Origin of the sequence: Nostoc sp. UIC 10630 (genome assembly GCF_010747425.1) — a bacterium.
Taxonomy (GTDB): Bacteria; Cyanobacteriota; Cyanobacteriia; order Cyanobacteriales; family Nostocaceae; genus Nostoc.
Window position 1 is genome coordinate 1 of sequence record NZ_JAAGOG010000046.1, and the last position, 45680, is coordinate 45680.

The 45680-nt window shown below is 42.4% G+C and carries 40 protein-coding genes; 13 read left to right on the top strand and 27 right to left on the bottom strand.

The features are described 5' to 3' along the window. Nucleotides 1-99 precede the first annotated feature (99 nt). The 8 genes from G1O98_RS13610 to G1O98_RS13645 all read right to left on the bottom strand — a co-directional run bounded on the left by G1O98_RS13610 (nucleotide 100) and on the right by G1O98_RS13645 (nucleotide 6960). Nucleotides 100-663, bottom strand: coding sequence for a pentapeptide repeat-containing protein (locus tag G1O98_RS13610; protein WP_163929299.1), 564 nt, complete (start codon nucleotides 661-663; stop codon nucleotides 100-102). 434 nt (nucleotides 664-1097) lie between these two features. Next, the gene (locus G1O98_RS13615) at nucleotides 1098-1418 is read right to left on the bottom strand and encodes a type II toxin-antitoxin system RelE/ParE family toxin (protein WP_163929300.1); all 321 of its coding nucleotides are present in this window, start codon (nucleotides 1416-1418) and stop codon (nucleotides 1098-1100) included. Next, on the bottom strand, nucleotides 1415-1669 hold the full coding sequence (locus G1O98_RS13620) for a type II toxin-antitoxin system ParD family antitoxin (protein WP_163929301.1): 255 nt from the start codon (nucleotides 1667-1669) through the stop codon (nucleotides 1415-1417). Before G1O98_RS13620 ends, G1O98_RS13615 begins: the two co-directional genes overlap by 4 nt. Nucleotides 1670-1868: 199 nt before the next feature. Then, nucleotides 1869-3629, bottom strand: a complete 1761-nt coding sequence (locus G1O98_RS13625; RefSeq protein ID WP_163929302.1) for a serine/threonine-protein kinase — start codon at nucleotides 3627-3629, stop codon at nucleotides 1869-1871. Between the two features lie 123 nt (nucleotides 3630-3752). Then, nucleotides 3753-3941 carry a 30S ribosomal protein S21 gene (rpsU, locus tag G1O98_RS13630; protein WP_012407716.1) on the bottom strand — a complete coding sequence of 63 codons (189 nt, stop codon included), beginning with the start codon at nucleotides 3939-3941 and terminating at the stop codon, nucleotides 3753-3755. Nucleotides 3942-4050: 109 nt separating this feature from the next. Beyond that, nucleotides 4051-4371 (bottom strand): RNA-binding protein, encoded by a 321-nt coding sequence (locus G1O98_RS13635; protein WP_012407715.1) that lies wholly within the window; start codon nucleotides 4369-4371, stop codon nucleotides 4051-4053. A gap of 723 nt (nucleotides 4372-5094) precedes the next feature. Further along, a complete protein-coding gene (locus tag G1O98_RS13640) occupies nucleotides 5095-6714 on the bottom strand; it encodes a hypothetical protein (protein ID WP_163929303.1) in 1620 nt (539 codons plus the stop codon). Nucleotides 6715-6732: 18 nt separating this feature from the next. Further along, entirely contained in the window at nucleotides 6733-6960 is a 228-nt protein-coding gene (locus G1O98_RS13645) for a hypothetical protein (protein WP_163929304.1), read from the bottom strand. 861 nt (nucleotides 6961-7821) lie between these two features. On the opposite strand from G1O98_RS13645, the gene G1O98_RS13650 reads away from it, so the two are divergent. Further along, on the top strand, nucleotides 7822-8004 hold the full coding sequence (locus G1O98_RS13650; RefSeq protein WP_012407712.1) for a CsbD family protein: 183 nt from the start codon (nucleotides 7822-7824) through the stop codon (nucleotides 8002-8004). Nucleotides 8005-8164: 160 nt separating this feature from the next. Then, nucleotides 8165-8374 (top strand): hypothetical protein, encoded by a 210-nt coding sequence (locus G1O98_RS13655; protein ID WP_163929305.1) that lies wholly within the window; start codon nucleotides 8165-8167, stop codon nucleotides 8372-8374. 86 nt (nucleotides 8375-8460) lie between these two features. On the opposite strand, the gene G1O98_RS13660 is transcribed toward G1O98_RS13655, so the two are convergent. Further along, nucleotides 8461-9555 carry a hybrid sensor histidine kinase/response regulator gene (locus tag G1O98_RS13660; RefSeq protein ID WP_163929306.1) on the bottom strand — a complete coding sequence of 365 codons (1095 nt, stop codon included), beginning with the start codon at nucleotides 9553-9555 and terminating at the stop codon, nucleotides 8461-8463. Nucleotides 9556-10145: 590 nt separating this feature from the next. On the opposite strand from G1O98_RS13660, the gene G1O98_RS13665 reads away from it, so the two are divergent. From G1O98_RS13665 to G1O98_RS13680, 4 genes are all read left to right on the top strand, one after another. After that, nucleotides 10146-10865, top strand: a complete 720-nt coding sequence (locus tag G1O98_RS13665) for a response regulator transcription factor (protein ID WP_114084785.1) — start codon at nucleotides 10146-10148, stop codon at nucleotides 10863-10865. Nucleotides 10866-10990: 125 nt separating this feature from the next. Beyond that, nucleotides 10991-12679, top strand: a complete 1689-nt coding sequence (locus tag G1O98_RS13670; RefSeq protein WP_163929307.1) for an NAD(P)H-quinone oxidoreductase subunit 4 — start codon at nucleotides 10991-10993, stop codon at nucleotides 12677-12679. A gap of 634 nt (nucleotides 12680-13313) precedes the next feature. After that, entirely contained in the window at nucleotides 13314-15866 is a 2553-nt protein-coding gene (locus tag G1O98_RS13675) for a penicillin acylase family protein (RefSeq protein ID WP_175586663.1), read from the top strand. A 188-nt stretch (nucleotides 15867-16054) separates the two neighbouring features. Continuing rightward, on the top strand, nucleotides 16055-16498 hold the full coding sequence (locus tag G1O98_RS13680) for a hypothetical protein (protein ID WP_163929308.1): 444 nt from the start codon (nucleotides 16055-16057) through the stop codon (nucleotides 16496-16498). 37 nt (nucleotides 16499-16535) lie between these two features. On the opposite strand, the gene G1O98_RS13685 is transcribed toward G1O98_RS13680, so the two are convergent. From G1O98_RS13685 to surE, 9 genes are all read right to left on the bottom strand, one after another. Further along, the gene (locus tag G1O98_RS13685; protein WP_163929309.1) at nucleotides 16536-17240 is read right to left on the bottom strand and encodes a class I SAM-dependent methyltransferase; all 705 of its coding nucleotides are present in this window, start codon (nucleotides 17238-17240) and stop codon (nucleotides 16536-16538) included. After that, on the bottom strand, nucleotides 17237-17569 hold the full coding sequence (locus G1O98_RS13690; RefSeq protein WP_163929310.1) for a low molecular weight protein tyrosine phosphatase family protein: 333 nt from the start codon (nucleotides 17567-17569) through the stop codon (nucleotides 17237-17239). The genes G1O98_RS13685 and G1O98_RS13690 overlap by 4 nt, the downstream gene beginning before the upstream one ends. A gap of 148 nt (nucleotides 17570-17717) precedes the next feature. After that, a complete protein-coding gene (locus G1O98_RS13695) occupies nucleotides 17718-18176 on the bottom strand; it encodes an aspartyl protease family protein (RefSeq protein ID WP_163929328.1) in 459 nt (152 codons plus the stop codon). Nucleotides 18177-18280: 104 nt separating this feature from the next. Then, entirely contained in the window at nucleotides 18281-21073 is a 2793-nt protein-coding gene (secA, locus tag G1O98_RS13700; protein ID WP_163929311.1) for a preprotein translocase subunit SecA, read from the bottom strand. 318 nt (nucleotides 21074-21391) lie between these two features. Next, a complete protein-coding gene (locus G1O98_RS13705) occupies nucleotides 21392-22003 on the bottom strand; it encodes a diheme cytochrome c (RefSeq protein WP_243458434.1) in 612 nt (203 codons plus the stop codon). Between the two features lie 509 nt (nucleotides 22004-22512). Next, a complete protein-coding gene (locus G1O98_RS13710; RefSeq protein ID WP_163929312.1) occupies nucleotides 22513-23421 on the bottom strand; it encodes a MoxR family ATPase in 909 nt (302 codons plus the stop codon). A gap of 101 nt (nucleotides 23422-23522) precedes the next feature. Then, nucleotides 23523-24602, bottom strand: a complete 1080-nt coding sequence (locus tag G1O98_RS13715; protein ID WP_163929313.1) for a bifunctional riboflavin kinase/FAD synthetase — start codon at nucleotides 24600-24602, stop codon at nucleotides 23523-23525. 667 nt (nucleotides 24603-25269) lie between these two features. Next, on the bottom strand, nucleotides 25270-26166 hold the full coding sequence (locus tag G1O98_RS13720) for an MBL fold metallo-hydrolase (RefSeq protein WP_114084775.1): 897 nt from the start codon (nucleotides 26164-26166) through the stop codon (nucleotides 25270-25272). A 287-nt stretch (nucleotides 26167-26453) separates the two neighbouring features. After that, nucleotides 26454-27251 carry a 5'/3'-nucleotidase SurE gene (gene surE / locus G1O98_RS13725; RefSeq protein WP_163929330.1) on the bottom strand — a complete coding sequence of 266 codons (798 nt, stop codon included), beginning with the start codon at nucleotides 27249-27251 and terminating at the stop codon, nucleotides 26454-26456. A 201-nt stretch (nucleotides 27252-27452) separates the two neighbouring features. On the opposite strand from surE, the gene pheS reads away from it, so the two are divergent. The 4 genes from pheS (at nucleotide 27453) to G1O98_RS13745 (ending at nucleotide 30252) form a co-directional block, all read left to right on the top strand. Continuing rightward, complete coding sequence (gene pheS / locus G1O98_RS13730) at nucleotides 27453-28445, top strand: phenylalanine--tRNA ligase subunit alpha (RefSeq protein ID WP_012407694.1); 993 nt, start codon at nucleotides 27453-27455, stop codon at nucleotides 28443-28445. A 165-nt stretch (nucleotides 28446-28610) separates the two neighbouring features. Continuing rightward, nucleotides 28611-29213 (top strand): Uma2 family endonuclease, encoded by a 603-nt coding sequence (locus G1O98_RS13735; RefSeq protein ID WP_163929314.1) that lies wholly within the window; start codon nucleotides 28611-28613, stop codon nucleotides 29211-29213. Nucleotides 29214-29617: 404 nt separating this feature from the next. Further along, complete coding sequence (locus G1O98_RS13740; protein WP_163929315.1) at nucleotides 29618-29911, top strand: DUF433 domain-containing protein; 294 nt, start codon at nucleotides 29618-29620, stop codon at nucleotides 29909-29911. Continuing rightward, complete coding sequence (locus tag G1O98_RS13745; RefSeq protein ID WP_163929316.1) at nucleotides 29908-30252, top strand: DUF5615 family PIN-like protein; 345 nt, start codon at nucleotides 29908-29910, stop codon at nucleotides 30250-30252. Before G1O98_RS13740 ends, G1O98_RS13745 begins: the two co-directional genes overlap by 4 nt. A gap of 62 nt (nucleotides 30253-30314) precedes the next feature. On the opposite strand, the gene G1O98_RS13750 is transcribed toward G1O98_RS13745, so the two are convergent. From G1O98_RS13750 to G1O98_RS13760, 3 genes are read right to left on the bottom strand one after another with little or no spacing between them, the layout of a single operon-like run. Then, nucleotides 30315-32201: a S9 family peptidase gene (locus G1O98_RS13750; protein WP_163929317.1), complete on the bottom strand. Its 1887-nt coding sequence runs from the start codon at nucleotides 32199-32201 to the stop codon at nucleotides 30315-30317. Between the two features lie 19 nt (nucleotides 32202-32220). Further along, nucleotides 32221-32793, bottom strand: a complete 573-nt coding sequence (locus G1O98_RS13755; protein WP_163929318.1) for a hypothetical protein — start codon at nucleotides 32791-32793, stop codon at nucleotides 32221-32223. Continuing rightward, complete coding sequence (locus tag G1O98_RS13760; RefSeq protein WP_163929319.1) at nucleotides 32726-34171, bottom strand: ATP-dependent DNA helicase RecQ; 1446 nt, start codon at nucleotides 34169-34171, stop codon at nucleotides 32726-32728. The genes G1O98_RS13755 and G1O98_RS13760 overlap by 68 nt, the downstream gene beginning before the upstream one ends. A 291-nt stretch (nucleotides 34172-34462) precedes the next feature. On the opposite strand from G1O98_RS13760, the gene G1O98_RS13765 reads away from it, so the two are divergent. Then, a complete protein-coding gene (locus G1O98_RS13765; protein WP_163929320.1) occupies nucleotides 34463-34900 on the top strand; it encodes a GNAT family N-acetyltransferase in 438 nt (145 codons plus the stop codon). A gap of 124 nt (nucleotides 34901-35024) precedes the next feature. Here G1O98_RS13765 and G1O98_RS13770 read toward each other — a convergent pair whose 3' ends face one another. Both G1O98_RS13770 and G1O98_RS13775 read right to left on the bottom strand, forming a co-directional pair. Continuing rightward, nucleotides 35025-35318: a type II toxin-antitoxin system RelE/ParE family toxin gene (locus tag G1O98_RS13770; RefSeq protein WP_163929321.1), complete on the bottom strand. Its 294-nt coding sequence runs from the start codon at nucleotides 35316-35318 to the stop codon at nucleotides 35025-35027. After that, nucleotides 35315-35572, bottom strand: a complete 258-nt coding sequence (locus tag G1O98_RS13775; RefSeq protein ID WP_163929322.1) for a type II toxin-antitoxin system ParD family antitoxin — start codon at nucleotides 35570-35572, stop codon at nucleotides 35315-35317. The genes G1O98_RS13770 and G1O98_RS13775 overlap by 4 nt, the downstream gene beginning before the upstream one ends. A 462-nt stretch (nucleotides 35573-36034) precedes the next feature. Here G1O98_RS13775 and G1O98_RS13785 point away from each other — a divergent pair, with 462 nt between their 5' ends. After that, the gene (locus tag G1O98_RS13785; protein ID WP_163929323.1) at nucleotides 36035-38491 is read left to right on the top strand and encodes a HEAT repeat domain-containing protein; all 2457 of its coding nucleotides are present in this window, start codon (nucleotides 36035-36037) and stop codon (nucleotides 38489-38491) included. Nucleotides 38492-38637: 146 nt separating this feature from the next. Here G1O98_RS13785 and G1O98_RS13790 read toward each other — a convergent pair whose 3' ends face one another. The 4 genes from G1O98_RS13790 to G1O98_RS13805 all read right to left on the bottom strand — a co-directional run bounded on the left by G1O98_RS13790 (nucleotide 38638) and on the right by G1O98_RS13805 (nucleotide 42451). Beyond that, a complete protein-coding gene (locus G1O98_RS13790) occupies nucleotides 38638-39318 on the bottom strand; it encodes an ester cyclase (RefSeq protein WP_163929324.1) in 681 nt (226 codons plus the stop codon). Between the two features lie 223 nt (nucleotides 39319-39541). After that, entirely contained in the window at nucleotides 39542-40048 is a 507-nt protein-coding gene (locus G1O98_RS13795; protein ID WP_345940550.1) for a GNAT family N-acetyltransferase, read from the bottom strand. A 181-nt stretch (nucleotides 40049-40229) separates the two neighbouring features. Next, nucleotides 40230-41834 carry a 2-isopropylmalate synthase gene (locus G1O98_RS13800; protein WP_163929325.1) on the bottom strand — a complete coding sequence of 535 codons (1605 nt, stop codon included), beginning with the start codon at nucleotides 41832-41834 and terminating at the stop codon, nucleotides 40230-40232. A gap of 95 nt (nucleotides 41835-41929) precedes the next feature. Next, nucleotides 41930-42451 carry an NYN domain-containing protein gene (locus G1O98_RS13805; RefSeq protein ID WP_041565194.1) on the bottom strand — a complete coding sequence of 174 codons (522 nt, stop codon included), beginning with the start codon at nucleotides 42449-42451 and terminating at the stop codon, nucleotides 41930-41932. Between the two features lie 740 nt (nucleotides 42452-43191). Here G1O98_RS13805 and G1O98_RS13810 point away from each other — a divergent pair. Then, nucleotides 43192-45534 carry a CHASE2 domain-containing serine/threonine-protein kinase gene (locus tag G1O98_RS13810; RefSeq protein WP_163929326.1) on the top strand — a complete coding sequence of 781 codons (2343 nt, stop codon included), beginning with the start codon at nucleotides 43192-43194 and terminating at the stop codon, nucleotides 45532-45534. The last annotated feature ends 146 nt before the right edge of the window (nucleotides 45535-45680 follow it).

Sequence of the window (45680 nt, forward strand, 5' to 3'; positions counted from 1 at the left end):
GTGAAGGGGCAAGGGGGCAGGGAGCAGGGGGCAGGGAGCAGGGATCAGAGGGAGATTAATTAATAACAACTTAACCATTCCCCATTCCCAATTCCCCATTTATTTTGAATAACAGGTTGTGCCTGGAGTATTTTCGGGTTTGAACTCGTTACATTCTCTGGGATTTTGACGCTCTAAAGACCAACCATAGGGCTTATCAGAGGTGACGACACCATTCGCCATAGTTGTTAGTCGGAAGTTAGCCCCCCGAAAATTAGTAAACTGCAATTTAGCATCTTTTAAGTTTGCTGCTTCCAAATTGGCACTGATAAAACCGGCATAAGATAAATCAGCGTTTTCCAGGGATGCTGATTTCAAATTTGCTCCGGTTAAGGAAGCACCTATAAGATTGACCGAATTCAGAATCGCACCTTCTAAATTTGCACCGGTGAGGTCGGCATTGGTAAGATTAGCTTTAGATAATGTTGCACCACTCAAGTCAGCCCCTCGCAAATTTGCTCCAGTTAGATTCAGTTGAGTTAGGTCAGCACCATTCAAACTACACCTAGGACAGGCATTTGTTGCCTTCAACTGATCCAAATCTAGTTGATTTAACGCCAGGGCCTGCTCTGCAAACCCAAAACAAGCTAACAAAACGACGGTAGCAACAATCTTAAATTTCATATTTTTTACAGATATCTACAAAAATGACAAGTTACGCACATTGCGTACTGTCATACTCACATATACCGCTTCTCTAGGGAAGAACAGGGATGAAGCATTCATTAAGAAGCTGTAAAAATACTATAAATTCTAATGGTAATACTACCCAAACTGAAATATAGGCTATAGAATCGATTCGTAAGGAACTATACCGAACCTTTTATAGACTACCATATATGTGATCCCCCTAGCTCGATGAAAAATACGGCTAGGGGGATCTTGTTTTTGGGCACTTGATTAAAACCATAAACTCTACATATAGGTTGAGTTGAACCTTCGCGTAGCGTCCCGTAGGGAAGTAAAACCCAACAAATCAATGAAAATGTTGGGTTTCGTTCCTCAAAGCGCGATCGCTGATCGCATATTGGTAAAATCAGCTTTTCAACGATCGCTCCTTATCCCTCACTATCCAAAATGCTGCTGATATCTTGTGTTGCGTATAGGATTCGTACAACCTCAATGGCATCCTCCCATACAATGTAAAAAATCAGGTACTTCCGGTAGTGTTTCACTGCCCACTTTCGTAGTCCCTGTAAACGAGGATTGCTAACGCGATAAAGGCTACCCACTTCTGGCATTTTGGCAAGTTGGGCAATAGTCATCCGAGCAGAATCAAAGAAATGCAAGGCAGCTTCAACATTATTTTCTACAATGTATGCAAAATAGTTATCCAAATCTTGGCTTGCCAACGGCAAGATGATAATGCGTTTCGTCATGCATCTGGCTGCTGAAATTGTTCAACTAGCTGAGTACGCTTCTGCTCCCACCAATCATCGGTTGCAACAATTGCTTCTCCGCTGTCTAACCCCTCTAGTAGCAGCACCTCAACCCGGTTTTGCTGGGCGACCCGCGCCTGTTCCCGCAAAATCAATTGATAGATATACTCATGCGGTGAGTTAAAGCCTTCTACTTTAGCTTGCTCCTCGACAAACGATTGAACCTGCTCTGGCAGAGAAATGTTCAGCATTCGCAACCCACCTCATAACATCGGGTCATCTGTTTTTAGAATAGCTATAAATATAGTTATACAACGAGTCAAAGGGCGATCGCCTTGGAAGTTTCCCCAAAGCGCAAATGCTGAAATCCTTTTCCCTCTGCTCCCTGCTCCTACTTTCTGCCAATACCGCTTACGCAAGTCCTAAATATAGGAATCCCTCCTTCCTCTTTCATCGCCACCCTAAAAAGCGCAATCCAGGGACAATTAGGTAGTAACTCACTCCTAACCAGAAGCTGATAAAGAAGCCTACAGAACCAAAAAAAATCAGAGGTAACTGTAACTCTGACCAGGCTGGTTGACTAGTAAATTGGAAGAGCGGTGGTGCCAACCTCAAAACAATCAAAAATGCGTAGGCGATCGCACTACCAAAGGCAGCTAACACGGCGTACACTATGTGATGGCTGCGAAGACCTAAGCTTAATGTGAGTAGGCAAGCTGCTACTAGAATCACTGCCACTAAGCCCTCGCCACTGTCTTTTGGTGTGATTAATTGCAAAATGAACCAGCCAAATCCATAGCTAATCATGCCCATCAGCGATGCTACTAAAAAGCGCCGCCGTTGACCAAAACACCCGGATGCTGTCAGTCCCCAAGCGGTTCCCCAGCCTGCGGCGATGAATACCAAAATATCTGCCCCAAAGACGGTTTGAGTATTTGGGACTAATTGGTTTAGCTGACTTGAAATAAATTCCACAACCCAACTCCCCAAGTTGGTGTGATATGCCAAAATAAAACCAGCGATCGCACCAAAACAAGCGCCAACATAAGCCAAAATCATCGCCCAAATCGTCGCCAAACAAGCTTGGAAAATTTTGATGATTGTCTGAGCGATAAAAATAACGGTTTTAGTGACAGCTTGGCTAAAGTTCGCTAAAACTTGTTCAATAGCTTGGATTAGCAGTGTAAATCTCTGGGAAACTTGCGTTGAAGCAAGCTTCAACTGATCTCGCAGTTGGGCAAATAATCCCGGCGGCGGTAATGGTTGAGAAATCTTCGCCAACCGTTTTTGAATCATAGCTGCATTTGCTGGACGCGATCGCACATCCTCCTGCACCATCTCATCTAGTAAATCTGCTAGTTGCGGGTTGACATTCGCCGCAGTACGCCAGCGCAATTTCCCTGTTTGTTGATCTTCCAACTCGAGCGGGTATTTGCCTGTTAGCAGTTCAATCACCGTTCGACCAAGGGCATAAAAATCGGCACTTGGCCCGACAATACTTCCACTCACTTGTTCTGGTGGACTGTAACCAGAAGAAAATAATCGGGTGGAACTAGACTGAGAACGCAGCTTAGAGGGGCTAAATTGCTTGGCCCCACCAAAATCAATTAGTACCAGGCGATCGCCTTCTATTTGCCCTTGAGGTAGGCTGACAGTGGGCGAAGATGTGCCCAGCATTAAATTAGAAGGTTTAATATCCCGATGAATAATTTGACGTTTGTGTAATTCTTGTAAAATCTCTACAGTTTGGGCAAACCAGTTGACAACCAACTTCTCTGGACATCCTTGGGGAAACTTTTTTAATATCTCCTCTAAAGTCCGTCCATTGATTTTTTCCATTACCAGACAAGGTAGTTGGTGCGGCTTGGGGTTAAACAGTTGTACCTGAAAATACCCTTCAGCATCGACTGCGGGCACACCTGGATGCTGCAAACTAGATAAAACTGCCGCCTCTTGGGTAAATAATTCCAGTGCCTTTGGTGAATCTTCTACCAACACTTTCAGCACTTTCTCGGTTTGAGTTTTTTCATCCCAAACCGTGTAAATTTGAGCAAATCCTCCCGAACCTAATGGCTGAAGTGGAACATAGCGGTCTAACAACTCTAGCGGTGCGCCACAGCTGTTGCAAAATTTGTTTCCCCAAGGTTGGGGATAAGGACGTTGACAATCAGGATTTATGCAGTGAACCGCACTCTGAGTGATGTGGGACACAACCGCTACAATACAAAGGCTGACTTGATTTTAGCGTTTCTTGAGGTTTCCTGATTTTTAAATAGGCAAAAGGAAAACCCTCATAGAATCTATGAAGGTTTTCTTTTATAGCTATGTCAGCCCTTAATTACGAAAACTTCTCTTACTCTGTCTGTGCTTGGCGACTTCTTTGCGCTTGCGTTTTTCTAAGGGTGTTTCAAAATGACGATGCTTTCTCATGTCTGGAAAAATTCCAGCCTTGGAAACTTCTCGCTTAAATCGTCGTAAGGCTGATTCAATGTGTTCATTGTCACCGACAATTACTTGGGTCATTATTTCTCCTACTAAGTTGACTTAATCAGGCGGGAACATTACAAAAAAAAGACAGACTGTTGTTTGTCTGACCTTAAGACTATTGGTAAATTTTTTTTGTTTCCAAAGTTTAGTAGCGTCCGCCGCGTCCGCCGCCACCGCCGTATCCTCCTCGGTTTCCACCAAAGGAACCTCTATCACCTCTATCTTCCTTGGGTTTAGCCTTATTTACTTTCAGGTCGCGACCCATCCACTCAGCACCGTCGAGAGCTTCAATGGCAGCTGTTTCTTCCGCTTCAGTTCCCATTTCCACAAAAGCAAAGCCTCGCGGACGACCTGTTTCACGGTCAGTAGGTACTTGTACTCGCTTTACAGTACCATATTCTGCAAAAATACCACTTAAATCTTCTTGTGTAACGTCATAAGAGAGGTTACCTACGTAAATTGACATCGATTCGCTCCAAAATCATCACTGTGTAGAGATTTTAATTTCTCTGAGAAGTCTGTAAATACTAAAAGGAAAAGCCTTTCAATACTAAAATCAAAGACGTCACTAAATTAACTCTCCTAAATCTAGGATGACATAAGAGCCATCTCTCTGCATCCAGTAGATAGTTAACCAGTGATACGATCGCGTAAATGCGATCGCCTGCCCCAGCTACCCTAAGTACAGCCCAATACAAAAAAGGGTTGGAAATGGAAGAAGATAAATCCTGTAGGGTGATAAAGGAAATCAGACATACAGGGGCACATCTTTAGAATATCCGAATTGAATGTTTGACTGCATTAACCATGAAGCATTACTCCAAAATTTTAATACGAAAGCCAAAGTCAGGCAACAAATAAAGGCTATTTCGGCTTGTACTTTTTTGGATAACCCGCTAGGTATGGGGCCAATGTGAAGAAGGCAGGAGGCAGGAGGCAGAAGGCAGTTCGCGGAAGCGTTGCCGAAGGCTAGGCAGAAGGTTGCAATGAGCGTGTAGGCTTCTCTAGGAGACGCTCCGCGAACAGACCTACACTGATAGCGCAGCGTTAGCGACGCAGGATCGTCTTGCAGGACACCAAATCAAAGATTTTGGAGTGGGGCTTAAACCCTTGCTCCGCAATGGTTCGCAGCAGAGGGCAGAGGGCAGTATTCCTTCTGCCTCCTGCCCTCTGCCTTCTACCTTTCTTGCTAAAATCTAAAACCCCGAATTGTTTGACCTTTCCAAGCTGTTTGCAAGTCGGCTTTGACAACTTGAGCAGCGTCTTCTTTCCCCAATGCCTGCAAAGTTGCCTGTAAGCCAAATAGAGAACGCCCATTATGGGGATACTTTTCTAGATCGGCACGAAAGACTTTCTCCGCCTCTCTATAATCACCCTTAGCCAAAAGCACAGCGCCCAAAGATTCCCGCGTGGGAAAGTACCAGTCTGGTGGTTCTACGTAATCAAGCGCATCTTCTGCTACTGTCGCTTTTTCTAATAATTGAATGGCATATTCATAATCATTATTTTTTGTAGCAATTTTGGCATCGAGAACTTTTGAGGCAATGTCTAAAATGCGACTGGCGGGGCTTAATCCGATAGTTGCTTCGGTAGAAATTTCCTGTTTGGCAGCAAGTAATGCCAGACTTTCACTTGCTGCCTCTTCAAGTTTGCCTGTGGTAGCCATAGCCATACCGCGAGCAAAATGCCAAAGTGCTGTGGTAGTAGGCAATTTAACATCGGGAGCAGGAGTTTTTAAGATGGCATCCCAATCACTAAAGCGTGTCTGAATCAGCATTTTGCTGCCCAGGAATCCCTCAAGCATTGGTATATATGGGTTTATAGCAGTAGCATTTACGACTAATTTATCTGCGGCTTGGAGAGCATCTTCATATTTTCCTGCCATGCTGCTGGCCACCATGAGAAAATGTACATTGTGGTTGTAGTACATCATGGGGTAAGTACCCTGGACTTGATATTTTTTGATGTAAATATCATCTTGAGCGATCGCCTGCTCGTTCGCCTGCATTGCCCCTTCATAATCTCCTACACGAAAATAAATATGGGAAGGCATGTGTACCAAGTGTCCTGCTGCTGGCGCTAGGGTTCCTAGTCTTTTGGCACTGACAAGGGCCCTTTCTGGGGAAGGCGAGGCTTCCACCGCATGGATATAGTAATGATTGGCCCCCGTATGATTCGGGTTACGCTTGAGAACTGATTCTAAAATAGCCACAATTTTTTCTGTATCTGGCTGTGGCTTTCCATCTTTAGTCCAGTGCTGCCACGGATGCAGATCCATCAAGCTTTCAGCGTAAAGCGTTGCCGCATCTAAATCATCAGGATATAGCTCAACTAGGGTTGCCATTGCTTTTGCGTAGTCTACCGCTAGTTGATACAAGTCTGCACCAGGATCTTGGGAGTAACGTTTTGCTAAGGCGGTAATGTAGTCTCGTTCCTGCTTAGATGCTTTGGTGGAAAGTGCTAAAGCTTGCTGTACCGCTTGGTAAGCAGCTAATTCTCGATTGGGATCGATTTCTAAGTTAATATTGGGGCCTAAAGCCAGAGCAATACCCCAATATGCGATCGCTAAATACGGATCGAGTTTGGCTGCGTGTTGAAAAGAACGCACCGCCTCATCATGATTGAAAGCGTAAATTAAATTTAATCCCTGATCAAAAAACTCTTGCGCCTGAGCATTAGCAGTAGAAACTGGATGGTGGATTGCGCCAAGTCCCGATATTAAGGTGTAGGGTTGTCTTGCTTGAGCGATCGCCGCATTAGGAGCGATTAAAGAGAGTATAAGCACCCAAATTATAAATAAGTACTTCATTGTCTATATTGTTTTTCTTCAAGCTCTTTTTTTCTTAATATTCAAAAGCCACAGTTTTTCTAATGAAGCAATTTGCTGACTGAGAACAGCCGCACGGTGTTTCTTATAGATATTAAATCCTACAAACACAATCATTGTAATTAAAATAGAAAATCCGATGAAAATGTTAACAGATACATCAGTTTGCATCCGAGAATCTACATATTGGGAGTTAGAAGTTGGTTGAGTAGTAGAATTTGATTGCATAAATACCTTGATAAATAGAAATAAACGTAAATACTTGTTCTTGCTGTCTTTAGTGAGAAATTAGTTACAAGTTTTACTAGTGCGGTATAGCATAAATAACTATCCAGTTTAAAAAGGTAACAAAAGCTTGTAAATCAAGCTTTCTTTCCTGCTGTCTCTTTGAAGTTCCGTACCCTGCGGAAAGTCGCAGAAAAATCTACAGACTTCTCTCTGCTTTCTTGCACTAGCTAAACTACTCTTCAGTTAAAACTTGAAAAATTATGTTTCTTTCCGCCTAAGATTTGTGACAACACCATTTTTCTGGAACTACGAATATTAGACAATACTTGTCGGGTTTTGGGGTTAAGGGAAAGCTTAAAGGGGAAAAACCTTATATATCAAGTCTTGCACTCTTTTTCCCCTTACCCTTTTCCATTTAAGTAAGCAGTATTGGAATATTAGAATATTTTCTTATATCTCGACTATCTATTTTGTTGTGCCAGATGTTTATCAGCGCTTAAAGTATAATAAATTACTTGTTTGTGCAGCCGTACTGCTAACTCAAGTTGCAGTTTTCACATTCTGAGTATTTCTTAACCGCTAATTTAGGCTAGACATCTGCATCATTATCTAGCTAAAGTAGCAAATGATTTTCTCTCAAGATAGAATAATAGAATAAATCCTTTCTATCTTTTGGATATTACTTGAATTCTTAAAGATGAATTTAACCTTTAAATAACTATGTACAATGGACACAAATATTCTTCATAAAAACATCGCCAGATAGAAGAATTAAAACTTGTCTAAAAGTAATATATAAACATTGCAACGCTTTCTTAGCAAGCAATAAATAATCACTAGTTAACATAAGGAAAAAAGTATATGAGTATCGAAGATAGAGCAAAGGCTTTTGCAAAGAACGTCGAAGGAAAAGTACAAGAAGCAGTTGGTGAAGTAACTGGCAACCCTAACGATAAAGCTGAAGGTAAAGCTAAACAAGCTGAAGCCCAAGTTCGTCACACTGCTGAAAATATCAAAGATGAAGTAAAAAAGACTTTAGAATAGGCTGAACTTGATTTAGGAAGAAGGTGTAGGCTAAATAATTATTTGCTAAACCTTCTTCCTCTATTAAATCTGTTTTTAGCTTGGTTTTTAGGCATTTTTAAAATACCGATTTCACAATACATTTTGCAACCTCTCATAGATTTTCAAAAGGTGTCGATTCATGATTAATCTTTTATTTACCTATCTTTTAACAGACATCCCTTTAACATCACAAGGTAATTCTAGTTATTTTATTGTGCTGACAGCGTTATTAGGATTGGGCTTTATCGCTGCTGTTACTATAGGGTCAATTGCTTGGTACAATTCCAAACGTCCTGTAGGTTGGGAAGAGAAAGAACGTCCCAATGTTGTTCCAGAAATTGATAAGTAATAATTTTTTGCCTGACTCCTCCCATCTTTTAGTGTTCACGGATTTTGTCTGTGAACACTATTTTTTATTCTAAAATTTCCTCACTTTTAATTGTCGGCTGCTACAGGTAGACGAATAGTAAATGTACTACCCTGCCCTGGCTCAGATGTTACATCAATTGTGCCTTGATGTGCTTCGATAATACAGCGAGATAGATATAGTCCCAAACCACTACCAGAACGCTGGTGTTTACCTTGACGAAATCGCTCAAATAATATTGCCTGATCTTGTTTAGAAATTCCCGGCCCCGTATCTTGGATATCAATAGTCACATCTGCTGGAGTGAGATGGCAGTGAATATCTACAGAACCTTTGTCTGTAAATTTGATAGCATTGCCGATAATATTTGTTAAAACTCGCCGCAGTTCTAAGCGATCGCCCATGACGGTGCTTGCAGTTTCATCTCGCTCTATGTTTACAATTAATCCTTTTTCTTCAGCTAAGGGAGTTAATTCTTGGGAAACTTCACTAACTAGTTCTTCAATATTGCAGGGAGAAATTTTTAAGGTTTTACAGCCCGCTTCATGACGATAAACTTCTAGCAAGGTATTTACCATTTCCAGCAGGTCTTGATTACTGCCAATCATGGTATCAATGATTTCTTGCAATTGTGGCGAAACTTCGCAAAACCTGCCTTCCAACAATAATTTTAAAACGCGGTTGGAGGCTACTAACGGTATACGTAAATCGTGAGTAAAACGCGAGACAAAATCTGCCCGCAGGTTAGCCATCTGATCTCGTTCGTCGATGCTATGCTTGAGGCGCAAGAGCGATCGCACTCGTGCATGTAGTTCATCAGGATCGAATGGTTTACGAATAAAGTCATCTGCACCAGCATCGAGTCCTTCCACAACGCTAGACTCATAGTGAGCCGTTAGCAGCAGAATAGGGATAAATGGCAACGCCGGATTCTGTCGGATGCGTCGAGTAAATTCATAGCCATCTATCTCTGGCATCATCACATCTAAGAGAATGATGTCTGGTGGTGACTCCTCAACCATAGCCAGAGCAATTTTGCTATCTTCCACCAAGCTAATTTCATAGCCCTCATCTTCTAGGACTGCTTCTAAGACCAGTAGATTGTCAAAAACATCATCGACAGCGAGAATTTTATCTTTTTTGACACTTTTAGTTAAAGACATGGCTGAATAAAAAAAAGAAGTGCTTGGCTATCGCTAGCAAATCTAGTAATAGCTTACTTTACCAGCGCTGAGATTATTAAGGATTCACATTTTCCTTTAAAGTTTCCCGAATTGAGTATCTTGTTTTCTAAGTAAAAATACTGCTAAACAAAGCAAGATTAGCATTAATTAGTTTAATGTTATTATTCTCTACTTAGTAGATTATTCGTTTACTTCTCCAAACAATATCTGTGTCTGGGTCTTAGGTTAAGGTCGCTTAATCCATTGTATTTAGGCTATCATAGCCACTGCAAGGGTAATTATTTAATAGTTACCGACTTTTGCTTGCTAGCTGAATTTTCAGTGAAAAATTGTCTACCATAAAAAATCTATCATCCGGTGAATGTATAAAAATATTTTTTGATTGAATTATATTGGCAGATGGAAACTCTTGCCTGAGAAAAACTTCCAAGATAAAGTTATTTATGTCTAATGGTAGATGAAGTTCAGGAAAAATACCAAAAGCATTGCTTTTTGTATAAGATACCGAATAGAAGAACAAAATTATTTTAATCTGTACTCCAGATAGATAGCAGTAAAATTAAGCAACTATGAGTGAAATCAAGATCCTCGTGATCGAAGATCACAACCTTACGAGAATCGGCTTACGGTCTGCCTTACAAACCCAGCCAGAGTTTAACATTGTTGGTGAAGCAGCCAATGCAGCCGACGGCATCAAGCTTCTGAAAACTCTCAAGCCTGATGTTGCCACTATTGACATCGGTTTGCCTGACATGGATGGTATTGAGCTAACACGCACATTTAGGCAATATCAAGCAGAGAATGAAGATTACACCACAAAGCTGCTAATTTTAACGATGCAGAATAGCGAGCAGGCAGTTTTAGCCGCTTTTGCAGCAGGTGCAGATTCTTATTGCATGAAGGATATCGAAACAGAGAAACTAGTTGAGGCTGTGCAAACGACTTATGCAGGTAGCTCATGGATTGATCCTGCGATCGCAGACCTTGTACTACAGCAAATACGTCAAGATTTCCCCGATGGTAGCAGAGGCGCATCTGGAAAAAGAGTCTTGATTGAAGGTATTGACCCAGATGTTGAGAAAAGTATAGTCAGCTATCCTTTAACTCACCGAGAGATGGATGTTTTAGAGTTGATTGTCGCTGGGTGTGACAATGCAGAAATTGCTAAAAGGCTCTATTTAACAGTCGGTACTGTAAAAACTCATGTTAGAGGTATTCTCAATAAACTCTGTGTTGCTGACCGTACACAGGCTGCCGTCCGTGCTTTGCGGGCTGGATTAGTGCCGTAAATATGCTGAACAATAATTGTTTTTTAGTCAAAACGATTACCTGTAAGAAGATTTATTAAGAAATTGTTACACACTTTAGTAAAATGACATAATTGACGAACAAATAAGTATTTTTCCTCATATACATGATAGCGGATCAATTTCCCTGGCTTACCGCGATTGTCTTGCTGCCACTCGTTGCTTCCCTGCTCATCCCTGTGCTACCTGATAAAGATGGCAAGCTCGTGCGGTGGTATGCACTGGGTGTAGGTATTGCAGACTTTGCCTTGATGTGCTATGCCTTTTGGAAGCATTACGATGCCAACAATGCTAGTTTTCAACTTGTAGAAAGTTATGCCTGGATGCCTCAGTTAGGCTTGAACTGGGCATTATCAGTTGATGGACTTTCAGTGCCACTTGTGCTTCTAGCAGGATTTGTCACCACACTCTCGATTTTTTCAGCTTGGCAAGTCGATCACCGCCCCCGCCTCTTCTATTTTTTAATGCTAGTGCTGTATTCTGCACAGGTTGGGGTGTTCGTTGCCAAAGACTTGCTGCTATTTTTCATTATGTGGGAAGTAGAACTGATTCCCGTCTACCTACTAGTCTGTATTTGGGGTGGACAAAGACGGCGTTATGCGGCTACGAAATTTTTGTTGTATACCGCAGCCGCTTCTATATTTATTTTGGTCGCAGCCTTAGCAATGGGGTTATACGGCGGCGGTGATATGACATTTGACATAACTGCCCTCGCAAATAAGGAATATCCCCTTGGTCTACAACTGCTACTTTATGCAGGGTTATTGATTGCATTTGGTGTCAAGCTCGCTGTTTTCCCGATGCATACCTGGTTGCCTGATGCCCACGGCGAAGCATCCTCTCCTGTATCGATGATTTTGGCTGGTGTGTTGCTAAAGATGGGTGGATATGGACTAATTCGCCTGAATCTTGAGCTACTCCCCGATGCACACATTTACTTTGCGCCGGTTCTAGCCATTCTGGGTGTTGTCAACATTATCTATGGTGCATTAAACTCCTTTGCTCAGACGAATATGAAGCGGCGTTTGGCTTATTCGTCGATTTCCCACATGGGGTTTGTGCTGCTTGGGATTGCCTCATTCACTGATTTGGGAATCAACGGTGCAATGTTGCAAATGATCTCGCATGGTTTGATTGCCTCAGTGCTGTTCTTCTTGGCTGGAGTTACTTATGATCGCACCCACACAATGGTAATGAAAGATATGGGCGGTATTGGTCAAGCCATGCCCAAAGTCTTTGCCCTGTTTACAATTGGAGCGATGGCATCTCTAGCACTTCCCGGTATGAGCGGCTTTGCTGGCGAACTATCGGTATTTGTTGGTATGACAAGCAGTGACGTTTACAGTTCAACTTTCTGCACTGTCACAGTTTTTCTCGCCGCAGTTGGAGTTATCCTCACACCCATTTATTTACTTTCCATGCTGCGAGAGGTATTTTATGGTCAGGGTGCAGCGCTGATATGCGACATTAATAATGCAGGATCAGAAAATCAAGAAGATGAGGGAACAGTTTGTTTTGGTACAGATTGCTTCGTGCCAGAAGATGCAGTCTACGACGATGCTAGACCCCGTGAAGTGTTTATCGCTGCCTGTTTTCTGCTGATGATTATTGGTATTGGTTTCTATCCCAAGATGGCGATGCAAATGTACGACGTGAAAACTGTAGCAGTGAATGCTAATCTTCGCCAGTCTTATGCCATAGTCTCGCAAACAAATCCTCAGATTTATGCTAATCGATTATTGGTTCCGCAAATTTCAGAGGTTGAGGTAGCGCCCGTTTTGGGAACTTTGAAGTAAGCTTTTTGACCAATAAAGTTGTCAAGAAAAAACAGAGTATTGATAGCCTATTGTGATGGGTAGGCTATCAATACTGAACTATTTGCGGCATTGCTGAATCGAGGTATGAATTTTGGATGTAGAGACGTAAAATTTTACGTCTCTACAAGGATTTTCACCACAAAGCACAATCATTTTCATACCGCACGCAATCAGCAACGCTCTAATTGCCAGATGATTGCTCAATCGAAGACGCAGGGAGAAATCACTCTTTTTTACTGTCGTGAAGCTTCTTCGGAATATAGGTCTAAGTCCCCCACTTCTACTAAGTGGCTCTCCTATAAAACTTACGCAATAACTCTCTGAAACTCTCATTCCTTTGTGTCCTACCCTGCGGGAAGCCGCTCCGCGTCTATGCGCCTTTACGGTATGCCTCCGGCACGCTACGCGAACGTTTTTCCATTATTTTGCGTAAGTCCTGTCGTAAAGAGCGGGAAGCTAGCGCAACAGGCTCTATGCCCCCTGCTCCCTTGTCTCTTTTTCTAACCAGCCAACTTGTTTAGAGGAGTTTCTCCAGAATTTTGTGGGCATCAAATTAATATTGCTCGCTCTACTGTAATATCAACGTTGTAACATTGCGTAATTTCACTAAACAATGCCACTGCAAGCCCAAATAAAAAACTTCAGGAAACGTTGGTTTCCTCGGATTCTCAAAAGAACTTTAATTGTGCTGTTAGTGCTGGGGCTATTGTTAGTGGGATTCGCCACCTACACTGTGCGCCAATCCTTTCCGCAAGAGAGTGGCACAATTCAACTACCTGAACTCAAAGCTGAAGTAACCGTCCAGCGAGATAAATGGGGAATTCCCCACATTTATGCTGCCAACTCTCACGATTTATTTATGGCGCAAGGTTATATCCACGCCCAAGACCGTTTTTGGCAAATGGATTTTTGGCGACACATTGGTTCTGGGCGACTCTCAGAAATGTTTGGTTCCTCTCAGCTTGACACTGATAGATATCTGCGGACAATGGGTTGGGCGAGGGTGGCGCAGCAAGAAATTCAGGAAATCAATGCAGAGATGAAGGCATACCTGGAAGCATATTCAGATGGTGTCAATGCTTATCTGAAAGAGCATCAAGGTAACGCCCTGAGTCTAGAATACGCTGTGCTAAAATTCCTCAATCCTGGGTATAAGCCAGAACCTTGGCAAATATTGCATTCTCTAACTTGGGGGAAGGTGATGGCTTACGATTTGGGTACAAATTTCCAGAGTGAAGTTGAACGTGCCATACTACTTAAAACCCTTACTCCCACTCAAGTAGAAGAACTTTATCCACCTTATCCTCAGGACTTGCCAGCGATTTTACCTGAGTTCCAAAAAGGGAAAACAGGAGAGGATGAAAATTCTGACGAGACACAATTCACCGCTTTTGGTATTGAGGAAGTAATAGAGTCAATTACCAAGCCGATGATGGCTTTGGAACAACTCATTGGGCCTACGGGGATAGGCATTGGTTCCAATAACTGGGTGATATCCGGTGAGCTTACAGATACAGGTAAGCCAATTTTGGCAAATGACCCCCACTTAGGTGTACAAATACCCTCTATATGGTACGAGGTTGGTTTGCACTGCATATCTAAGAGTGCAGAATGTCCATACAACGTTACTGGCTTTTCCTTTGCGGGAATGATTGGGGTAATTATCGGTCATAGCGATCGCATTGCCTGGGGTGTAACTAATGTACTATCTGATGTGATGGATTTATACATTGAGAAAATCAATCCCAAAAACCCCAATCAGTATGAGGTAAATGGCAAATGGGTTGACATGAAACTCCTGCAAGAGACGATTCAAGTTGCGGGAAGTCAGCCGATTGTGCAAACAGTGCGCTATACCCGACATGGGCCGATTCTCTCTGATGTTTCACCCAATCTTAAGAAGTTCCAGCCAAGTCAGCCATTAGAAATACCGCAAAACTATGCGGTAGCTTTGCGCTGGACAGCCCTAGAACCTTCGAAATTAGGGTATGCTATTCCCCAAATCAATCGCGCCCAAAACTGGCAAGAATTTCGCACTGCTGCTAGTAATTATGATGTCCCGGCTCAAAATTTGGTCTATGCTGACGTGGATGGCAATATTGGCTACCAAATGCCTGGTAAATTCCCCATTCGTGCCAAGGGAAATGGACGTTATCCCGTTCCTGGTTGGACGGATGAATATGAGTGGCAAGGCTATATTGACTTTGAGAAGTTACCCAAAAGTTTCAATCCGTCTCAAGGCTATATTGCTACTGCCAATAATTTAGCGATGCGTAAATATCCTTATTTAATTACCGCAGATTGGGTTTATGGCTATCGGGCACAGCGCATCGTTGAGATGATTTCACAACAAACCGAACCGATTTCTCTAGAAGATGTGCAGCAGATACAGGGTGACGATCGCAATCTCAATGCACAAACATTAGTACCGCTACTGCAATCTATCACAGTTGATACCCCTCGCTTGCAAGCAGCCCAAAAACTTCTACGAGATTGGAATTTGCAGTTGGGAATGACATCATCGGCTGCTGCCTTGTTTGAAGTATTCTGGAAACACTTGCTAAGAGACACATTTCACGATCAGTTACCTGAGAGATACTTTCCCAATGGGGGCGATCGCTGGTATGCTGTGGTAGCAAATTTGGTAAAACAGCCCAATAGTTCTTGGTGGGATAATCGCAACACCGCAAAAGTTGAGAACCGAGACGACATCCTGCGGCAATCCTTTACAGAAGCCGTGGATGAACTAGAAGGGATTCAAAGCAAAGATCCGAAAAACTGGAATTGGGGCAAACTACATACTGTTACTTTCCGTAATGCCACTTTGGGTAAATCTGGGGTTGCACCGATTGAAGGTTTATTTAATCGTGGTGCATTTGCGACTGCTGGTAACGGCGAAACAGTGAATGCTAACCGATGGCGAGCAAATAAATCCTTTGAGGTGACAGATATTCCTTCCCTGCGGATGATCGTAGATTTGGGAAATTTGGATAACTCAGTTGCAATTCATACACCTGGACAATCAGGCCATGCTTTCCATACCCACTACAACGATATGGTTGACTCTTGGCGCAATATTGAATATCACCAGATGTTGTCGCAACAAAAGAATGTCACAGATAACACTGCTGCGACATTGAAGTTAATTCCCAAATTGGGACAATAAACTGCAACCCGAATATCGAATGTTAAATTTTGCTACTTAAGTGTAATTACATACACGTTATCGAAAAAATGAAGTATAAAGTAACAGGGCAACAGAAATCAAGATTATTTTTAGAAAAAAGTATTTTCGCTGGCCATCTATTTCTGCTGCCCAACTTTCCCAAAATCTAGTTGGAGATAATAGGATTTATGCAACGCGTATTTAAACAAAGTTTTATGCTTTCAGTCACTACTGCGATCGCATTATTATTTGCAGGGTGTGGAGAAAGTAAAGTTGCCCAATGTAACAAAGTCATCAAGGTTGCAAATCAAGCATCTACTCTAGGTCAGGAATTTGGTAAAAATCCTAATCCAGCAAAAGGTTCTAAAGCTTTAACTGAACTTGCTGGTAAGATAGATCCACTTGCCCAAGAGATGAAAACTCTCGAAATTAAAGATGAAAAGCTACAAGGTTTTCAAGGGCGCTTTATCACACTCTATCAGAACATCAGCAAGGAATTGAATAATGCCGCAGGAGCTATAGATAAAAAGAATCTACCAGCAGCAAAGGGCTTTTTGGTATCTCTGAAAAAAAGTAGTACCGAAGAAAGTTCAATAGTTAAGGAAATTAATAGCTACTGTTCTGGCAAATAATCAATTTTGCATGGAATCTGGATTACAAAAATAGTGCTTAAATAGTCGGTCTATAACCACCAAAAACCGCAAAGCTAAAATTTTTGTACCAGCAATCCACATTTTGAAACCCAGCTGCTTCTAGCCAGTGAAGTTGAATCTCAAGGGTTGCCATGCGATCGTATTCCATGCGTTTTTGTGCAGCTTTAAGATCCTCTTCTGAGATACCTTTAGCACGGACAGAATCTAACCAGTGTTGACGATAAAGTTCTTCTAAATCAGGGGTTTTGCCGAGAACTTGGTCAGCGTTGACAAATATCCCTCCAGGATTGAGGACATCATAAATCCGTTGATAAAGAAGTTCTTTTTCAAAATCTGACAGATGATGAATTGATAAAGCAGAAATTATCAGGTCGTAGGAATCACCCAAATCAGTCTCAATGTAGTCACCAATTAAGATGTTGGGAGATTTACCCATTTTGCTAAATCTCAACTTAGCTTTCTCTAACATCTCAGGGGCTAAGTCTAGTAAGGTAAACTCTGCATTTGGGAAAACAGATTGCACCATACCTGAGTAAAGTCCAGTACCAGCACCCAAATCTAGAACCTTTATCGGCGTGGTGCGTAGGCGTAGCCCGTCGTAGACATCGCTTGGGATGATTTCAACAGCTGTTTTGTAAAAATCATCAAAACAGGGAATTAGAATCCGACGTAAGCTATCGTAATCTCCTGCGGCAGCATTAAAAGCTTCTTGAATATTCATTTTTTAATTTTTAATATTGGTAGAACTTTCTGTTTTAACAACTCAATTAAAGCTGGTTCCATATACTCATATTCATCTGGTATATCTAAACAGATAATTTTTTTATCTTTAAGAAAAGGCTGAAAATTTTTTGATAGCTTGCTTTTATGAGTTTTTTCCATCACAAATATCATATCAGCCCATTGAATAGCCTCAGTTGATAATGGTACTTCAGCATGGCGATCTAAACCTGCCGAGTCTGTTTCAAATCCTTCATATTCAGAAAACACAGCCTCAGCAGTGGGGCTTCGCAATTTATTCTGGCTACAGATAAATAAGAGCTTTTTCATCCATTAATTTACTATTTCTTTTATTAGTTTCATGAATTCTGTCCTCCCCTGATTATCTGAGGTCTTTCTAATCCTATAAAGTGTTTGTCCAGCCAATGCCAAACCTGAAAAACTGAGTACCTGCTTTCAGCATAAAATATACGATCGCTTACAATACACTCAAATAAGTTTGCTCAGAATTCATCGGCAAAATCCGCAACTTCCGATTTTTAAGGTCTGGTTCTAACCCTAAAACTTCCATTGGCGTTACACCCAAAAGGGCATAAGGTACTTCTGTGAGTTCCAGACAATCAAAGGTTCCTTGACGTTCTCCAATACTTAGTTCTACATCTCGAAAAATTCGCCCCTGCTGCACTCTAGCAGCAGTCTCTACCTGGGCTTCTCCACCTTGAACTAAACCTAGTTGATTAATAATGCTAGCAGGTAAACACAGCAAAGTTGCACCCGTATCAACTAAAACATTATCCAAAGTATAAGAGCGAACTTCCCCCGAAGAAATAAAGCCTCGTTGAGCCAAAACTTGATCAATGCGATTCGTGACAGTAAGGGTAACTATTACTTGCCCCATTTGCTTACCCTGAAGATTTGGTAGTATCAGCTTACCCATTTCAGCAAACTCCTGAAAACAAAATATTTTTGAGAGATGCCTTAAAATACAAAGACGCAAAAACGCCTCTGCGCCTCTGCGTCTCTGCATGAGATATTCTCTACTTACACCATCTCTGATGATGCCTGCATCATCTGCTGTGGCTGCGGTTGGAACATAAACAACGAGTAAACTACATCTCGGCGGATGTTGACCATCATATCCAAAAAGAGTTCGTAACCCTCGCTCTTATACTCAATTAGTGGGTCTTTTTGTCCGTAACCACGTAATCCTACCGATTCGCGCAAGGCATCCATTTGTTGCAGGTGTTCCCGCCACAGGGTATCAATGCGTTGCAAAATAAAGAAACGTTCAGCTTGACGCATGAGTCCGGGTTGAACTTGGTCAATTTGCGCTTCTTTGAGGTCGTAAGCAATCCGCACCTGTTCATGGAGGAAGGCTTTAATCTCGCCGACTGTCATATCTTCTAATTGATTTGGTTGCAAGTCTGCTAGTAGATAGACGAATTCTTTGACTTTTTCAACCAACTTTTCTAACTCCCACTCTTCGGAGGGTAAGTCTATGTTGATGTAGTAATCAACGATGTCATCCATCGTTTTTTCAGCGTACTTGATTACCTGTTCTTTCAAATCTTGACCTTCTAAAACCCGGCGGCGTTCAGCATAAATAGCACGACGTTGATTGTTCATCACCTCGTCATACTCAAATACCTGCTTACGGATGTCATAGTAGTAGGTTTCGACTTTTTTCTGTGCGCCTTCCAAACTGCGGGTAAGCATCCCAGACTCGATGGGCATATCTTCTTCCACTTGGAAAGCATTCATTAACCCAGCAACGCGATCGCCACCAAAAATCCGCAGTAGGTTATCCTCTAAACTGAGGAAAAATCTCGTGGTTCCAGGGTCGCCTTGTCTACCTGCACGTCCGCGCAACTGGTTATCAATCCGCCGCGATTCGTGGCGTTCTGTACCAATTACGTGCAAACCACCGATTCCCACTACCTCATCATGTTCACGGGTAGTAAATTGTTCATATTCCTGTTTAACGCGGTTGTAAGCTTCCCGCAATTTTAGAATCACAGGGTCGTCGATAGGAGCTTTTTCAGCAGCTACAGCTACCTTGTCTTCAGCTTCGAGTTCCGGTAAACTGCGATCGCCATACTCTCGTACTGCAATTTCTACTGCATCTTTGAGTAGTTTCTCTGTTTCTTTTGTTAACTGGGTGGGGAAAATTTCTGGTGAAGCCCGCCAAGTTTTGACTTTTTTGCCAGGGACAAAGCCTTGGCCGCCACCATGTCCTGTAGGCAATCCGGCTGGTCTTTGAACGCCAAAGCTATCTTCATCTTCTGGCATGACGATGCGGGGCATGAAGTATTCCCGCAGCTTCAAACGTGCCATATATTCGGAGTTACCACCCAAGATGATGTCTGTACCTCTACCAGCCATGTTAGTTGCAATGGTGACAGCTCCTTTCCGTCCAGCTTGGGCGACGATTTCCGCTTCCCGCTCGACGTTCTCCGGTCTAGCGTTGAGTAATTCGTGGGGAATCTCTAGCTGCTTCAACAATCGGCTGAGAAGTTCGGATTTTTCTACACTAGTGGTTCCCACTAATACAGGTCTGCCGAGTTCGTGCATTTCGGCACATTCTTTGGCGATCGCACCCCACTTGCCCGGTTCTGTCTTAAAGACCATATCAGACAAGTCTTCGCGTCTTCTGTCACGGTTGGTAGGAATTACCGCAACTTCCAGTTTGTAAATTTTTTCAAATTCTGGTTCTTCCGTTTTTGCTGTTCCGGTCATTCCACCGAGTTTTGGATACAGCAAGAAAAGATTTTGATAAGTAATTGTCGCTAGAGTTTGAGTTTCTGGCTGAATCTCTTCGTGTTCTTTAGCTTCAATAGCCTGGTGTAGACCATCACTCCAACGCCGTCCAGGTAATACCCGACCGGTAAATTCATCCACAATTACTACTTCCCCATTGCGGACGATGTAATTTACATCCTTGAGGAAAAGTTCTTTAGCTTTAATCGCATTGAAAACGAAGTGTGCCCAAGGATCTTCTGGGTCAAATAAATCTGTGACTCCCAAAAGATTTTCGGCTTCCGCAAAGCCTTCATCTGTCAGTAGCACGTTACGAGCTTTTTCATCTACATCATAATGCTCGTCTTTTTTGAGTGTGAATGCTATTTCAGCAGCTTGCAGATACTTTTCTGTAGGTCTTTCCACCTGCCCAGAAATAATCAGAGGTGTCCGCGCCTCATCAATTAAAATTGAGTCTACCTCGTCAATTACGCAATAATTGAACGGACGTTGCACCACATCTGCCATCGATGTCGCCATGTTATCCCGCAGGTAGTCAAAGCCGACTTCGCTGTTGGTGACATAAGTGATATCGCAATCGTAGTTTTTCTGGCGTTCAGTGGGAGTCATGCTTGACTGGATTAGCCCCACACTCAACCCCAAGAACCGATGCACCTGTCCCATCCATTCAGCATCCCGACGAGCCAGGTAATCGTTCACGGTGATGACGTGTACACCTTTACCAGTCAGGGCATTTAAATAACTTGGTAAGGTTGCTACGAGCGTTTTACCCTCACCAGTTTTCATTTCGGCAATTTGCCCTACGTGCAAAATGATACCGCCAAGGAGTTGGACATCAAAGTGCCGCAAGCCTAACACTCGCCGTCCTGCTTCCCGAACAACGGCGTAAGCTTCTGGCAAAAGGTCATCCAGGGCTTCACCTTTGGCGAGTCGTTGTTTAAATTCGACGGTTTTACCTTTTAGCTCCTCATCGGAAAGAACCTTAATTTCTTCCTCTAAAAGGTTAATTTCAGTAACAGAAGGTTGGTATTTTTTAAGCTTACGAGCGTTGGGGTCGCCCAACAAAAGTTTTAGCATGGCAGATTATAGAACTGAATCAAGGGGGATGGGGATTAAAGGTTCGGCATTGATTATAAACATTTAACCCAACCCAACCGTCTTGGTTGTGGATGGGTGTCAAATGAGAATTACCTCAAAAACAGGAGAAAAACTAGCCAATCATTTAGTAAACTGATTGGTTTTAACTCTTATCTTATATTTAGTCTTTCTTCATAGTATCATTTTGCCCCCAGATGGGGCCAGAGAAGGAGTGGGGGAATAGAGTTATGAGTTATAAGTTATGAATTTTTTAACTCCTAACTCCTGTAGAGACACGATTAATCGTGTCTCTACTCCTCACTTCCATTCTGCTGACAGGCGGCGAAAATTGTAGTTACTAGCGCTGGGATGACAGCTGACACAGCTGCCAAGCTGGACGGGACGTGGTAACTTAACTCCTGGATGTAAAGCTTTGAAATAACGTGAGTTACTGAGGCGATAGGGTGTTTCTTCGTCGTCTCGCTGCACACGCGAGAAAGTTGAAAGATATTTCCACACCAAAATGCGCGGCGGATCGACCAAAGGCTTTAGTTGTGCGCCGTAGTGCTGCGAGTCTTGTAGGAGATTTTTCCAAGTTTGGGTGGGTAAAACGGCTGGTGGTAAGGCAATGTGGCAGGTGGAGCAGTTTTCCAAATACAGCTCTTGCCCCAGTTGGTACTGTGCAGGTACTACGTCAACAGTGCCAATTTCGACGGGGGGAGTAGCGCTGTGAGCGTTAGTTGCCAAGGCTAGAAGCCAACCCATAGCTAGGCTCCACGTGACAATTACCAGAAGTAAACCGAAAAATTGGCGTTTGAACTCGCGTTCGGCACTTTGCTGTAACGCTTGGCGTTGGCGTAGCCCGCCGTAGGCATCGCTTCGGGCAGAGCGTAGCTCATCGCGGGTTTTGCGCTTAACAAAAATTGACATTCCTCACATTCCCAGATATTTAAAAGTGGCGCTTGTGCTAATCATAGGACTTACGCAGTATTGGTAGTGTTTCAAATTTTGTGTAAGTAGTTTTAGTAATGGCAAGCAGCTCTGCGTTTATACATCTCTTAAGATTAATTACAGTGGCACACTCCTGGCTATGTAACGAAAAATATCTTGGTAGTTTTAACCTGACTCAATAAAAAAATCAGCCAAAATATCTTAGATTTAATTTGTACTAATATACTCCTCGATCCAACCTGGAATAAATCGTCAATAGCAAAATACTTGTAGTTTCTGCATCAATCCTGTTTCATAACTCACTAATTTTTTTTCTATCTTATTTTGTAGGAAATTCTAACATTTGAAATCCAAGCAAGAGAAGGGAATTTAAGTCTATCCCTTCCTTTAATACAGGGTTGCATTGGATTTCAGATTCTGTTAGTGGTATTTCAAGAGAAAGCAATTAGACCAAGATTGAGAAACAACTCTTATCTACCTTTTTTACCTCAAGGAATAGAAACCGATCGCAATAATCGCTCAACAACAGTTCTAGCGTTGCGTCCTCCTCTTGGGATAAGGCGATGGCAAAGAACATGAGGGACAAGAAACTTCACATCATCGGGAATGACATAATCACGCCCTAATAGAAAAGCGAGTGCTTGGGCAGCACGTTGTAATGCTAATGTGCCACGCGGACTGACACCAAGGGCGATTTCCTCATCTTGGCGTGTTGCCCGTACCAATTCGAGGATGTACTGTTGCAAAGAAGTTGTCACTTTTACTTGAGAGCAGATGTAACGCAATTCCTGTACTTCTGCCAAGGTAATACAAGGCTGCAAATCAGCAACCTTCACACCATTTTGAAGGTTTTGTAGCATCAGGAGTTCTTCTGCCTCCGAAGGATAGCCCAAACTGAGCGACAACATGAACCGATCCATTTGCGCTTCCGGCAGGGGAAAAGTACCTTGATACTCGATAGGGTTTTGAGTAGCAATGACAAAGAAGGGCTGGGGAACTGGACGAGAGACACCATCAACTGTTACCTGATGTTCTTCCATCACTTCCAGCAAAGCTGACTGAGTGCGAGGTGTAGCGCGGTTAATTTCGTCAGCTAAGAGAATATTGGTAAAGACTGGCCCAGGAAGAAAAGTAAATTCGCCGCTTTTTGGGTTCCAAATGTTAGTGCCAGTAATATCAGTTGGCAGTAAATCGGGGGTACATTGTAGGCGTTGAAACTTACCATCCAGTGAACGAGCTAGAGATTTAGCGAGTAGGGTTTTACCAACACCAGGAACATCTTCTAGCAGGGCATGACCACCACCTAGCAAGGCTACTAGCACTAAGCGTATTGCCTCAGCTTTGCCAACAATGGTAAGAGCCAGATTTTGTGTTAAAGCGTCAATTTTTTCTCTCATGCAGTGCGGGGAGTGGGGAGTAGGGAATTGGGAATTGGGAATTGGGCATTGGGAAGATGAATTAATAACCCATGCCCCAAGCCCCATGCCCCATGCCCTATCTATTGTTCCCACTCAGCACTCAAAACTTCTTTAGCAACAACGCAGTCAAGTTGAATTTGTGTTTTCAGGGCTTCTAGAGAAGGAAATTTTTGTTCAGGGCGCAAAAATTTGACTAGTTCCACAGCCAGTTTTTTGCCATACAAATCACCAGACCAATCGAATAAATGTACTTCCGCAGATGAATAAGTACCATTTACAGTTGGGCGGTTGCCGATGTTCATTACGCCCAAGCTCTCACTAGAAGAAGCATCTGATGTTTCACTAAGACTAAAAACACGGACAGCGTAAACTCCTTGGCGGGGCAAAAACTTTTCTTTTGGTAGTTGGAGATTGGCGGTGGGAAAGCCAATTGTTCTACCCAATTGTTGACCTTGAACCACAACACCAAAGAGAGTATAGGGGCGACCTAGTAGTAAATTTGCGTTTTCGATGTCGCCTTGCTCAAGGGTTTGGCGGATCAATGAAGTGCTAATGCGGGCATCTTGAGTTGGATTAGTACTGAGGCAACTACTTTGGGTGGGCGAGTCACCTGTATAAGTTTGTAAGGGAACGATGGTAACGGGGATATTGTGTTTAGCGGCGATTAATTGCAAATCTTTAGCAGTGCCACTGCGCTTTTCGCCAAAACAAAAATCCTGCCCGATGCTAATTCGCTGGCATTGCAGTTGCTGGACGAGAATTTTTTGGACGAATTCTTCGGGGGTCAAAGCAGATAATTCTTTGTCAAAGGGTAGTAATACTAGTTGTTCTACCCCAAGCGATCGCAATTGTTGGACTTTTTCATCCAGTGGCGTTAATAATGTCCGGGGTTGCCCCGTAAAAAACTCCTGTGGATGGGGGTCAAAGGTGACAACTGTTGAGTAGGTATATTCTTGATTTGTTAGTTGTTGATTTTCCTTTGACTGGGGACTACTGGCTACTGACAAGCGATCGCCAGGGTGCAAGACTGGTTGAATTACCCTTTGATGACCAAGATGAACACCATCAAACTTGCCAAGGGCAACAGCAGTCGGCGTTAGCAGCCCTTCGCTCGAAGAAGCAACCCACACAGAACACCCATTTTGAGACAAATTTAGCACGTGGATTCTGAGATTTTAGGTTTATTTTAGCTATCAGCAGGAAGCTACCTTATGGTAAACCGCCTTGAGGAGGACATTCACCAATTGCCCATGAGGTCTTGTGCGATTAGCCAGGGTGTTGATGCCACCCCTTTTAGCTATCAGCCAAAAGCCTAACCCACGGGAAGTAGCCCCAGATAGGATCTTATGCCATCAGCTTGACTACTAATTTTAGATTTTAGATTTTTATATTTTGGTTTATTCCTCGGTCTTAATAGGCAGAACAAATCCAAAATCTTCAGAACTAATACCCGAACTTTGTAGCGGGACGTTCGCGGAGCGTCTCGCAGAGAAGACTGTTGTCTGTTTCAATCCAAAATCCAAAATTGGTTGACAGCTAATTGCTAATTTCAGATACCCCAAATACCAAAGCTAAAAAGGCTCTAGTTTCTTGTTGAGACTGCAATGAGGTAAAACCTCATTCAGCCGCAAGAGAGGGTCTTGTGGGTGCCTGGGCTGTGTTGGTGAATCTATAAAGTCTATCCTCCTGTTGTCGCCCTTATCCTATGGTTGGCGTGACAACTCTGGGCAGCGCTGTCTCACCTTGCAGCCAACAGGTACGCTCTGGCGCTGAAAGCTTCTGATAACCAATCTAATCTAAAATCTCCAATTCCTGCGATCGCAATCTTTAGGTAGAAAACTTACTAACAGGAAAAGATTCTGATAAAGCTACTGAGGTAGGAATCTGAAGTACCATTCCTTCCCGTGCCATAATAGCACCGGGAAATTTCTCAGAGGCTTGTTGCCCTACACAATCCAAAAAGTCGTCATTGTGGGCGGGGTCGTGGTGGTAAATTACCAAAGTTTTGACGTTAGCAGCTTGTGCCACTTTCACCGCTTCTTGCCAAGTAGAATGTCCCCAGCCAATTTTTGGTGTTTTTGGGGAGTGGTATTCTTCATCTGTGTAGGTGGAATCGTAAACCAGAATATCAGCATTACGAGCTAGCCACAGCACATTGTCATCGAGTCGGTCAGGAAAGTGTTCGGTATCAGTAATATAAGCAGCAGCACCACCACGCCAGTTGACACGGTATCCTACGGCTTCTCCTGGATGGTTTAAAGGTGCTGTTTCTACGGTAACGTCATCGATGTGGATTGGTTGCCCCGGTCGAATGTCGTAGAACTTTAAATTGGCTTGCATAATCTGCAAAGGTACGGGAAAGTTCGGGTGTAACATTTGATCGTTGAGGCGCTGCTCTATGGTCGAGCCATCAGGTGCGATCGCGCCGTAGATATGAAAGTCATTTCCCTTGACAAATCCTGGGGTAAAGAAGGGAAAACCCTGCATGTGATCCCAGTGAGAGTGAGTAAAAAATATGTGACCTTCTAACGGCATTTGGCGCAACCAAGATTGCCCCAAAACATGTAGTCCTGTGCCAGCATCGAAAACTAAGCGTTTATCGCCCGCTTGCATTGATATGCAAGGGGTATTACCGCCGTAGCGAACGGTGTGTGGCCCTGGGCTGGGGATGCTGCCGCGAACGCCCCAAAATTGTACGGTAAATTGATTCTCTATCCTAGACATGAGTGTTGCTTGCTGGACTGAGCGGGCGATAACTGGAAAAATTACTACTTAAATTGTCTAAGTCTATGCTGTCTCACCGATTGTATTAGAGGGAAGATTTCTTGGTAAAACAGCATACCCTGTTTCTGGCTGATTGTGTAAATGTGGATGAAATACTCTCAGGGAGAATTTTCTAGCTTTTGGGGTGAATGTGTATCGGTTATTTCAAGAGTGCCCCTACGTTATAGCCTACATTTTTCTCTGATGCATTTGAATAACTCCAGTTTTGTCCTGATAAATCAAATGATTCAGGGAAAATTGAATTCCCAATCAGACAATTTCTCTAGTCCAGTTGCGTAAGTTAGATTGTATTGTAACGGAGTTATACTGATGTAGTTTTTACGTACAACTTGCACATCTGTTGGTACATTTTGAGGCAGATTTAATCCAGTTGGAGGTTCCACATCCTCAACTACTTCTCCGGTTAACCAATAGTACGTTTTTCCACGAGGATCAACTCGTTTATTAAACACATCAATGTAATGCCGTAGGCCTTGACGGGTGAGAGTAACTCCGGCAATTTCTTCCCATTTGACCGCAGGAATATTAACGTTGAGCAACATTAAATCTGGTAGAGGTTTTTGGGCTAACTGGTCTACGAGAATTTTGGCAAACTTAGCAGCAGGTTTAAAGTCTTTAGATGTATGACTAATAAGACTTAGGGCCACGCTGGGAATACCTTCAATTAGACCTTCCATTGCCGCCGAAACAGTGCCAGAATACAAGATTTCAGTTCCCAAATTTGCACCTTGATTAATGCCAGAGAGAACCAAATCGGGAGGAGTATCTAGCAAAGCCCACAGCGCCAATTTGACGCAATCTGAAGGCGTACCATCGCAAGCCCAAGCTTTGACAGCAGGATGAAAAATTGACTCCACAATTTCGGCACGAATGGGTTGGTGGAGAGTTAATCCATGTCCAGTTGCCGATCGCTCTCGATCTGGGCAAACTACACTAACATCATGACCTGCTTCTGCCAAGTAGTTGGCTAGGGTACGAATCCCCAAAGCAGAAACGCCGTCGTCGTTGCTAATTAGTAATTTCATAGTCATTAGTCATTGGTCATTAGTTATTAGTTATTTGTTATTAGCGATTTGTCAATGTCTGAAGTCACAAGCACCAAAAAAACATTTATACTCTCCAGTACATTGTGGCGGAAGTTTGCCCTTTGCCTGTAAGTTGATTTATCGAGCAGTTCACAGCTTTTGACTATAGACTAATGACTAATGACCAATGACTAATAACTAATGACTAGCAATTTAGAAGCTCAACTTTTAGCACTGCGGCAGGAAGGAGAAAAAGCGATCGCAGCCGCTGATACCTTAGAACGTCTAGAGGAACTCAGAGTTAACTATCTGGGTAAAAAAGGGGAACTGGGGGCGCTGTTGCGAAGTATGGGGCAAATGAGTGCAGAGGAACGGCCAAAAATTGGAGCGATCGCCAATACAGTCAAAGAATCTTTGCAAACTAGTCTAGACCAGCAACGCGTCGCCCTCGAAGCCGCTCAAATTCAGGTACAGCTAGAGGCGGAAACTCTGGATGTTACTATGCCGGGAATTTACAGCCCCCAAGGTCGCATTCATCCCCTCAATGGCATTATCGACCGGGCGCTGGATATCTTTGTTGGTATGGGTTACACCGTAGCTCAAGGGCCAGAGATGGAAACAGATTATTATAATTTCGAGGCTCTCAACACCCCGCCTGACCACCCCGCCCGTGATATGCAGGATACCTTCTACCTGCCAGATGGGAATCTCCTCCGCACTCATACCTCGTCAGTACAAATTCGTTACATGGAAAGAGAAGAACCACCAATTCGGGTTGTGGCTCCAGGGCGAGTTTATCGGCGAGATAACGTAGACGCGACTCACTCAGCAGTTTTCCATCAAATCGAACTTTTAGCCATTGATGAGGGACTAACTTTTACAGACCTAAAGGGCACAATTAAAGTATTTTTACAAGCAATATTTGGCGATTTACCTATTCGCTTCCGCGCCAGTTATTTCCCGTTTACTGAACCTTCGGCTGAAGTGGATTTGCAGTGGAATGGACGCTGGCTGGAGGTGATGGGCTGCGGGATGGTCGATCCAAATGTACTTAAGTCTGTGGGTTATGATCCAGAAGTTTATACAGGGTTTGCTGCCGGTTTTGGTGTAGAACGTTTTGCAATGGTGCTACATCAAATCGATGATATTCGTCGCTTGTATGCTAGTGATTTGAGATTTTTGCAACAATTTTAGGGAAGCGATCGCTTTAAATAATCAGGCATTTGCTAAATTTGCAAAAGTCAATTTGATGAAAATATAACCACAGATAAATACCCATGAATTATCTGTGGTTTTAAATAATAGATCGGGATTGATGAATTTGGTAAACTATTAGTACGTAACTTCTGTTGACCTGATATGACTGCAATCATTGGCAAAGGTCTAACGCTTGAGGAATATTTTAAGTATGACGATGGCACGGATAGCCAATATGAACTGGTGGCAGGTGAGTTAGTTGCAATACCACCTGAAAGCCCAAAAAATGTCCAGATATCTCTCTTTTTGCTGGTCAATTTCCTCAAGTTCGCCCCAGTTAATCGGTTAAGTAACAAAGTTGAAATTGTTGTTGCTGGTTCTCGTGCGACAACTCGCATTCCTGACTTAGTTGTGCTGACGGATGAACTTGCAACCGCCTTAGAAGGTGCAACGCGATCTACAATCACTTTGGATATGCCTCCTCCAGCATTAGTTGTCGAAGTTGTTTCTCCTGGCAAAGCTAACGAAGATCGAGACTATCGCTACAAACGTTCCGAGTATGCCGCGAGGGGAATTGCTGAATATTGGATTGTCGATCCACAAATAAATGTAGTTACCGTACTGATATTAGTTGACGGATTTTATGAAGAAACCAGATTTACAGGAAATACTGCGATCGCTTCTACTATTTTCCCAGAGTTACAATTAACCGCAGAGCAAATACTCAAAGCTGGAGAAAGCAATGCGGATGATGCCATTTCTTAGCAAAAATTTAAAATAAAGACAGGCGATCGGTGATTTATTTGCAACTTCTTAGTTACTAATTAAGTATTTTAATTAACACTTGTGAATAAAAAATTTAAAATGCAGAAAAGTTATAACTATTTAAACTCTAAAACATCAGCCACAGCTATTACTAGTTTAATCTTTCTGGTTAGTTTGCCTTTTCTGATTTTATTAGCATTACTTTGAGACTTTATTTAACTATTCCTGAATGACCGGGAATATCTGCCAAAGGTTCAAATCTTCCGCCTAAATATTTGGCTAGAAACTCTTCTGCGATCGCATCTCTCGCTCAAACCATTTTCTAGTCTGCCAAACCAGCCTGCTGCTGACCAAAACTATTGGTAAACTAGAGGCAACGCCAGTTCTGCTGAGTGATTTGTTCTATGTTTGCTGAAACCTCCTCGCGCTACGTTACCCGTAACCCGGAAATTTTGAGTGGAGAGCCAATTATTACAGGTACTCGGACATCTGTCCGTGCAATTGTCGGTTTGTGGCGATTGGGGATTATGCCAGAAGAAATCCTGAACCATTTGCCACATCTGACGCTGGCACAAGTGTTCGATGCGTTGAGTTTTTATCTCGATCATCAAGTAGAGATTAATGAATACATTGAGCGAAACCGAGTGCCAGATGAATTAATACACCCATCTGTAAAAGTTATGTTAGGTAAATCGTGACAGTTTTTGCTGCACTTTACAGTGATGAGGATATGTCAGCCTTGGTTGCTAGACTGTTACGTTCGCGCGGTTTAGATATCACAACTGTTTCGGAACAAGCAACCCTCGGCAAAACTGACCGCGAGCAACTTGAATTTGCAACTTCTGTAGGCAGATGTATTTTGACACATAACCATGTCGATTTTGAGCGGTTGCATCTCCAGTATATAGATGAGAATAAAGAACATTTTGGGATTATCGTTGTGCCTCAGAAAAACGCTTATGAAGTCGCGCAACGGATTGGCATTCTGGTCAGCACGCTAACGTCTGATGAAATTAGGAATCAGTTGTTGTATGGATAAATCCTTTTAAATTAAAAATATTAAGGTGGTTAGTGAATGACACTGACCACCTTTTTGAGACTTTATTTAACTATTCCTGAATGACCGGGGATATCTGCCAAAGGTTCAAATCTGCCACCTAAGTATTTGGCGAGAAACTCTTCTGCGATCGCAAAAAAGTGCAACCGATTTTCTGGTCTGGCAAAACCATGTCCTTCATCTGTATAAAGTGCATATTGCACTGGTAAACCAGCTTGCTGCATTGCGTTGACAATTTGATCGCTTTCTGATTGTTTCACCCGTGGATCGTTTGCACCTTGACCGATGAGTAAAGGTTTTTGAATCCGGTCAGCAAAGAATAAAGGCGATCGCGATTTCAGAAACTCCTCTTCTGTCTCTAAATTACCAACGCGATGATAAAGCATTGCCTTCAATGGTTCCCAATAGGACGGTATAGTTTCTATCAGGGTAATGAGGTTACTTGGCCCCACAATGTCCACGCCAGCAGCAAAGATTTCTGGTGTAAAAGTTAATCCTACCAGAGTGGCGTAACCTCCATAAGAACCGCCCATAATCGCAATCTTTTGCGGATCGGAAATGCCTTGTTCCACCAGCCAGTTAACACTGTCAATCAAGTCATCGTGCATTTTACCAGCCCATTCCCGATTCCCAGCATTCAAAAATGCTTTACCGTAGCCGGTGGAACCGCGAAAGTTCACTTGCAGCACAGCATAACCCCGGTTAGCTAGCCATTGCGCTGTGGGAGAGAAACCCCAAGTATCCCGCGCCCAAGGGCCGCCGTGAACCAGCAGTACTGTTGGGAGATTCTGCGTAGGTATTCCTACAGGGGTTGTCAGGTAACTGTGGATAGTTAAACCATCCCGCGCTTCGTAGGAAATTGGTTGCATTGAAGCTAACTGCAACGTTTCGAGTTTGGGTTGGTTACTAAAGAGAAAAGTGCTAGTTTTGGACTCTCGGTTGTAGGCATAGTAATAAACTGGGCCATCGTCAGTTCTATAAGCTACTAGCCAGGTTTTATCTTCCAAGTCGCGGCTAATTATAGAGAATTCTCCAGGACGCACCTTAGCGATTTCCTCAAAATCTGTGGCGATACTTTGGTCAATTACCTGCCATTCTTGTTTATCTTTGTAGAAAGAAACTGCTTGGATAACTCGCGTCAATGGGTGAATAATTATCCCCACGACATCATACTGCTCATCTTCAGCAATGACAGTTTCTTGACGGCTATCTAAGTCAACAGCTAGCAGACGTTTGGCGTTAGCATCGTGATTGCCTTGAATATAAAGATTTTTACCATCATCTGAGAAGCTAACAGAATTCCCTTCTTCTTCTGGTCCCCAGTGGCGAAGAATTTCCCACTGTTTATTTGATTTCTGCAATAAGAGGTCATAACCACCATCGGGTGTGCTAGCTGTTGCTGCACGTATTTGGAACTCAGCATCAGATGTCCAGCTGATAATATTACCGGGGTTATCGGTGTCGAACTCAACCGCACCATTTTTAAGGTTGATGCGGTAAACGTCAAACTTTTGAGGATTGTTCAAGTTCAACGCTACCAGCACTTGATCTGGAAATTTCGGTTCCAGTTCCACAAGTTCTGCTTTTACACCCTGGAATGGCGTTAAGTCACGCACAATCTTGGAGTGAATATTAACCAAATGGAGGTGAAAGTTCTCGTCGCCATCCGAGTCTTGCATATAAATCAACTGGTCGGCGTTATAAGTCCAGAAGAAAATGCGGATACCGCGCTTTTTGTCGGCAGTTAGTATCTGGTCGTCTTCTTGTCCTATAGTTCGCAACCATACCTGCAAGACATTTTTTTCATCAGGGGCGATATATGCCAAGTACTTGCCATCAGGGGAGAGTTGTGGGCTAGTTTTTTCGGGATTCCCAAACAGAATTTCGCGCGGAATCAACGGTGGTAGGGAGGGCGCTTGAGCAGATGACATCTTTTTATCCTCTACTTGACTACCCTATTGTCACTTGGTGGTGAAAATGACAATTCATCCTATTGGATGAACCTAGCTGGAGAATAAGGGATAAGGTATTGATCTCCTGAACGAGTCTTTTATACTCGCAAACGAGGCTTTTAGCTCCGTTCATCCACCTTTTATACTCGTGAACGAGTCTTTTAGCTCCGTTCATCCACCTTTTATACTCGTGAACGAGTCTTTTAGCTCCGTTCATCCACCTTTTATACTCGTGAACGAGTCTTTTAGCTCCGTTCATCCACCTTTTATACTCGTGAACGAGTCTTTTAGCTCCGTTCATCCACCTTTTATACTCGTGAACGAGTCTTTTAGCTCCGTTCATCCACCTTTTATACTCGTGAGCGAGTCTTTTAGCTCCATTCATCCACCTTTTATACTCGTGAACGAGGCTTTTAGCTCCGTTCATCCACCTTTTATACTCGTGAACGAGGCTTTTAGCTCCGTTTATCCACCTTTTATACTCGTTAATGAGGCTTTGATACTCATTGACAGCAATTATCGCAATGTCCGCAACGCAGGTTAGCTGCTTCTTTATCAAAACCAAAGGCATTTAACAAAAACTGCCAACGACACTGCTTAGTTGTTAGGTATTGCTGCATCTGTTTAACAGCGTGTAATTGCGTCGGTGGCTGATTTCCGGCTTTTTGCCCAATGCTGTAATGGAAAGGATCGAGCCAGTTTAGCTGACCATTGCTGTGGAGTAAAGCCAGCGCCGTTGCACCTTCGGGGAATTGTCGAGTTACTGCATTCACTTCTCCCTGTTTGGGTAATTTTTTCACAAGTTGCTGCGCTATTTGTTGTTGCGATCGCATTTGTTCTTGAAAAAACTCCTGTCTTTGCTTATCCCCTGAATCTAACCACCCCGTAGGTTCACTCACCAACGTTAACGCTTCGGCGGGTTTCCCATCCCTTCCAGCGCGGCCAATTTCTTGCACATATTCAGATAGCAGATGCGGTGCGTGAAAATGGGCAACCCAGCGAACATCTGGTTTATTTATCCCCATACCAAACGCACAGGTACACACAACAAAGGGGATTTTGCCACTTAACCAGTTTGCTTCTACTTCACGGCGTTCTGTTGCACCCAATCCTGCATGATAGCTAGCTGTAGCGTAACCCATCTCTGCTAACCATTGGGCTAAATCTTCGCTATCTCTCCGAGTGCGAACATAAACTAATCCCGATTGTTGCAGTCTATTTTGAATAAACTTTAATAATTGTTGTTTCCTACCTCGTGGTGTCCAAGCAATGCGAACGCTAGGATGCAAATTCGGACGGTAAGGATTCAAGCGGAAAATCTCTGGTTGCTGTAATTGTAAAACTGTTTGAATAATTTTTTGGGCTGAGGGGTCAGCAGTAGCGGTAAAAGCGGCAATACTAATTTTTGTTCCTGGTGGTTTTGATTTGAGCAATGCCGGACGCACCGCCCCTAATCTGCGATAAGCTGGGCGAAAAGTATCACCCCACTGCACCAAACAATGAGCTTCATCTAAAATCAAACCATTAATTTGCAATTGCGGGTGGCATAATCTTTCCCACACTGGGACACTGAGCAAAGTTTCGGGCGATAAATAAAGTAATCTTAGCTGTTGGCGTTCTAAAGCTTGCAGAGTTGCACGGCGTTGAGATGAAGATAATTCACTATGTAAAAGTGCTGCTTTTTGGTGGCTTTGTAGTAATTCCTGAACTTGGTTTTCCATCAACGCCACCAAGGGCGAAACTACCAAAGTTAATCCTGTTTGTAGCAGTGCGGGAAGTTGAAAACAAATCGACTTACCACCACCTGTGGGCATAATAATCAGCGCATCTTTCTGTGCCAATAAACTGCTGACAATTTCTCCCTGTGGTGGACGGAAATCTTCATAACCCCAGATTTTTTTAAAAGCAGTGCGGACTTCTTGCCAAGATTTTGTTGTAGGCTGATTCATAATCAATAACTAGATGCACCCATATCATTAGACTTCTTGCAGAAGAGGGGAAAAGGGTAAGGGGTAAAGGGTAAAGGTATGGAATTTTCCCTTACCCTTTAACCTTTAACCTTTAACCTTTCCCCAACATCTTGCAAAAGTAACTAACTTTTGCAAGATGTCTATTGAATGCTGAATATAGCCTCTGTTATCCAGCTAATGGTTCAGTAATTTCATCATCTGACACTACAAACCACTGGCCCCAAGAATGAATTATAATTTTTCAACCTATTAAATAAAAGATGTAGCGAGATGAATGAAGAATTAAAACATCGATTTTACATCAACACCGATAAATCTAAATTAGATATTCAAATGATTCATGATTTTTTACAAACTTCCTATTGGGCTGAAAACATCCCCTTAGCAACTGTAGAAAAGTCAATACAAAATTCTTTATGTTTTGGACTTTATGAAGATAATCAACAAGTTGGCTTTGCGAGAGTCATCACTGATTATGCAACTTCTGCGTTGTTAAAAGATGTTTTTATTTTGGAGCCTTATCGAGGACAGGGTTTAGGAAAATGGTTTGTAGAATACATTTTAGAATATCCAGAATTGCAAGACGTTCAAAGGTGGTTGTTAGGCACAAAAGATGCTCATGGACTTTATCGCCGTTATGGATTTAAAAATTTGGCAGAACCAGAGAAAATTATGATGCGTTTAAATCCTAATGCTAACCAAGCTTGAGCAAAGCAAGGGTAAATAAGTGCGTAGGCGTAGCCCGCACTTCTCTACGAGACGCTGCGCGTAGCTTGCTTCCCCGGAGGGGTACGACAAGCTCAGTGACCATCGTAGACATCGCTAATAATTATCAATCTACGAACAAAGCTTCTAAATCTTGATAACCACTGGCAACACGAGTAATACTAATTCCGTCTTCTCTTGGATAGTAAAATATAATGTAATCATCCACAACAAAACCGCGCAGATTTGGTGCAAGCCTTCCATAGCTTTTTCCCATATTAGGGAAACTCGCTACTAATTTACATTTGGAGCGAATGTCATCAAAAAGCTTACTGGCTGCTTTTGGGCTACTCCGAGCAATATATTCACAAATTTCATCTAAATCTCGAATTGCTGCATCTGAAAATGAATAATTACTCATTCAGCGGATTCCTCAGCAATTAGACGAATTTTTTCTTGTAATCTGGCAAATACAACTTCGCCATCAGTTACTTGTCCCTTAGCAATTTGTTCAGTTCCTACAGCAATTCTTTGCCGTAATTCTTCAAGTCGCTGCTCTCTTTCTTGTAACAGTTTAAAGGCTTCATTTATGACATCATCTGCATTAGTAAATCTACCACTGGCAAGCTGTGCCTGAATAAATTGCTCTAGTTCTGGTTTAATTTGGATGTACATATTTTCTAGCTCTATATAATTAATATTCTTATCTAAATTCTAACAGCATTGCTTTCTCGATCGGTAACTAACCATCCCACAAATGCCGTAAGCACTCAGGCATAATAGCCTTTCCTGGCGACGACTACCGATGTGGTAAACCGCAATTGTATTTTGTAATGTTTTGTCAAGGCACAAAAGATGCTCATGGACTGTATCGCCGTTATGGATTTAAAAATTTGACAGAACCAGAGAAAATTATGATGCGTTTAAATCCACATGCTAATCAAGCTTGAGCAAACCAGTGCGTAGGCGTAGCCCGCACTTCTCTACGAGACGCTGCGCGTAGCTTGCTTCCCCGGAGGGGTACGACAAGCTCAGTGACCATCGTAGACATCGCTAGCCCACATTGACAGTTAGATTACAATCTTAGGTATAGTTTCTCTGACTGGAGTTGTTCATCGGGTGATTCAATCCGATTCAATGACAAAGCATACCAGACAAGTATTACTTAGTGCGCTCAAGGTAGTTGTCTTATGCCTGACACTGTTCCTACTATGCACAAGCAATAGTTGGGCGCAAATCACTACTGACAGCAAAATTGCTCCCCTGATTGAGAAGCTGATAGATAACGATGCCCACATCAGAAGCCTTGCAGCAGATGCATTAGTTAATATCGGTTCCCCAGCAGTGCCGTCTCTGATTGAAGCTTTGAAAAATCAGGATATTAATCTTCGTTGGCACGCCGCTTCCGTTTTAGGAGATTTGGGTGCAGAAGCAGCACCAGCCGTTCCAGCCTTAAGTGCGGCATTGCAAGATGAAGATGGACAAGTCCGCCTGTACGCCACTTTAGCTTTAGGAAATATTGGTACAGCAGCCAAAGCAGCAGTTCCATCCTTGATGGCGGCATTACAAGACAAGGAGCAATTCGTTCGCATTTATGTTCCTTCTGCACTCAGAAAAATTGGTGTAGAAGCGAAAGTAGCTGTCCCAGTATTAACTGCTGCCTTAAAAGATAAGAACCCCACTGTACGTTACAATTCTGCCTACGCTTTGGGTGCAATGGGTACAGAAGCAGTATCTTCTGTCCCGAATTTAATTGCCCTGTTGAATGATAGCCAGTTTTACGTGCGTTTAGGTGCTATCAAAGGTTTAGGAGGAATAGCGGCAGGCTTTCAAGACAAAGCAAATGCTTTACCTACCTCCAAGTTGCAGAAAGTCATCTTAGACTTTGAAGAGGTATTGGCAACTATACAAAAATACAAAGATAAATTCACAGAGACGGACATTAAGCTGATACGTCGCCCTCTCAATGCCCTGAAAGCAGAAAAAGAAACTCGCCTCTTTGATAGAGCTTTGGAATCGCTATTTAAGCATAAATTACTCTTAGGAATTGCCGCCTACTTTATCTTATTGCCTTCTATTTGGTTAATTCTCTTGCGGGTAGCCCCTTTATGGTTGTTGAAAATTAATAACGCCCTCAAACCCTACACAGATTTTTCTCTCCCATTTATCAGCGTTAATGTACCTCTGCGATATGTGCTATTTGTTGGCTGGTTTCATTACCATCCCAGAGTATTAGATGCGTGGGTAGCTAAATATATCAAAGCAGCCCGCGAACAATTTCCCAAAAAGGATACAGTTAGCAGTCGCGCCTGTTACATTCCCATTCCCGTTGTTCTGGATGGTACAACAGTTCCCCAACTGATGAATGAGAATTTGCACTCAACTTTCGAGAAACAACGTAGCTGCCTAGTAATTGGTGGGGAAGGGGGTGTAGGTAAAACCAGTTTAGCGTGTCGAATCGCTGGGTGGGCAATGGCTGAAGATGAAGACCAACAACTCTGCAAACATTTGATGTTACCTGTGCTTTTAGAAGAAGAATTTCGGGTAACTGAAGGTAAGTCGCCGCTTTTAGAAGCTATCAGAGGACAGTTGCAAGCTTTAATTGATGAACCAGAGCCGATTTGTCAAGAATTACTGTTACGTTTGTTAAGAAAGAAACGCATTTTAGTGATTGTAGACCGGTTCTCAGAAATGAATGCGACTACACGAGAAGCAATTGAGCCGGAGTCGCCAGAGTTTCCGGTGAATGCATTGGTAATTACTTCCCGAATTGAGGAAAAGCTGGGGCGGGTTAATAAGACGATAATTAAACCCTTGCGGATTGAGGCTAATAAACTATCTTCCTTTATGGAAGCTTATCTCATGCAGCGAGGTAAACGCGATCGCTTTACCGATCAAGAATTTTTTGACGCTTGTAACCGTCTTTCTCTGATGGTCGGTCAAAATAATATTACTGTCTTGCTAGCTAAACTTTATGCTGAACAGTTAATCGCCAGTAAAGATGTTACATCTAATATTTCTGCGTTGCCAGAGAATATTCCCAATTTGATGCTGGGTTATATCAATGAACTCAATCGTGATGTTACAGACAATCAATTTGATGACCGCACTGTTCATCAAATTGCCAAAACCATAGCCTGGGAATGCTTGCAGCAAAGTTATCAACCAGGAACCGCCAAGCGTGCAGATGCGGTTGCTGCATTAGCAGCTTTGGGTATTGATGACCCCGAAGCACACCTCAATTATCTGGAAAAGCGTTTGCACCTGATTCAAACTATCGGTTCTGCCAAAGACAGAATCCGTTTCTGTCTCGATCCTTTAGCTGAGTATCTTGCTGGTTGGTATTTAATAGAATTGTATGGCAATAATGATGGTAAATGGCGATCGCATTTTTTCAAAAAGGCAGACGATTTAGTTGAAACAGGCGCACCAGATGCCATCAAAGGCTTGTTGTTGGCAGTGCGAGATTGCTACTTATCTGAGGTTCAAGGTAGCAAAGAAACGGACTTTGTACCCCAAAAGTCGGGTAAACTGGCTGGATTTACACCTTCACTCAATACACCAGCTACTACTGTGCAAACACGAATCCCATAAACGACATTTTTCAATTTATTAAAATTTATCCGCATTCTCTTCTATTGCAGACTTTCGATGATTATAATCACACAATCGGCACTCACTGCTGTTTGCTAAGAGCGCCGATGAGCGTGCGATTCGATAGACTTATAACTCAATCAAAATTAGTGATTATTCTGATTTTGGGAATGGAAAGGACAACCACCTGCCGTTAATTTCTGAAGAAAGACATTATTATCAAAATAATGCTCTAAAGACTCAATCTTCAAATCATCAGTGACGCGAGCAATACTAACTCCGACAATTTCGATTGTTTCACCTGTGGGTGCATAGTCTTTATAGGAACCATTAAATGTTCCCCAATGTCGCCACTTAAAAGTAACATTAGGCGGCCCCGAAAGAACTTCTGTTAATTCCCAAAGGAAGCCATTAGGAAAGGCTGTATGAAAAACTTGAAATGAAGATTCAAAGGTTTCTGTTTCAGAGTCATATTGCTCAGTTTTACCCAAAAACAGGTTATAAGTACCTTCATCTGCAACATCCTGAGCAGTGAATTGTTGTCCGCCATTGGTACTCATTTTAAACTTATCGGTAACAATCGAAAGCCACTGTTGAGGGTTAGATTTATTAGAAGCTTCCATCTCAAAAGTACGGACTAAGTTTTGAGCGATCGCTTCTAAAGAACCTTCTGGATGTTGAAATTTACTCTCTTGATGAAGAAATTCATTGGTATAGGAATAATCCGGGCGTTTTCCTTCTCGCCACTGTACTTCTTCATCATGAGCAATGACTATATCTCTATCTTGTACCCAGAGTGGCAATTCTGTTGTCTTTTCGCTACTCATACAAGCTGACTGATTATAAACATCGTTTTTCAGAATAAAGTTTTATGCATACAAGTAAATCGAAAAATTTAAAAATATTCATAATCAACCCAATAAACTTGACCTGTTGTACAAATCCGAATATAAGCAAACACGGATGCTTCTTGAGCGAGAAACTTATAGTATCGGATTTAGGTTTATTCATCCGCTAGTTACACAGAATTCGTTTCTGAATTATGTTTTTTTAAATCAAATCTAATTGCATTACATTCCCTTCAGAGAAACCGAGGCTAGAGTAAACTGATTTACCCAATGGCGAGGCATTAAGAACCACCCGCGTGCAAGTGATCGCTTTTAAATATTCAATTGCTCTATTAGTTAAGGATTTGGCAATTCCTTGCCTGCGGTAAGATTGTTCGACATAAACGCCCCAAATATATCCAAATTTGCGGTATTCATCTTTGAAAACATTCGGGTATAAACCTGCAAACAGTTGACAACTTACAGAACCCAGAACTGTATTATCAATCTCTGCAATAAAAGCCTGATAAAATAAATTTCGACGCGCTTCTTCTATAAATTGAAGGGTAATATTCTGCCACTCTAGAATAATATTACTCTCATCAACACCAATATCTAGCCACATTTGGTAAGAGTGTTTTGCAATCAGTGAGTCTTCTTTGATTGTGCCCTCTCTAATAATGAGATGTTTTTCTGTCAGCATAATTTCTAACAAATTTTTGGAACTCACAAATAACACCAATTTGAAAAAAGAATGCGACAGATACATACGGACATACCTTTGTTCTGTCTGGCTTTCTTAATTTTTTAATTTTTTAATTTTTAATTTTTAATTGATATAACTCCTCCCCAAAGTTGGAGAGGAGTTTGTTAGCATCAGCTAAAAACTGGCAGTTTCACAAATTCAGATCTTAGACTTTCTGGGCTGTTACTTCCTCTGGCTTTTCTTGAGTTTGCAAAGATGCATACAACCTATTCAGCGCATTTACATAAGCTTGTGCGGATGCCACGATGATATCTGTGTTCGCTGCATGACCAGAAAAGACTTTAGATTCATAACGTAAACGAATCGTTACTTCGCCAATGGCATCAATACCGGCTGTTACTGACTGCACAGAAAACTCAATCAATTCGTTAGGCACATTCACCACCCGATTGATGGCTTTGTAAACTGCATCCACTGGCCCAGTACCGATCGCAGCATCGGTTAATTCTTCACCTTTTGGGGTACGCAGAGTAACTGTAGCGGTGGGACGGGCGTTGCTACCACAGGAAACTTGCACCAACTCTACTCGGAACAAATCGGGTGCTTGTTGGATTTCATCGTTAACGATCGCTTCCAAATCCCAATCAGAAATATCTTTCTTTTTATCTGCTACTTCTTTGAATCTGACGAAGGCTTTATTTAACTCACTATCCGACAGTTCAAAGCCTAATTCTTTCAACCGAGTACGGAAAGCATTTCTACCTGAATGTTTGCCCAAAACTATTTGATTGTCTGTTAAGCCAATCAATTGGGCATCCATAATTTCGTAGGTGAGCTTATTTTTTAGCACACCATCTTGGTGAATCCCAGACTCATGAGCAAAGGCATTCGCCCCAACGATCGCTTTATTTGGTTGTACCAACATTCCCGTCAAATTAGAAACTAAGCGTGAGGTTTTATAAATTTGTCGGGTGTCGATATTTGTCAGCGATTCTTGAGATTCTTCTGGTCTGCCGAGATAAGGGTTAAAATATTGCCGCCGGACGTGCAGCGCCATTACCAATTCTTCTAGTGATGCATTGCCGGCTCGTTCACCAATACCATTTATGGTACATTCTAGTTGCCGTGCGCCATTTTTCACGGCTTCTAAAAAGTTAGCAACTGCCAAGCCTAAATCATTGTGCCCGTGAACGGAAATAATCGCTTGGTCGATGTTGGGGACATTTTCGATAATCCCTTTAATTATTGCCCCAAATTCGCTAGGAGTTGTGTAACCCACGGTATCGGGAATGTTAACTGTTGTTGCACCAGCTGCGATCGTTCGCTCTAACACTTGGTACAAAAATTCTGGATCGGAACGAGCCGCATCCATAGGCGAAAATTCGACATCTGTCATGAAAGATTTGGCATAAGCTACCATTTCTTCGGCGATCGCTAGCACTTCTGCTCGTGACTTCCGTAACTGATACTCTAAATGAATATCAGAAGTCGAAATAAATGTGTGAATTCTGCCCTTTACGGCTGGTTTTAATGCTTCTGCGGCCGCTTCAATATCTGCTTTAATCGCTCTTGCCAAACTGCAAATTACCGGGCCATTTTCTGTCCCCACAATTTGGGCAATCTTGCTGACTGCTTCAAAATCTCCGGGGCTGGCAAAGGCAAAGCCTGCCTCAATTATATCCACACCCAGACGCGCCAGTTGCTTGGCAATAACTAGCTTTTCGTCTATATTCAGAGTCGCTCCCGGACACTGCTCTCCATCTCGCAGTGTAGTATCAAAAATGATAATTCGATCTGTTTTGTTTGTCATTTGTGCTTTGTTGTTTAATTTTTACTTGTGGCTCAATATATCTTCAACCTTAGTTTTTCTTTTACTCTTACATTTGTAAATAATTGCTAAGACTATTAACCTTCGGTTTTTTCTATTTGATCTCTGATATCATTTAAATCTATATATCTATCAGTAGCATTCCGTAGTTCTCTAGCGATCATTCCTTCTGTTGATACTACCGTAATATGTGTATTTTTTGAGCGTAATAGTTCGATTGCTCTTTCAAAATCTCCATCACCACTGAATAGTACTACTCGGTCATACTGGTCTACTGTATTAAACATATCTACAACAATTTCAATATCTAAATTCGCTTTTTGCGAGTAACGACCAGAAGTATCATCATAATATTCTTTAAGGATTTTAGTTCGGACTGTATATCCTAGACTAATTAGAGCATCTCTAAAACCTCGTTGATCTTGTGGGTCTTTTAAGCCAGTGTACCAGAATGCATTAATTAATGTTGTTTCTGATTGCTCATGTTTAAAGTATTCTAAGACTCGCCGTGGGTCAAAAAACCACCCATTTTTTTGTTGAGCATAGAACATATTGTTTCCGTCTACAAAAATAGACAGACGATTCATTGGAGAACCCATACAAATTTACACCTAATAATATAAATGAATTTAGATGGAACAATAGATTATAGCAATTTTCAAATAGCAAGTTTGCTAATATCTATAAAGTAGCTCTTCATCTATAGCTTTTATCCTACCTCTTTCAAGGCATAAAAACGGATGCAACATTGGAGTTGAGATGCTGGGTGCTAAACCTTATTCACCTCCAGCACTGCAAGAGCTACCATCTGATCAAAATCTACCAATAAAATTGAACCAGTAACAGCATTTATCGCTGTATAACATTAAAGTTTACTCCTAAAGAGGTATAGCATAAGCTTAGGGTAGGATATAAGTTTATGCCTATCTATAAGTTGAGCTTTCAGTATGAGGACATGCTTTCTGGGAGTACCAATATTGCGCCAAAGACAGAAGACGGCCTTGGGACAGCTTCTGGTAAAACACCCAGTTAGGAGCGTACCTGTTGGTTAGGTTAGGATCAAATCTCGCCGCAATCAATTAGCAGAGGCGAAGTATATCCGGCTCTGATCTGTGAGACAATCACTAGTTGTAACTCACTTAACAGAAAAACAATAATTTAGGCAGTACCTGAGTAGGAATCTCTTGGGGGCTAGCTCTGCCAATAAAGGTTTGTTGACGAATAGAAGATACTTTACAAATGTATAAGATTATCATTTAAGTCTTATTTCAATGTGCTTGCACTAAAACGTGGTCTGAATAAATAAAAGTGTTGGACTTAAATCAATCAGTAACACGATATGGCAGAAGAACCTACATCTACCTTAACTAAAAACTATGTCTCTGCTGCCAATAGACTGTCAAGTAAACCGACAAAAGTAACGTCAACAGCATCGGCTCGCCAGTCTAGATGGATGATTCACTTAGGTCATCTCCTCGCTGGAGCTTGCGTAATGGGTGCAGCAGTGCTGAGTGCTTCTGGCGGGGAATCGGTTCAATTGATGGAAAATAAGGCGCTTTCTGGCTTTTTTCAACTGCGTGGGCCGATTGTACCTCCAGAAGACATCGTAATTTTAGCAATAGACGATCAGTCAATATCAGTTCCCGAACAGTACTATAAAACAAATCCAAAACAGTATGCCTACCTAGAAACACTGAAATCTTATCCTTATAAACGTGCTGCATACTCCCAGATAATTACAAAGTTAATTAAAGCAGGTGTCCGCTCTGTAGCGATAGATGTAGTTTTTGACACGCCGAGTAGTTATGGAGTTACTGACGATCGCCAATTCCAGGCAGTATTGCAAAAATATGGCAGTAAAGTTACCTTAGCAGCCGTCTACGAAAATTCTCAGACGCACCAAGGGACTTTTACACAACTGACAGACCCACAACAGATGTTTCGTACAGGGTCAGTTTCCATTGGCTCAGTTAATTTCCCCGTAGAGGTGGATGGTAAAGTTCATCGATTGGCGAGTGAGTTTTCTAAGTCGTTGGTTGAAGACAATTTGATCGAGAAGCTACCCTCTTTTGATGAAGCAGCACTCAGGACAGCACAAGTAAATTATCCGCGACCAAAAGGCGATCGCATTTATTTTTGGGGTTCTGCGGGTACATTTGAGCAAATACCCTTTTGGCACGTACTCGATCCGGAAAATTGGAACACCTATTTACAGCAGGGAAAGGTCTTCAAAGACAAGATAGTGCTGATTGGTGCAACAGATAAGTTAAATAATGATTATTATCCAGTCGCTGCTAGCAACAGCGCTAAACCGATGTCGGGCGTGGAAATTCACGCCAATGCGATCGCAACTTTGATGTCAGGGAAAGCGATCGCTCCAGGAATTAACACTCCACCATTGCAGGGTTTGTTTGTGCTAGCTCTAGTTGGCAGTGCAGCCTTGATGATTAGCAGACGCAAGCGTAGCATCAATAGATTTTTATATAGCCTCGCCCTATCTGGCGCTTGGTTAGGAATTAGCTATGGGTTATTTGTCTATGGTGGATTAATTTTTCCTACGATTGTACCAATGATGGCGATCGCCATGACCGGACTTTTCTACCTGGGAACCTCAGTCATGAGGGAAAGCATCAGAAAACGTCAATTAGTAAACATTTTCCAGAAGTATAAAACATCTCCCGTTGTTCAAGAGATTATCAGTCAACAATATGACTTGCAATACCTAATCCAGCAACGAGATTTAGCCTTATCAGGAAAAGTCTTGGCTCGACGCTACAAAATTGTCAAAGTTCTCGGTTCCGGTGGATTCAGCGAAACCTACATTGCCGAAGATACCCAACGTCCTGGGAGTCCGCGATGTGTTGTCAAGCAACTGAAACCAGCCAGCACTAAACCAGAAGCCTTGCAACTTGCCAGACGTTTATTTCACTCAGAAGCGCAAACCCTAGAAAAATTGGGAACACACGATCAGATCCCTCAACTTTTGGCGTATTTTGAAGAAGATGAAGAATTTTATTTAGTGCAAGAACAGATAATTGGTCATACTTTAAATCAGGAATTGCCACCAGGTAGAGCAATTGATGAAATTGCCGCGATCAAAATTGTCAGAGACTTATTGCAAACATTAACATTTGTTCATCAAAATAATGTGATTCATCGGGATATTAAGCCCAGTAATATTATCCGGCGGCACTCAGATGGAAAACTGGTATTGATTGACTTTGGAGCCGTCAAAGAAGTCAGCACAAAACATCTTGAGACTGAAGAGCAAACCCCCTTTACCATTGGTATTGGGACTCAGGGTTACGCACCGAGCGAACAATGTTTTGGCCGTCCCCAATACAGTAGTGACATCTATGCAGTGGGTATGGTTGGGATTAGAGCCTTGACTGGTGTAGCACCCCGTGAGCTAGATAGAGATGCTGATGGAGAGATAAAATGGAGCGATAGCTCTCAGATAAGCCGCTCCGTTGCTAATATTCTCAGTAAAATGGTGCTGGATGACTTCAAACACCGATATCAGTCTGCATCAGAGGCTCTTGAGGATCTGAAAGCTTTTGACGATGTGGTAAATTCCCACAGAGGATACCCGATGCTAGGGGATGACTCATTAACAAATACTTTAGACCAATTAAACGCTCCCACAAAATCTTGCTCAGAGGTATCCTCAGAAACTCCTTGAGAAGCACGCAAGGCAAGGGGCAGGGGAGGCAGGGGAGGCAGGGGAAGAGAAAGAAATAAGTGTATTTAGGGCTATAACGATCGTAAAAAATACTAAAATTTTCTCTTCACTTCCCTTGCTCCCCCTGCTCCCCTTGCTCTTTTCAC

Bases quoted from the DNA above. Each gene is read 5' to 3' on its own strand.
- G1O98_RS13680 (WP_163929308.1), top strand. From the start codon at position 16,055: ATGCAACGCGTATTTAAACAAAGTTTTATGCTTTCAGTCACTACTGCG.
- surE (WP_163929330.1), bottom strand. From the start codon at position 27,251: ATGAAATTACTAATTAGCAACGACGACGGCGTTTCTGCTTTGGGGATT.
- G1O98_RS13750 (WP_163929317.1), bottom strand. From the start codon at position 32,201: ATGTCATCTGCTCAAGCGCCCTCCCTACCACCGTTGATTCCGCGCGAA.
- G1O98_RS13665 (WP_114084785.1), top strand. From the start codon at position 10,146: ATGAGTGAAATCAAGATCCTCGTGATCGAAGATCACAACCTTACGAGA.
- G1O98_RS13720 (WP_114084775.1), bottom strand. From the start codon at position 26,166: ATGTCTAGGATAGAGAATCAATTTACCGTACAATTTTGGGGCGTTCGC.
- G1O98_RS13655 (WP_163929305.1), top strand. From the start codon at position 8,165: ATGATTAATCTTTTATTTACCTATCTTTTAACAGACATCCCTTTAACA.
- G1O98_RS13650 (WP_012407712.1), top strand. From the start codon at position 7,822: ATGAGTATCGAAGATAGAGCAAAGGCTTTTGCAAAGAACGTCGAAGGA.
- G1O98_RS13695 (WP_163929328.1), bottom strand. From the start codon at position 18,176: ATGGGTAAGCTGATACTACCAAATCTTCAGGGTAAGCAAATGGGGCAA.
- secA (WP_163929311.1), bottom strand. From the start codon at position 21,073: ATGCTAAAACTTTTGTTGGGCGACCCCAACGCTCGTAAGCTTAAAAAA.
- G1O98_RS13775 (WP_163929322.1), bottom strand. From the start codon at position 35,572: ATGTACATCCAAATTAAACCAGAACTAGAGCAATTTATTCAGGCACAG.
- G1O98_RS13810 (WP_163929326.1), top strand. From the start codon at position 43,192: ATGGCAGAAGAACCTACATCTACCTTAACTAAAAACTATGTCTCTGCT.
- G1O98_RS13770 (WP_163929321.1), bottom strand. From the start codon at position 35,318: ATGAGTAATTATTCATTTTCAGATGCAGCAATTCGAGATTTAGATGAA.
- G1O98_RS13740 (WP_163929315.1), top strand. From the start codon at position 29,618: ATGTTTGCTGAAACCTCCTCGCGCTACGTTACCCGTAACCCGGAAATT.
- G1O98_RS13620 (WP_163929301.1), bottom strand. From the start codon at position 1,669: ATGCTGAACATTTCTCTGCCAGAGCAGGTTCAATCGTTTGTCGAGGAG.
- G1O98_RS13685 (WP_163929309.1), bottom strand. From the start codon at position 17,240: ATGAATATTCAAGAAGCTTTTAATGCTGCCGCAGGAGATTACGATAGC.
- G1O98_RS13765 (WP_163929320.1), top strand. From the start codon at position 34,463: ATGAATGAAGAATTAAAACATCGATTTTACATCAACACCGATAAATCT.
- G1O98_RS13755 (WP_163929318.1), bottom strand. From the start codon at position 32,793: ATGCCTTTGGTTTTGATAAAGAAGCAGCTAACCTGCGTTGCGGACATT.
- G1O98_RS13705 (WP_243458434.1), bottom strand. From the start codon at position 22,003: ATGTCAATTTTTGTTAAGCGCAAAACCCGCGATGAGCTACGCTCTGCC.
- G1O98_RS13690 (WP_163929310.1), bottom strand. From the start codon at position 17,569: ATGAAAAAGCTCTTATTTATCTGTAGCCAGAATAAATTGCGAAGCCCC.
- G1O98_RS13670 (WP_163929307.1), top strand. From the start codon at position 10,991: ATGATAGCGGATCAATTTCCCTGGCTTACCGCGATTGTCTTGCTGCCA.
- rpsU (WP_012407716.1), bottom strand. From the start codon at position 3,941: ATGACCCAAGTAATTGTCGGTGACAATGAACACATTGAATCAGCCTTA.
- G1O98_RS13790 (WP_163929324.1), bottom strand. From the start codon at position 39,318: ATGAGTAGCGAAAAGACAACAGAATTGCCACTCTGGGTACAAGATAGA.
- G1O98_RS13640 (WP_163929303.1), bottom strand. From the start codon at position 6,714: ATGAAGTACTTATTTATAATTTGGGTGCTTATACTCTCTTTAATCGCT.
- pheS (WP_012407694.1), top strand. From the start codon at position 27,453: ATGACTAGCAATTTAGAAGCTCAACTTTTAGCACTGCGGCAGGAAGGA.
- G1O98_RS13660 (WP_163929306.1), bottom strand. From the start codon at position 9,555: ATGTCTTTAACTAAAAGTGTCAAAAAAGATAAAATTCTCGCTGTCGAT.
- G1O98_RS13800 (WP_163929325.1), bottom strand. From the start codon at position 41,834: ATGACAAACAAAACAGATCGAATTATCATTTTTGATACTACACTGCGA.
- G1O98_RS13760 (WP_163929319.1), bottom strand. From the start codon at position 34,171: ATGAATCAGCCTACAACAAAATCTTGGCAAGAAGTCCGCACTGCTTTT.
- G1O98_RS13675 (WP_175586663.1), top strand. From the start codon at position 13,314: ATGCCACTGCAAGCCCAAATAAAAAACTTCAGGAAACGTTGGTTTCCT.
- G1O98_RS13645 (WP_163929304.1), bottom strand. From the start codon at position 6,960: ATGCAATCAAATTCTACTACTCAACCAACTTCTAACTCCCAATATGTA.
- G1O98_RS13710 (WP_163929312.1), bottom strand. From the start codon at position 23,421: ATGAGAGAAAAAATTGACGCTTTAACACAAAATCTGGCTCTTACCATT.
- G1O98_RS13735 (WP_163929314.1), top strand. From the start codon at position 28,611: ATGACTGCAATCATTGGCAAAGGTCTAACGCTTGAGGAATATTTTAAG.
- G1O98_RS13610 (WP_163929299.1), bottom strand. From the start codon at position 663: ATGAAATTTAAGATTGTTGCTACCGTCGTTTTGTTAGCTTGTTTTGGG.
- G1O98_RS13785 (WP_163929323.1), top strand. From the start codon at position 36,035: ATGACAAAGCATACCAGACAAGTATTACTTAGTGCGCTCAAGGTAGTT.
- G1O98_RS13615 (WP_163929300.1), bottom strand. From the start codon at position 1,418: ATGACGAAACGCATTATCATCTTGCCGTTGGCAAGCCAAGATTTGGAT.
- G1O98_RS13805 (WP_041565194.1), bottom strand. From the start codon at position 42,451: ATGGGTTCTCCAATGAATCGTCTGTCTATTTTTGTAGACGGAAACAAT.
- G1O98_RS13635 (WP_012407715.1), bottom strand. From the start codon at position 4,371: ATGTCAATTTACGTAGGTAACCTCTCTTATGACGTTACACAAGAAGAT.